We start from the raw sequence: 57671 nt of genomic DNA, 5'->3' as shown, positions 1-57671 counted from the left end.
CTCGACACGCAGCGCCACGTTGTGGATCAGCTCTTCATCAAGACGATCCTTGATGTTACGGCTGGTGACGTATTTGCCTTCACGACCGGAGAAGGGCGAATCGTTGACCTGGAAGGTCATCGAGATGGTCGGCTGGTCGATGGTCAGCGTGGGCAGTTTCTCGACCGCTGCGGGGTCACACAGAGTGTCGGAAATCGCCAGATTGTCGATACCGGTAATCGAGATGATGTCGCCGGCAGTGGCTTCTTCAGCCTGCACGCGTTCAAGACCAAGATAGGTCATGACCTGACCAATCTTGCCGCGACGCTCGTTGCCATCACGGTCAACCACGGTGATCTGCTGGCCGGTACGCACTGCGCCACGCTTGATGCGGCCCACTCCGATAACGCCTACATAGCTGTTGTAGTCGAGGGCCGAGATCTGCATCTGGAACGGCTCGTCGATCTGAACCTTGGGCGGCTCAACGATATCGACGATCGACTGGAACATGTAGCTCATGTCGTCGCCTAGCTTGTCAGGCTCAGGGCCAGCAATACCGTTCAGGGCAGACGCATAGATGATCGGGAAGTCGAGCTGCTCATCGCTGGCACCGAGGTTGTCGAACAGATCGAAAATCTGGTCGATGACCCAGTCGGGGCGAGCACCGGGGCGGTCAACCTTGTTGACGACTACAATCGGCTTGAGGCCCAGATCGAAGGCTTTCTGGGTAACGAAGCGGGTTTGCGGCATCGGGCCGTCAACCGCATCGACCAGCAGCAGCACTGAATCGACCATCGACATGACGCGCTCTACTTCACCACCGAAGTCAGCGTGCCCAGGGGTGTCGATGATGTTGATGTGGTATTCGTTCCAGCGAATCGCGGTGTTTTTCGCCAGAATGGTAATACCGCGTTCTCTTTCCTGATCGTTGGAGTCCATGATGCGCTCCTGACCTTCGTTACGACGGTCAAGGGTGCCGGACTGTTGCAGGAGTTTATCAACCAGGGTCGTTTTGCCGTGGTCAACGTGCGCAATAATAGCGATGTTGCGGATATGTGCGATCCGCGGATCAAGCGTTTGCTCTGTCATTCAATAAAGGTCCGTAGTCTGCTTATCGCCTGCCTGCACAAGCTGTGTGTTTTCCTGGCAGCAAGGCAATGTCGGCGCGACGGGGTACGTGCTTAAAGGTAGCGCCGGGGCTTGAGGCAGGTGATCGCGCATCCCACTGGCCTTGTTAACGGCACCGCTTGAAAGCGGGACGCGGAAAATGCGCGATAGGTATCAGGCCGGGCATTGTACCCGCAAGCAGCGCCAGCGCCTAGGCTCTGGGAAAAAAGTGCTTACTACAAAGACGATTGTCAGCCACCAGGGTTGCAGTCGTGTGAAGGGCGGCACATTGAACAATGACTTTTGCACCATTTATGTGCAGTGATTCACGCTGGTGCAAAAACAAGGGGCGTCAGCAGCCCGGCTAAAGATCAATTGCGTCTAAAAATGCGGCTTCTTCAGGCCGCTTCTGCTATTCGACCATTGATAATTGCCGAGAATCATCAGGTTATATTTCCATACTGAGGCTGCGCATCATTTTGGCACGCTCCATGCATCATCTTGGGTAGTTGAGGACTCTGTGCCATGCTGTGGCGGTCCCCTTAATTCCTGTGGCTGTGCTTTGGAGAGAAAAATGTCAGATAAGACGCTTGCCCTGATTGAAGAACATGACATCAAGTGGGTTGACCTTCGTTTCACCGATACCAAGGGCAAGGAGCAGCACGTTTCCATTCCTGCTCGTGACGTAGACGAAGAATTTTTCGAAAACGGTCAAATGTTCGATGGTTCCTCCATCGCTGGCTGGAAGGGCATTAACGAATCCGACATGATTCTGCTGCCTGAAGATGGTACTGCCTTCCTCGACCCCTTCACTGAAGACGCTACGCTGGTGCTGCGCTGCGATATCATCGAGCCGGCCACCATGCAGGGCTACGAACGTGATCCGCGCTCCATCGCCAAGCGCGCTGAAGCCTATTTGCAGCAGACAGGTCTGGGCGACACCGCCTTCTTCGGTCCGGAACCCGAGTTCTTCGTGTTCGATCAGGTTCACTTCAAGAACTCAATGAATGAAGTGTCGTTCAAGGTCTCTTCCGAAGAAGGTGCCTGGGAAACCGACGGCAACTTCGAAGGCGGCAACATGGGGCACCGTCCTCGTGTGAAAGGCGGTTACTTCCCCGTACCGCCGGTTGATTCGCTCCACGATCTGCGCGCGACCATGGCAAATACCCTGGAAGCGATCGGTCAGCGTGTTGAAGTGCACCACCACGAGGTAGCCAACGCGGGTCAGTGTGAAATCGGCGTGGCCTTCAACACCCTGGTACAGAAGGCTGACGAAGTGCAGTCGATGAAGTACGTGATCCATAACGTGGCGCACGCCTTCGGTAAAACTGCGACCTTTATGCCGAAGCCGATGGCAGGCGATAACGGTTCTGGCATGCACGTTCACCAGTCCTTCTGGAAAAACGGCGAAAACATGTTCGCTGGTGATGAATACGCCGGGCTGTCTGAAACAGCGCTTTATTACATCGGTGGTGTAATCAAGCACGCTCGCGCGCTGAACGCCTTCACCAATGCCTCGACCAACTCCTACAAGCGTCTGGTTCCTGGCTTTGAAGCACCGGTCATGCTCGCTTACAGCGCGCGTAACCGTTCGGCGTCACTGCGTATTCCGTATACTTCCAGCCCGAAAGCCAAGCGTGTCGAAACCCGCTTCCCTGACCCGACTGCCAACCCCTATCTGGCGTTCTCTGCGCTGCTGATGGCAGGCATTGATGGCATCAAGAACAAGATCCATCCTGGCGATGCGCTGGATAAAAACCTCTATGACCTGCCGCCTGAAGAAGCGAGCCAGGTGCCAACCGTGGCAGGCAGCCTCGAAGAAGCCCTTGAAGCGCTCAGCGCTGATCGTAGCTTCCTGACGGCGGGTGACGTGTTCACTGATTCCATGATTGATGCCTATATTGCATTGAAAGAGGAAGAAGTGGCAGCAGTCCGCATGGTGCCCAGCCCGGTCGAATACGAGCTGTACTACAGCCTGTAATTCGGACGATCGAGATCGCTGTCGGAGTGAGTGCAACGCATTCACCTGCACGCCGATAGCCATCCCGACAGCCCTTATAGAACCTCGCCGCCCATTGGGTGGGCGGGGTTTCTTCTTTTGGGAAGGGGCACTATAGTCGGGCGCACTTTTTTGGTGCATGAGCGGTGTGAGCGAATCTCTGGCAGATACAGCATTCGGCGTTCCTCGGGCCGGAAGTGCTGGAGTGGCGCGTTTTTTGCAGAGTGAAAGTCATGATTTCAGCGTTTTGGATATCCACATGGTAGAAGGCTTTTTTCCCCGCTTGCTTGAGCACCTCACCACCGCAGTAATCCTGCTGGATGATGAGCTGCGCGTGCGTTGGATGAATCCTGCTGCCGAAGCGCTGACAGGCTTGAGCTTCGCGCGTGTTTTAAACACGCAACTTGAGTGTCTGACCGGCCATGAGGGGCAGGTGAGTAGAGTGCTGCGCAAGGCGATTGATGACCAGCACCCCTTCACTCAGCGAGAAGCCACCTTGATGCTGTCATCGGGGGATGAAATTACCGTCGATTACACCGCCACGCCGCTATCGAGCCATGAGCTGTTGATCGAGCTTGATCCGATTGATCTGCTGCTGCGTATTGCCCGTGAAGAAGCACTGCTGGCGCGTCAGGAAATGATCAAGGTACTGACGCGCGGGCTGGCCCACGAAATCAAGAACCCGCTGGGGGGCATTCGCGGGGCGGCGCAGCTTCTGGAGCGTGACCTGCCCAACCCCGAGCTGACCGAATTCACGCACATTATTGTCGAAGAGGCCGATCGCCTGCGTGATCTGGTCGATCGTATGCTTGGGCCGAATACCCTGCCCCGTCACGAAGCGGTCAATATTCATGAAGTGCTGGGGCGCGTCGAGCGGCTGCTGCGTGCCGAAACAGGCAGCGTGCGCATCGTGCACGATTACGATCCGAGCCTGCCGGACGTGGGCGGAGACAGCGCGCAATTGATTCAGGCCGTGCTGAATGTTGCGCGCAATGCGGTGCAGGCCATGACCGAGAGCGATACGCCAGCGCCTTGCCTGACCTTTAAAACGCGGGCGGGGCGTCGTTTCAACCCAGGCGCCGAGCGGCATCGCCAGATGTGCGAGATCAGCATTATAGATAACGGCCCGGGCATCCCCGAGCACCTGCATGAGTCCCTGTTTTACCCGATGATTTCGGGGCGCGCTTCAGGCTCTGGGCTGGGGCTGTCAATCGCGCAGTCGATCCTGCATCAGCATCAGGGCCTGATTGAGTGCGATAGCCGCCCCGGACGTACCGAATTCAGACTGGTAGTGCCCTGGGCACTTTCCCAACGCCGCATGACCGATACCGCTGGCGATAACCCGTAACGCCATATTGGCTGCCAGCAGCCTCACTGGAGCGGACGTATGGCATTCAAGAAGTGAGGTCAGGAGGCATCATGAGCGATGTAGCACACGTATATATCGTGGACGACGATCGAGCGATCCGGTGGGTACTGGAACGTACCCTGGCGCAGCCTGATCTTGTCGTACACAGCTTTGAGCGCGCTGATGATGCGCTGGAGGCCATGGAGCGGCAGCCACCGGATGTGTTGGTGACCGATATTCGCATGCCGGGAATGGATGGCCTGGCATTGATGGAGCAAGTGCGCCAGCAGGTCAGCAGCGCGGCGGTCATTGTAATGACGGCCCATTCGGATCTGGATAGCGCCGTCGCCTCTTATCAGGGCGGTGCCTTTGAGTACCTGCCCAAGCCCTTCGATGTCGATGAAGCGCTGTCGCTGGTACGGCGTGCGATAGCTCACGTTCGTGAAAGCAACGTGCCCGCGCAGCAGCCGGAAGGCATCTCTGCCGAAATTATTGGCGAAGCGCCTGCGATGCAGGAGGTGTTTCGCGCCATCGGGCGTCTGTCGCACTCCAATATTACGGTGATGATCAACGGTGAGTCGGGCACCGGCAAGGAGCGCGTGGCGCGTGCGCTGCATCAGCATAGTCCGCGCGCACGCGGCCCTTTTATTGCGCTGAACATGGCGGCAATTCCAAAAGAGCTGATGGAATCCGAGCTGTTCGGGCATGAAAAAGGTGCCTTTACCGGAGCCAGTGCCCAGCGGCGCGGGCGCTTCGAGCAGGCAGATGGCGGCACGCTGTTTCTTGATGAAATCGGGGATATGCCGGCGGACACTCAAACACGGCTGCTGCGCGTGCTGTCGGACGGTGAGTTTTATCGCGTCGGGGGGCATACGCCGGTCAGAACCGATGTGCGCATTATTGCGGCCACCCATCAGAATCTCGAAAAGCTGGTGGAAGATGGCCGCTTTCGTGAAGATCTGTTTCATCGCCTGAACGTGATTCGCGTGCGCTTGCCGCGCCTGGCCGAGCGGCGCGAAGATATTCCTCGGCTGACTCGCCACTTTCTCGCTGCGGCGGCAGAGGAGCTTGCCACCGAACCTAAAGTGCTGACGCCCGAGGCGGAGAAGCATCTATCGTCCCTCTCCTGGCCGGGCAATGTGCGCCAGCTGGAGAACACCTGCCGATGGTTGACGGTCATGGCTTCCGGTCGTGAGGTGCTGATTGCCGATTTGCCTCCCGAGCTTCGCCAAACATCACCGAGCGAGCGAGTAGAAGTGCCGGCCGATGATTGGCGGGGTGCCTTCCGTAGCTGGGCCGATCGCGCACTCAGCGCCGGCCACACTCAGTTGCTGGGCGAGGCAACTCCGGATTTCGAGCGCATTTTGATCGAGACGGCGCTCAAGCATACCGGTGGCCGCAAGGGCGATGCAGCCGAACTGCTGGGGTGGGGAAGGAACACGCTGACGCGCAAATTGAAGGTGTTGCTGCCAGAATTTGCCGATGCTGAATAAATTTTAGTGTGATCGGGAACTCCTATTAACAGCAAGCGTCATAGTAAGCGGGAAGGCAATCTTCCCTGTTCCCTTGCATGATCCCTGATTCGCCCACCTTCTTCTGGTGGGCTTTTTTTATATGTTTTATTCCATATTCCATGCATGAGTTAGCGGGCCTGTCTCTGCGGGCAGGAAAACGCTGACGGTATCGGTCGTTGAAAATCAGTCCGTGGGGTGAAAAATGGCAGTAAATAGGTGCCATACGCCGCTTTCTGCGTCTTCGGGCCCACTCGGTGCTATACGCCGCGTGTTCAGTGCTTTAAGGTTTGAGTAACTATTTTACTGTAACCATGAAGTTTAACGAATGTCCTCTGCCGTAGCTGCTTCTTCATTCATTTACTGGAAGCGTAATCTTGCCATCAGCGTATTTGGCGCTTTCACCTCTATTATTGCGATGACACTTTTGATCCCGCTATTGCCTGCCTACATTGAGGAGCTGGGCATCAGCAATATGGCGGAGATCAGCCAATGGTCAGGTATCGCCTATGGCGCAACCTTTCTTTCTGCTGCGTTGGTGGCCCCATTGTGGGGGCGTTTGTCCGACCGGTTTGGCCGCAAGCTGATGCTGGTACGTGCAAGCCTGGGAATGACCATCGTGATGGCGATGATGGGGTTTGCACATAACGTGTGGGAGCTGGTGGCGCTGCGGCTACTGGTGGGCCTTGCGGGCGGTTATTCATCGGGTGCCAATACGCTGGTGGCAACCCAGACCCCTGAGCATCGAACGGGGTGGGCGCTGGGGCTGCTGAGCGCAGGCATACTGTTGGGCAATCTGGTTGGCCCCCTGGTGGGGGGCTTCTTGCCGCCGATGATTGGGATTCGCGGCACCTTCATGGTGGCGGCAGGGCTTATCTTCATTACCTTTCTGGTCACGCTTTTTGGTATGCAGGAAGATCGGGAGGGCATTGCCGAGCGACGCCGTGACCGGGCAGCCAACAAGGGTGGGTGGAAACGCATTGAGCATCGCTGGCTTTTGGCGGCCATGCTGATGAGCGGGTTGCTGATGATGATGGCCAACATGTCGATCGAGCCTATCGTGGCGCTGTATGTGGGGCATCTGGTAGCACCTGAAGCGGTGATGCCGATCTCCGGCATTGTCATGGCTGCCACGGCGTGCGGTGGCGTTTTTTCCGCCATTTGGCTGGGGCGCTTTGCCGACAAGTCGGGCGTTGGCCCCTGGTGGACCATTGTGTTTTGTCTTGCGACCGGCGCTTTCCTGATGCTCCCGCAGGCGTTTGTGACAGCGGCCTGGCAGTTAGTGATTCTGCGCTTTTTGATGGGGCTGGCTCTCGGCGGTCTGCTACCGTGCATTTCCTCAATGATCCGTCGCCATGTGCCGGCCTCCATGACCGGTAGCGTATTAGGCGTATCGGTCTCGGTACTTTATATCGGCCAGGTATTGGGGCCGCTGGCAGGTGGCTATGTGGGCGGCCATCTGAATATTCAGGCCGTATTTATCATCTCTTGCGGGTTAATGTCAGCGGGCGTGCTGTTCAACATGCTGGCGATGCGTCGCCACCACCCTGACTGAAAGCGTTTGCCATCAACGATTCACAGAGCGCCGAATAGGGCGCTTTTTGGGGTTATTTGCAGCCATTCGATAGTGAGCGCCAGTTATGTCAGATTCATCCGATTGCCCCGATTCGCGCTCATCCACTTCTTTGCGCCTGGGATTGATTCCAGCACCTGAGCTGCCTGAGAAGATCATTCTCCGCTGCGTCGATGAACTCGGCGAGCTGCTGCATTGGCATGTGGATGAAGGTGCGGATTGGCAGATTGATATCGTGGTTGATCCGCTGGTCGGCGGTGAAGGGAGTGCTTCCGAGGTCATGGAGCGAGCGGCGGCCATTCGGGAGCGCGAGCAGTGGGATTATGTGGTGTGTATCACCGACCTGCCGCTGTTTCGCGATGGCTATATCGCGGTCGCAGAAGCCAGCGACCAGCGCGGCGTCGCTGTTATTTCGCAACCGACTCTCGGCATTTCACCGCTGCGCAAACGCATGCGGGAGGCCATTCTCCATCTGGTCAGTGAAATGCACTGGGGAGGAAGTCACGAAGAGCGCGCACAGCAGCAGCAGCGCATGGACGAGCGTAAGCCCCAGCGGCAGCAGCATGGGCTGCGCAACAGGGATGCGCACTCGCTGCTGGGCCTGCGTTTTGCGGAGCTGCTGGTCTCCTTCAGGCGCGTTACCTGCCCTCAGGACAACGCGGACGTCGATGTACGTTTCCTGTTTACCTCGACGTGGCGTGGCTACATTCGTCTGCTGGGCGGAATGGTGCGCGCCAACCGACCGTGGTCGATGATGCCTGCCTTCCGCCATATTTTTGCAGTGGCATTCGGCACCGGCGCGTATGGACTGATTTTCACCACCCTGTGGATTCTCAGCAGTGAATACTCCATCGCGCGCTTTGTGGTGCTCATGCTGGCCGCGATTGGCTCGATGGTGGCCTGGCTGATTATTGACCATGGCCTGTGGGAGCCACAGCAATATACCCATGGCAAGGCTGTCACGCGGCTCTATAACGCAGCGACCGTGGTGACGCTGGGCATTGGGGTGTGTGTCTATTTCATTGTCCTCTACCTGCTGTTTCTGACCGCAGTGGTGGTGTTTGTACCTACCGGGTTCATGGCTGAAACCCTGCATCAGCCGGTGGGTTTGTCCAACTTCATGCTGCTGGCGTGGCTGGCGACATCGGTGGCTACCTTTGCCGGAGCACTGGGGGCAGGGCTTGAGAGCGAAGAGGTCGTGCGTAATGCGACCTACGGCTATCGCCAGCGGCAGCGTAATAACAAGGTGGAGAAGTTGCAGGAGCGGCAGGAAAAGAAAGAACAGCAAGAGCAACAGGAGTCACAAAAAAAGGAATAACGCTGATCCTTCGGTATCTGTAGGGCCGCGGGCGTCGGCTAAGGCAGGCGGGCGCTCAACACGCTACACTGAGCGCATTTAGATCACTCAATCGGGCAGCCGTGGCTGCCGCTGTGGAGCTGTTAATGAGTCAGATGCAATGGTCACGCCTGTTAGCGCCAACCCGCCTGTCAGAGCGTCGCAAGGACGCTGTCGATGAAGTCGGCCGCAGCCCTTTCCATAAAGACCATGATCGCATCATTTTTGCTGGCTCCTTCCGCCGTCTGGGGCGAAAAACCCAGGTGCATCCCCTCACTGAAAACGATCATATCCACACCCGCTTGAGTCACTCCCTTGAAGTAGGCTGCGTGGGGCGGTCGCTGGGCATGATGGTTGCCGAGCGGTTGAGCGCCCACATGCCCGAGCATGTCACTCCTGCCGATCTGGGCGTGATTGTTCAGGCCGCATGTCTGGCCCACGATATCGGTAACCCTCCGTTTGGACATGCCGGTGAATATGCTATCCGCGACTGGTTCCGTGCAGCGCGTGAGCGAACGCCCGAGCTATTCGAGGGGCTGAGCAGTGCGCAAATGGAAGATTTGCTCACCTACGAAGGCAATGCTCAGGGCTTTCGTGTCGTCACCCAAATCGAATACAACCAGTTCAGCGGCGGTATGCGCTTGACTGCCGCAACTCTGGGCGCGTTGCTCAAGTACCCATGGACCGTCGAACATGCGCTGGAAGGGGGCAAGTTCGGGGCCTATCAGTCGGAGCGCGACCTGCTCGCCCAGGTTGCTGACATGGTGGGGCTGAAGCGGCAGGCGCCCGACGTATCGGCCTGGTCACGGCATCCTCTGGCCTATCTGGTCGAGGCCGCTGACGATATCTGTTACGCGCTGCTCGATCTGGAAGATGGCGTCGAGATGGATATCCTCGGCTTTAATGAAGTTGCCGAGGTGCTGGGGCAAATTGCAGGACTTGCGCCGCACGATGACTTCTTTACCGAGCTGGCGCGTATGGAAGCGGCGGGGGTATCGCGGCGCAGGCGCATGGCGATGATGCGCGGTGTGGCGATGGACCGGGCCGTTATGGAAGTCGCAGACGCCTTTGTCAGCAATGAGCAGCGGCTGCTGGCGGGCACCCTGAGCGGCGATTTGCTGCGCTACTGCCAGGAGCATTTGCGTTCAGGGGTCATGCGCGCCAAGCAGATGGCGCGTGAGCGCATCTTCAAGAATGCCCGGAAGGCGAAGCTGGAAATAGGGGCCTACACCACGCTGGGCACACTGCTGGAAGCCTTTATTGGCGCCGCTTACGAGCTGTATTCCACCGGCATGACCAACTACAAGCATCAGCGCGTATTGATGCTGATTGGTGAAAATACTCCCCAGCCCTCCTGGGATCTCTATGCCAGCTACCGCCGTATGCTCGATTTTATCGGCGGTATGACCGATCACTATGCGGTGGATTTGGCGCAGGAGATGGGCGGGCGTTTACGCGGCGATTAGCGCTGGCTGGTCATTTGCCGCGCAGCTCTCAATGCAGCGGGCGCGTGCTCTTCTCGGCACATGGCAATAGCGGCTTCCCGAGTGACTCGCGCAAGAAAAAGCGCTTTCCGAAACAAGGATCGGAAAGCGCTTTTTGGTTTTTAACGGAAGCGGCTCACACAGTGCCAGCCCTATAACATGCTGGCACTGCTGCGCTCTTGCTCAGTCGTGAGCGTGGCGACGGGCTTCACGCTGTTCGTGTCGCTCGGCCTTCTCCTGAGCGCGGGTCTCGAAGTAGCGCTCGCCCTTGTCGGCATCATAGCTGCCATCCAACTTGGCGATAACGATGGCGGCAAGGGCATTGCCGACCACGTTCAAGGCGGTACGCGCCATATCCATGATGCGGTCAACGCCTGCAATAAAGGCCAATCCTTCAAGGGGGATGCCGACGCTGCCCAGCGTCGCCAGCAGTACCACGAAGGAGACCCCTGGCACGCCTGCGATGCCCTTCGAGGTGACCATCAGCGTTAATACCAGCGTGAGCTGCTGCATGATGCTCAGATCAATGCCGTAGAGCTGCGCCAGGAAGATCGCCGCGATGCTCTGATAGAGCGTGGAGCCATCCAGATTGAAGGAGTAGCCGGTAGGAATCACGAAGCTGGTAATGGCCTTGGGCGCCCCGAAGTCTTCCATCTTCTTCATGATACGTGGCAGTACGGTCTCCGAGCTGGAGGTGGAGTAGGCCAGCAGTAGCTCATCCTTGAGGATACGAATCAGGGTGAAGATATTGATACCGCACAGGTAGGCAATGCCGCCCAGTACCACCAGCGCAAAGAACAGGATGGCGGCATATACCAGCGCTACCAGCTTGATTAGCGGCACCAGAGAGGAGAAGCCGAAGCTGGCCACCGTGACCGCAATCAGCGCGAATACCCCGATTGGTGCGTAGCGCATAATCATGTTGGTAACGCGGAACATGGCCTCGGACGTGCCACGCATAATGGTCAAAAACGGATCGCGCAGCTCGCTGGGCAGCCCGGCAAGCCCCAGCCCGAACAGAACCGAGAAGAAGATGATCGCCAGCATGTCGCCATTGGCAAGCGCTGCCACCACATTGGTGGGGATCAGGCTCAACAGGGTGTCGGCAAAGCCATGGCCTTGCTCAACTTCCTTGGTCGTTGCTTCGTAGCTTGAAATATCGACCGTCGATAGCGACGACATGTCGATGCCAGCACCAGGATGGAAAACGTTGGCCAGCAGTAGCCCCAGCACAATGGCGATGGTCGTGACCACCTCGAAGTAGAGAATGGTGCGCAGACCTATTCTTCCCAGCTTCTTGGCGTCACCCATGCCAGCAATGCCGACGATAAGCGATGAAATAACGATCGGCACAACAATCATTTTGATCAAGCTAATGAATATATCGCCAGCGGGTTGCAGGATAGAACCTACCGCCCAGTCGCGAGTGCCAGGGTGATTATGTAGCAGCGCTCCGAGCACGATGCCCAGAATCAAGCCAATCAGGATTTGCCAGGCGAGGCCCGGTGCCTTTATGCGTTTTGTTGCCATGAACAGCGTCTCTATTGCGGGAGAGGAGTAAGCCACAATTTGTTGTTGTTGGAAGGCTTACATCCTACACGAGGGTGGCTGTTTGTACATTTATTCCAAAGCAGGGATGAAGAGGATGATAGAAAGCGGCACGCACTGATAGGCTCCGCGGCGGGGAATGGCTCTCTCTGTGACGATGAAAAGCGACCTGTATTGGAATAAATATCGTCCATTTATATTCAGGCGCTAGTGATCCAGAGGCCGTAAATTAGTCGAATTTGTGCTTGTGTGATACTCGCGATGCGCTCTATGCTGGCGTTAATTGGAATTTATTTTTTCCAAAAAACAACGAGAGTGAGAGCTGTCATGCCATCAAGTTCATCAGTGGTCAGCGCCCCTGCTGCCATGTCGAAGGAGCAGGAAGCTCCTGAACCCACCGGCAGTTTCGAGCAGGAAATGGCTCGCTATCTTGAGCGACACCCTGCCACTAGCCATGTTGACGTACTGCTTGCCGATCTGAATGGCATCTTCCGCGGCAAGCGTCTTCCTATGGATGCCGTCAGAAAGCTGGATCAGGGGTGTTATCTGCCTTCCTCCATTTTCGCCATGGACCTATTGGGCAATGTAGTGGAGGAGACGGGACTAGGGCTGGATGTCGGCGAGCCTGACCTGCTGTGCAAACCGCTGCCGGGCACGCTGGTGCCAGTGGCAACGGACCCTGAGCACAATGCACAGGTACTGCTGACCATGCAGGAAGAAGATGGCTCGCCCTATCATCATGAGCCGCGCAATGTGCTGGCACATGTCTGGCAGCAGCTTAAAGCACGCGGGCTGTATCCTGTGGTGGCGGTCGAGCTTGAGTTTTATCTGCTGGACCGCCAGCGCTCCGATGATGGCGCGCTGCAACCGCCATGTTCTCCTACTACCAATGAACGCAGCGAGCAGGCGCAGGTGTATTCGCTGGATAACCTTGATGAATTCTCATGCGTACTGGAAGAAATTGATCGTCTGGCCGCCGAACAGGGGCTGGCGGCAGAAGGGGCGGTCGCTGAAGCCTCGCCGGGTCAGTTCGAAATCAACCTGCACCACTCTGAAAATGTGCTGAAAGCCTGTGACGATGCGCTGTTGCTCAAGCGCCTGATTCGTCAGGTGGCCGAGCGTCATGGCTTGCAGGCTACCTTTATGGCAAAACCCTACAGCGAACATGCCGGTAACGGCATGCACATCCACATCAGTCTGGTGGATGACGAGGGCAATAATGTGCTGAGTGATGGCGATCTCGAAAATACTCGCATCATGGAGCGGGCGCTGGCCGGTATGTTGGCGCTGATGCCCGAGTCGATGGCGCTGTTCGCGCCCAATGTAAACTCCTACCGTCGCTTCCAGCCAGGCATGTATGTCGCAACCCAGGCCAGCTGGGGGCATAACAACCGCACGGTGGCGCTGCGTATTCCGTGCAGTGGTCAGCGTGACTATCGCATCGAACATCGCGTGGCCGGTGCCGACGCCAATCCTTATCTGGTGGTGGCAGCGCTGGTGGCATCGGTGCTGTACGGGCTGGATAACCCGCTGGAATTACCGGCACCCATTGAAGGTAACGGCCTCGATAGCCCCGGTATTCCCTTGCCTATTCGCGAAGGCGATGCGCTGGCACGGCTGGCACAAGGTACGGCGCTAAAACAGTACCTTGGCGACTCCTTCATTGAGAGTTATCGACTGTGCAAGGAAGACGAGTTGAATCGCTTCGAGCGCGAAATTACTACGCTGGAGCTGGAGTGGTTATTGAAGCAGGCGTGAGAAAGCGGTTGCTGGTTTTATCCAATTGATTGAAAGATAACGTGTTTTAACTTCCCTCCGGAGCCGAATACCGGCAGCCGGAGGTGCTGTTTGGTGCAGGCAGCCGCCGTGCCTGCAAGAGTGACGATGCCGCAGGAGTCCCTCCCTGCGCCAGTCCCGCCCGCCTACCGAGGGCGCTATTTCCTGCCCAGTCTATATTCCGTCAGCCTATAGGGCTTCATGGCGCGATTGCCCTGCGTCATAAAGATGGCACAAAAGCGACACATAACCTTCATGGATGGTTAATAGAGTGGAGCCAGTTTGCCTCTTGTCCTCTCTTCCAAAGGGATCCTAAAAGGAATCGGAATGCGCGCTCTTTATCCTCGGTCGATTGTTCGTCATGCCTGCGTCCCAGTGACCGCTGCCATGTGTCTCTTCGGTGCTGTCCATGCCGATGCGGTGACCACCATCGAGTTCTGGCACTCCATGAATGGCTCGCTGAATGACAAGGTCAACCAGATTGCCGCTGACTTCAACAAGAGCCAGTCCGAGTACCAGGTCAAGCCGGTGTATCGAGGCGAATACAGTGAGTCGATGACCAGTGCCATCGCCGCTTTTCGTGCCCACAAGGCTCCCACTATCGTGCAGATTTTCGAAGTGGGGACGGCCAGCATGATGGCGGCCAAGGGGGCCATCGAGCCAGTTTATGAGCTGATGGAAAAGTCGAGCGAGCCTTTTGATCCCAACGCCTTCCTTCCTGCCGTGACGGGCTACTACTCGACGCCTGATAACAAGATGCTCTCGCTGCCGTTCAACTCCTCAACGCCGGTGCTTTATATCAACCGCAGTGCCTTTGAGAAGGCGGGCATCAAGCAGGTGCCTGCGACCTGGGAAGAGATGGACGATGCCTTGCAGAAGGTCGTATCTTCCAACGCGGCCAGTTGCGGCATGACCTCGACCTGGCCCTCCTGGATCATGATCGAGAACTTCACCGCGCGCCATAACCTGCCGTTTGCCAGCAATGCCAATGGCTTCAAGGGCACCGATACCCAGCTGGAACTCAACGAGCCGGAGGTGGTGAATCAGGTCCAGCGCCTGGCGGATTGGTCCAAGGATAATCGCTTCCGTTATGGCGGCCGTGCCGACAAGGCGATGTCGCTGTTCTACAGCGGCCAGTGTGCTGTGGTGGCAGCTTCCTCTGCGTCGCTCGCCAACGTGCGTGACAATGCGAAAAACTTTGACTATGAAGTTGCCCAGCTTCCGTACTCTTCGACTGTGTTGAAAGACAAGCACATGGATAAACCGCTGAATAGCATCATTGGCGGCGCTTCCCTGTGGGTTATGTCTGGCCAGAGTGAAGAGAAGCAGAAAGCGGCGGCAGCCTTCTTCCATTATCTCTCGTCGCCCAAGGTGCAGGCTGACTGGCACCAGTTCTCCGGCTATTTGCCCATCACCACAGCAGCCTACACGCAAACCAGGGAGTCCGGTTTCTATGACAAGAATCCCGGAACAGATGTTGCGATCAAGCAGCTGACCAGCGGCACGCCGACGGATAACTCCCGCGGTCTACGTCTTGGCAATATGGCCCAAATCCGTGATGTCATTGAAGAAGAGCTTGAGAAGGTATTCAACGGGCAGGAAACCCCCAAACAGGGGCTGGATAACGCCGTGACCCGCGGTAATCAGTTGCTGAAACGCTTTCAGACCGCCACACGTTCATAACCGATGAAGCGCCTGCGCTGACATTATTGCTGGAACATCATGGCAACCTTTCAACATCAACGCCTTACCCCCTGGCTGCTGCTGGCGCCGCAGCTGGTGGTGGTCGGCCTGTTCTTCTTCTGGCCTGCCGGGCAGGCCATTTATCAATCCCTGTTTACCCAGGACCCCTTCGGGCTTGCCTCGACATTTTCGGGGCTTCAGAACTTCATTGATGTGCTGCATGACCCTGAATACCTTGCGGCGTTCACGGTCACCATTCTCTTCACGCTGTCTGTCGCGGTGGCTTCACTCTGCATTGCCCTGCTGCTTGCGGTATTGGCAGATCGCGTCATCAAAGGCTCGCGTTTCTATCGCACGCTCCTGACCTGGCCCTATGCGGTAGCGCCCGCGGTGGCTGCCGTGTTGTGGAGTTTCCTGTTCGATCCTTCCCTTGGGCGCATCAGCCACTTTCTTGAGCTTGTCGGGGTGCATTGGGATCACCACATCAATGGCGGGCAGGCGCTCGCGCTGGTGATTATTGCCAGTGTCTGGGTGCACGTCAGCTACAACTTCGTGTTCTTTCTGGCGGGGCTGCAAGCCATCCCCAAAAGCCTGCTCGAAGCAGCGGCCATTGATGCGGCAGGCCCGTGGCGGCGCTTCTGGACGATTACGTTTCCGCTGCTTTCTCCCATCATGTTCTTCCTGCTGATTACCAACACCACCTATGCGTTCTTTGAAACCTTCGGCGCGATTGATGCCACGACGGCCGGGGGGCCGGGCGGCGCTACGCGAACGTTGATCTACAAGATCTATGAGGATGGCTTCAAAGGTCTGGATGTGGGGCACAGCGCTGCACAGTCCGTCCTTCTGATGATTCTGGTGGCCGCCCTGACACTGGTTCAGTTCCGCTATATCGAACGCAAGGCGCACTACTGATGCGCTATCGTCGCCCCGGGCTGGATGTGTTCAGCCATCTACTGCTGATCCTTGCGGTCATCGCCTTCCTCTTTCCTGTCTGGATGGCGCTCACCGCCGCTACCCATTCCCGCACGGATCTCTACACCAGCATTGCGCCGCTATGGTTTGGTAGCGAAGGACTGCACAACTTCATCAGCGTGCTGACCGAGCCTATTCCCGGCGTCGGGGCCAGCGCTTCTACCATGCTGTTGAACTCGCTGGTGATGTCGCTGGGTATCGCGTTCGGCAAGATTGCGATTTCGATGCTGGCCGCCTATGCCGTGGTGTTCTTCCGCTTCCCGGGCCGTGCGCTGTGCTTCTGGCTGATCTTCATGACCCTGATGCTGCCGGTGGAAGTGCGGATTGTGCCGACCTATCAGGTGGTGGCCGATCTTCATATGCTCAATAGCTATCCGGGAATGATACTTCCCTTGATGGCGAGTGCCACCGCTACATTTCTGTTCCGCCAGTTCTTTCTTACCGTACCGCCGGAACTGCTGGAAGCCGCGCGGGTGGATGGGGCAGGCCCGTGGAAATTTCTGTGGGATATTCTGCTGCCACTGTCGAAGACCAATATCGCGGCGCTCTTCGTCATCATGTTCCTGTATGGCTGGAACCAGTATCTGTGGCCTTTGATGATTACTACGGACCAAAGCTGGACAACCGTGGTGGTGAGCCTCAAGCAGCTGGCCTCAGCCAGTGATGCGCTGGTGCCGTGGCAACTGGTGACGGCAATGGCCTTGCTGGCCCTGATTCCACCTGTCGTCGTCATCATCGTGATGCAGCGCTACTTTGTTAAAGGTTTGGTAGATAGCGAGAAATAGCCTCACTCTCGCACCCGAGGAACGATTTGCATGGCAACATTGACATTGAATGCGCTGAAGAAGCGTTACCCCAACGGCCACCTCACGCTGCACGGCATTGATCTGAAAGTGGCGCATGGCGAACTGATCGTGATTGTGGGGCCATCCGGCTGTGGCAAGTCCACGCTGCTGCGTAGCATCGCGGGGCTTGAAAGCATTACGGAAGGGGATCTATGGATTGACGACACTCGCGTCAACGATAAGGAGCCTGCCCAACGCGACATCGCCATGGTCTTCCAGAACTACGCGCTCTATCCGCATATGACGGTTTTCGACAATATGGCCTATGCGCTGAAAAATCGCGGTATCCCCAAGCAGGAATGCGAGCAGAAGGTGCGCGAGACGGCCAAACTATTGGGGCTTGAGGAACTGCTGGAACGCCGCCCACGCCAGCTTTCCGGCGGCCAGCGCCAACGTGTCGCCATGGGCCGAGCCATTGTGCGCAGCCCCAAGGTATTCCTGTTCGACGAACCGCTCTCCAATCTGGATGCTGCGCTGCGCGTTCAGATGCGTCTGGAAATCCGGCGTCTGCTCAAACGCCTGGGCACCACCGCGATCTATGTTACCCACGATCAGGTTGAGGCCATGACCCTCGCTGACCGTCTGGTGGTCATGAATGGCGGTCAGGTGGAGCAGGTCGGAGCGCCGCTGGAGCTTTATAGTCGCCCCGCAACCCGCTTTGTGGCGCGGTTTATCGGCTCTCCTTCCATGAATCTGATTACTCTGGAAGCCACAACAAGCCCTCTGGCTAAACACCCATTGGTACGTGATATGCCCGCCGAGCCTATGGAGAAAGCGGCCACCCTAGGTATACGCCCTGAGCATCTGCGCATTACCGACCCCCTGCAGGCGCTTTTCAGGTTGGAGGTCGAGATGGTCGAGCCGCTAGGCGCCGACACACTGGTGTATGGTCATGCCGCAGGGATCGCCGAGCAGATCGTCGTGCGCCTGGATGGTATTCACCCTTTAGAGGAAAGCGCGCAGCTATATCTGGGAGCTGAAAGAGAAAACCTGCATTTCTTTGATGTGGAAGGGCGAAGGGTTTGATGCGTTGAATGATGTGTTGAATGAGTTGGCTGCACATTCGACTCAGAATCTGCACCCACTCTTTCAGTCAATGGCGCAACCAGGGTCGGGGGAAGGAGCTGCAAGCTGATATTGCACTTATGCTCACCGTACTTCTGCACTCCTGGTGTTCTCTTTATTCAGGCAAGGTCAGGCTCCTTTCTTGGGGTATAACGGCACAACTTATGCAAATCCCCCGAGCGGGTGATCTCTGCCTTGTCGCCAATCAGCGCCGTCATCACTTCGCTAATTGACTGACCATCGTTTATGGAACGTTACCGGTTATATAAAAAATAACCAACGCACTTTGCGCGCATAAATCTGTATTGAAATTGAATGCGAGATTTAAGCAATGTTTCAAGTCGCCGTGAAAGGAAATTTCTTTTGTCTGGCAAATACTTAAGGAACGCTGACACGGCTGGGGATATGGCACTAAAGATCAATAGGCAGCCATACGGCAATGCTGTCTGATAATTGAGGTGGCATCAGGGAACCTCAGAGTCAATAACATACTGGCGGCAAACGCGCTGTGTGATACCCCCGCATGACCCACTCAGTCACTTAACACTGACTTCCTACAGGCGATGATTTTGCACAGGAGAATCTTTCATGTCCGTAACATCCATCCTTAGCGGTAACAAAGAGAACAATCAGAGCAAAAGCGGTAGTGAATGGTGGCGTTCGGCGGTCATTTATCAGATATACCCACGCTCCTTTGCTGACGCCAATGGCGATGGCATGGGGGATCTGAAAGGAATCACCGAACGTTTGCCCTACCTTGCAAGGCTGGGTGTGGATGCGATTTGGCTGTCGCCGTTTTATAAATCTCCGCAGGCTGATGCCGGCTACGATGTGGCCGATTACCGTCAGGTAGACCCTCTGTTTGGCACGCTGGATGACTTCGATGCCATGCTCGACAAGGCCCACGCTTCCGGTCTGCGTGTGCTTGTGGACCTGGTGCCCAACCACAGCTCCGATGAGCACGAATGGTTCAAGGCGGCGCTGGCATCTCCCGAGGGAAGCCCCGAGCGCGAGCGCTATATGTTCCGCGATGGTAAAGGCGAGAATGGCGAGCTGCCGCCCAATAACTGGCAAAGCGTGTTTGGTGGCGATGCCTGGACTCGTCCGGAAGGGCAGAAACAGTGGTATCTGCATATTTTTGATACCAAACAGCCCGATTTCAATTGGCAAAACCCGGAAGTGCGGGCGGAATTTGAGTCGGTATTGCGATTCTGGCTTGATCGCGGCGTAGATGGTTTCCGTGTCGATGTAGCGCATGGTCTCGTTAAGGAGGAGGGGCTGCCCGACTTCGATGAAGAGTACCAGCAGTCGATGGTGGAAGGCGGAAACCAGGGCCCCATGTGGGATCAGGATGGCGTGCACGATATCTATCGTGACTGGCGCAAGGTGCTCAATGAATACGATGGCGATCGGATGATGGTAGCCGAAGCCTGGGTCAAGCCGCAGGAACGCCTGGCGCTCTATATTCGTAGCGACGAAATGCAGCAGGCATTCAACTTTGACTATCTGTTGGCCCACTGGGATGCCGCCGAGGTTCGCCATCTGATTGACGAATCATTGGCGCAGACCGCATTGGCAAAGGCGCCGACCACCTGGGTCATGTCCAATCATGACAGCGTGCGGCACACATCACGTTTCGGTTTGAGCAATCCCGGCGACCGCCCCAACGGTATCGGCCGCGACAGTGAGCAGCCCGATGAAGCTCTTGGCTTGCAGCGTGCGCGCGCCTTCGCCTTCGTGACCTTCTTCCTGCCAGGAGCGGCGTACATTTATCAGGGCGAAGAGCTGGGGCTGCCTGAACACACCACCATGGAAGACAAGTACCGTCAGGACCCTACCTTCTGGCGCACCAAGGGTGAAGAGATCGGGCGCGATGGCTGCCGTGTGCCTCTGCCCTGGAAGGCGGATGCCCCTGCCTTTGGCTTTGGCCCCAGTGATCAAACCTGGCTGCCACAACCGCAGGCATTCGCGCGCTACGCGGTCGATGTCGAGGAAGCCGACAGCGATTCGACCCTGGCGCTTTATCGCAAGGTGCTGGAGGTACGCGCTGAGCATCATTTGGGCCAGGGCGAGCTGGAGTGGCTGGATGCTCCGGCAGAAGATACCTTGCTGGCCCGTAACGGTGACGTTTATATGATGGTCAATTTCGGCGAATCTGCGGTCAAACTGCCCTGGGATGATGCGAAGGTGCTGGCTGCCAGCCATGCGCAGTCATCGGATAGCGAGCTCGATGGCAATACCGGAATATGGTTCCAGCGCGGTTAATCACCCGCGTTAAGTAGAAGCTGCCGACGCCAGATGCGCCGGCAGTTTTTTGCGCCTTCCCTGTGAAGTGGTGTGCACCCCGTCGGGCCGGAAGATGGCCTGCGCGGGGCGATGGCACGTTAACCGCTGCCCCCCCTGTTTATCCATGGGTATGAAGGGGCTGACCTGAAACGTATCTGGAGCGCAGTGGCAGTGCTGTTGCTGACGATTTGCTGTTTCTTGTTTCTTGTTTCTCTGTTGCCTGGCTGAACGTTAGAGCGACGCAGCTCTTGCGACGCAGATATGCCTGCTTGCCCTTAACGTACACGGATAGCCGACTTCCATGATGTTGATGGGCGGGGTGCTGTATCTGGCAGGTAATGATCGCGACTCTGTCATTGAGTATTCTCGCTTCTCATTTTGGCCTTGCTTGTCTTTCCGCTATTACGTGAACCAGCCCGTTAATATTGTTTTAAGATATTAACCAGGCATATGAAATGCCTGATGAAAGTGCTCAGTCTCCTTTTTAAATCAAATAGTTATTCTTTAGTCTTGCTTCTAAGGTCTAGATGCCTCGTCTGCCTTTTCGATCTTTAATGTCCTGTACCTTTAATAATTAAGTTGCCGTGCTACAGACACTCAAAGGTAGCGTATGGTGAATACTCTGCAGGGAGTAATTAAGCATGGGGAAAGCATCATTGCTTACGTCTGAGCGGCGTAACCGTTCAGCGCGAGGAACGCAGGTTCGCCGTGAGCGAGTGCGTTCAGCCTGGTTGTTCCTTTCTCCGCTGCTGGTGGGGTTGCTGGTGGTGGCCGGCTGGCCGCTGCTGCGGACGCTGTGGTTCAGCTTTACGGATGCCAACCTGACTCAGCTCGATCAGGCGCAGTGGATTGGGGTGGAGAACTATCTCTATTATCAGGATGGCGCTTTCTATGGCGTTCTCGCTGATCCTGACTGGTGGAACTCTGTTTATAACACGCTCTTCTTCACCGTTATTACGGTGTCACTTGAAGTCGTAGTGGGAGTTATTGTTGCGTTAATTCTTAACGCAAACTTTAAGGGAAGAGTGTGGGTACGTGCCGCCATCCTGATTCCCTGGGCTATTCCCACGGTGGTGTCGGCGCAGATGTGGCTATGGATGTTTAATGATCAGTTCGGAATCATTAATTATCTGCTGATGGGAGTAGGCATTATCAGCGAGCCGCTGGCATGGACGGCCAGCTCTTCCTTGTCGATGTGGGCGGTGATTATTGTTGATGTCTGGAAAGCCACCCCCTTTGTCGCCTTGCTGGTGCTGGCGGCGATGCAGATGTTGCCTTCCGATTGTTATGAAGCCGCGAAAGTGGATGGTATTCACCCGATGCGCGTTTTCTTCCGCGTTACTTTGCCGCTGATTACTCCTGCGCTGCTGGTCGCCATTATCTTCCGTGTGCTGGATGCGCTGCGCGTCTTCGACCTGGTGTATGTGCTTACCTCAAATTCGAGCAGCACCATGACCATGTCGGTTTACGCTCGCCAGCAGCTGGTTGAATTCCAGGATGTAGGCTACGGAAGTGCCGCTTCCACCATCCTGTTCGTGGTGATCTCGCTGATAGCAGTGGTGTATCTCTATCTTGGTCGTCGTCAATTGGGGATTTCTTCATGAACCGTGAACGTACTCCAGACAAGGCTGCGGCCTTTAAGCGCGTGCTCTTGCGGGCGGGATTTTGGGTATTGGTCATAGCGCTCACTTTCTACGCTATTTTCCCTTTCTATTACGCGCTTATCTCATCGTTTAAGCCTTCCAGCGCGCTGTTCGAGGTCAGTGCATTACCGACAGCGCTGGATTTTTCCAACTATCGTACCCTGTTTGCGCAGCCAACCTTTAGCCGCAGCATCTTTAACTCGGCGCTGGTTGCCGTGCTGGTGGTTCTGTTGGCGCTGTTACTGGGGCTGGCAGCAGCCTATGCGCTTGGCAGGGTGCGCTTTCGCGGGCGCGGCATGGTGATGGTGGTGGTGCTGGGCGTCTCGATGTTTCCGCAGATTGCCGTGTTGTCAGGACTGTTTGAAGTCATTCGCTGGCTGGGCATCTACAACACGCCCTGGTCGCTGGTGCTTTCCTACAGCATCTTCACTTTGCCTTTTACGGTGTGGGTGATGACCACCTTCATACGTCAGCTTCCCAATGAGCTGGAAGAAGCGGCCATCATGGATGGAGCGACGCCCTGGGTAACGCTGACCCGTGTGTTCTTGCCATTGATGGTGCCGGCCATGGTGACGACCGGGCTGCTGGCCTTTATTGCCGCGTGGAACGAGTTTCTGTTTGCCCTGACGTTCGTGCTGACCAACGAGCAGCGCACCGTGCCGGTGGCAATCGCGATGATTTCAGGTAACAGCCAGTTTGAGCTGCCGTGGGGAGTATTGATGGCGGCTTCAGTGGTAGTGACGGTGCCTCTGGTGGTGCTGGTGATGATTTTCCAGCGCCGTATTGTTTCCGGCCTGACGGCGGGTGCTGTTAAAGGCTAGACACTGACAAGGGTGGGCGCTGATCAGGCCAGGCAGAAACTGCTGCACAAGGGACAGGTTTTTGCAGGGGGATGCCCACCAAACGATATCTGACGCCGCATGGTTGGTCGCAGTCACCTTGCAGAAATGCCAGGGCTGGCCCGAGACATATGCGTTAATGAATGGATGGCAGGGAGAGTGAACGATGGCGGATGTCAGGCTTCAGCAGGTAAAAAAAGAGTTTGGCGGCAATCTGATCATCAAGGGTGTTGATCTTGAGATCAAAAATGGTGAATTCGCGGTGCTGGTCGGCCCCTCCGGGTGCGGCAAGTCAACCCTGTTGCGGCTGATTGCCGGACTTGAGTCGATCAGTGATGGAGAGCTTCACATCGGCGGACAGCTGGTCAATGACCTGCCGCCGCGTGAGCGTGGCGTGGGCATGGTTTTCCAGTCCTATGCGCTTTATCCGCACATGACCGTTTTCGACAATATTGCCTTTGGCCTGAAGCTGGCGGGTCAGGATAAGGAAGCGGTACGTCAACGGGTGATGGAAACCGCCAAGATTCTTCAGCTTGATGAATTGATGGGGCGCAAGCCCAAGCAGCTTTCCGGCGGTCAGCGTCAGCGTGTGGCGATTGGTCGAGCCATCGCCCGTGAATCGGACATCCTGCTGATGGATGAGCCGCTTTCCAACCTGGATGCTGCGCTGCGTGTACGTATGCGCGTTGAAATTGCGCGGCTTCATAAGCTGCTTGGTTCCACCATGATCTATGTAACACACGACCAGACCGAAGCGATGACGCTGGCCGACAAGATTGTGGTGCTGAACGCAGGCCATATCGAGCAGGCTGGCTCGCCGCGCGAGCTGTTTGAACGGCCCGCCAACACCTTCGTGGCAGGTTTTATTGGCTCACCGAAGATGAACTTCTTCGATGTTGAAGTAAGCACCAGCGATGAGCAGGGTGTTCAGATTCAAGGCAAGGGCATCAGTGCGATCAGGCTGCCATTTGCATCAACGGGCGGAACTTCCAGGCTCACGCTTGGCATTCGGCCTGAGCATATGCAGCTAACGCCAAGCAACGATCAACATAGCTTTACGGTCAGCAATATTGAATATCTGGGCAATGAGATCTATGTCTATCTGCTTCCTCCCGATGGCACCAGCAATCTTGACATGAATTTCCCGGTTTGCCGTGCCCCCGCCGGTAACGAGCTGGCGATTGGCGACAAGGTGGCTGTCTCCTTCTCGGTTGAACACGCGCACCTTTTCGATGGCGACGGTCAGGCGTTACCTCGCCCCGGTGTGACTGCTATCGAGTGTTGAATACATGGATGCTGTAGGAGGAAAGTGGCATGAGGCTTTTAACTCACCGCTGGATTGTTGCCAGCAGTATCACCCTGGGCCTTCTGTTTGCGGCCTCTAATGCCGCCGCCGAAGGAGTAACCCTTAATATTACCTGTGGTGATGGTTCCAGCAATGATCCTTGTCTGGATGCCGTGCAGGAGTGGGAGAAACGTACCGGTAATCAGGTTAACTTCGTTTCTCTTCCCTCTTCCGCCAACGAAAAGCTCTCGCTTTATCAGCAGCTGTTGAGTGCCGGTTCGAGTGATCTGGATGTGATCCTGATTGATACCACCTGGGCCGGGATTCTGGATGCGCATTTGTCCGATCTCAATACGCTGCTGCCGGGAGATCTTGGCAGTGGTCAATTCGAGAATACGATCAATAACAATACGGTGGAGGGCAGAATCAAGGCACTGCCTGCCTATGTGGATTCCAGCCTGCTGTTTTATCGCAAGGATCTGCTCGACAAGTATCACCGTGAGGTGCCGAAAAACTGGGATGAAATGGAAGAGACCGCCGCCTATATTCAGCAGCAAGAGCGTCAGGCGGGTAACCGGATATGGGGCTATGTGTTTCAGGGCAAGTCCTATGAGGGGCTGACCTGCAACCTGCTGGAATGGACGGCATCGGAAGGTGGCGGTGTACTGATCAATGAGGATGGGCAACCGGAGGTGGATACCCCCGCCTTGCGACGCTCCCTTGAACGTGCTCGTGGCTGGATCGGCGGTATTTCTCCCCAGGGTGCGCTGAGTTATGAAGAAGAGCAGTCGCGCGGGGTGTTCCAGTCAGGAAATTCAGTGTTCATGCGTAACTGGAGCTATGCCTGGGCACTGGCCCAAAACCCCAGTAGCCCGGTCAGAGGAAAAATTGGCGTAGCGCCCATGCCGGCTGGAGAAACAGGCACGCATCGCTCTACTCTGGGAGGCTGGAGTGTCGCGGTTCCACGCTATTCGACGCATCAGAAGGAGGCCGCGGATTTGGTGGCCTTGATCTCCAGCAAGGAGGAGCAGAAAAAGCGCGCGCTTAAACTCTCGTTCATGCCTTCTTACACTGATCTGTACAAGGACCCGGATATCCTGAAAGCGCTGCCCTATTTCGCGTACGTGCAGACGGCCGTGGAAGAGGCCATCGTGCGCCCCGCCAGTGTGGTGAAAACGCTTTATCCGCGCTACACCAACTCCATCTTCAATCGCACCCACAGCGTATTGGGCGGCGAGACCTCGGTGGATGATGCCATTTCAAGGCTTGAACGTGACATGACAAGGCTGGTGAGACGCGCTGAGATTGCTGCACCGAAGGATAGCGATTGATACAAGCTGCTCTCTGAAGCAAACCCTTCTGATATGACTGGCTGAGCGGGAAATCCCGCTCAGCATTATCATCCACATTCTCCACCTTCACTCTCTACACACTCACTCTTCCCCACACTCACAAGCCCCGCCCTTCTGGCTAGTTACGCGCAGAAGGGGCGGGGCTTGAATCGTGTTAGAACCAGGTTTCCATCTGTACCCCGAATTGCCACTCGCTGCCGGTGAAGCCGTTGAGTCCAAAGGCGTCGCTGTCGCTATAACCGTTGAGCTTCTTGCTCCAGTCAAGATAAGTGACAAAGGCGCGCAGTTCGGGACGCAGGAAGAAGTCGCCGGTCATGGGCTTCAGGGTTGGGGCGAAGGTCAGCCTGGTAACGCTGCCGTTGGTGCTATTGCGGTTGGCCCAGCCTTTAGGAGATAGATCCATGTTCTGCCAGGCGGCTTCATACTGTAGCTCGAAGTTTTCATTGATCGCCTGTGCAAAGCGCGCATTCAGCGTTACCCAGTCATAGCGGTCGCCTTTGACGTAGCGATCTTCGCTATGCTCGGCCATCACCATAGGGGCGATACTCCAGGTGTCATTCAAGGCAGTAGTGCCGTAAAGCGCCAGGCGCACGCTCTGGGCATCGCTGAGCAGTTCCGAATCAGACCCCAGCGACTTGACCTCGGCCCCTAGCCCCTTGCCATACATCACAGCAGCCTCAAAGGTGCCTTCACGCAGGCCAAAGAAGCTGTCGCCGTGATAGGCGACCATGGTCTGTACGCCATTTTCGGTGCTTTTTCCGGAACGGCTGTTAACGGTCTGCTCTGTACACTCTTCCTGAGACAGCCCGGCATGACCACCGACGCGGCAATTGGCATCGTTGTCGTTGGCATGCATGCCGTTGATCATCCACTGCCAGGGGCCAAAATAGTTGTTGAGGGTCAGAATGTAGTTCTGCACATTATCGCTGCCGCCGGCGGTTGAGAAATCACCAAAGCTTCTGCCCATAAGCGAGACATTGCTGCGCCAGTCGGGGGTGATCTGAATATCGTAGATACCGCCACCGGTGCCCGCCAGGAAGACAAAGTCGGAATCGAGCCAGTGAATATCGAAGTTGTCGCGATCAAACCGCTTGCCGGCCCAGAAGGTAGCGTCCTTGAACATACTGCTGTTGCTGAAGGCGGGTAGCGCCGAGAGTTCAGCGTAGACCTGACGCACGTTCAGGTCGCTGTCCTCTGATGTCCAGTCGTTGAGGGTATCAACGCCATCGGCCAGCATGACCGTATAGTTGGCACGAGTGCCGTTGCTAAAGAGCTGCTCATAGCCAAGCACCGCCTCGACATAGGTGTCCTGCTCATTGCCCAGACGCCCAATAGAGCCACCCACCATACCCGCTGGCGACATGTAAGGGCCGCCTTTGCCGCCTTCCAGGTGGTTATTGAACAGCGCACCGGAGCGAGCGTAACCGCCGAAGGTGATCTTGCCCTCGGGAGCGCCTGAATCGGAGGGCGGTTCCGATTCACTGTGTGACGCCGCATGAGGGGACTCACTGCCAGGCGCTGACGGGGCAGAAACCGTAGCCAGCTCAAGCGAGTGGGAAGTTGATTGCTGTTGAACAAGCGCCTGCTGTGCCTGTGAGGCCCGCTGCTCGGCAGCATCGGCGCGTTGTTCTGCGGATTTGGCGCGCTGCTCTGCGGCGCTGACACGTTCTTCAAGGGCTGCCAAACGCTCTTCAATGGTAGGAGCTTTAGCCAACGCCACAGGGCTGACCATCATCAGCCCCAGCGTAGAAGAGAGAGAGAATATTGATGCCTTCGAGCGGCAGGAGGTGTAAGAGAGCATCGGGCGTGTTTTTCTCGGTTATTGGTTTGGTTGTATCTTGACCGATAACCATGTTGCTCCAAACTCTCTTTAGTCGAGTATTCCTTCGTCGATATGAATGACCATTCATTCCTGCGCTGATACGCCAGTCAGACGCTATAAAATAGCTACTGGTTGCTTTTGCTGCGTGCTGCGGGGCTTGCCAGTGCCACAATCACAATGGATGACAGCAGCAGTGCCACGAAGGCCAGGCGCAAGCCTACCGCATGAGAAAGAAAGCCCAGCATCGGCGGGCCGCCCATCATGCTGACATAGCCCATCATGGCGACTGACGAAATCGCTTGGGAAGGCTCCATATCGGGTGTTTTGCCGGCCAGTCCAATCAGGCAGGGGAACAGCGAGGCCATGCCGAGTCCTGCCAGTACGAAGCCGATCAACGAGGCAACCGGAGTGGCAAAGATCACTGCAATGCCCAGCCCGACAATGCCTAATATTCCACCTACCTGTAGAGCAATCCGTGGGCCAGCGGCATCAATCCATTTGTCACCCAGCAGGCGTCCCACCGCCATGGAGCCGGTAAATACCGCCAGACCTAACGCTGCAAAGCCGGTTGAGGAGCCTGCCTCGGTCAAGAACAGCGAAGACCAGTCGGCCATCGACCCTTCGACAAAGACGGTGGCTGCCGCGATACCGCCGATCAGCCACAGTCGTCCTTTGGGAACCACAAACAGCGGCCCTTTGGCCGTTTGCTGACGTGGCTGAGGTTTGATCAGCAACCGTTTGCTGACCAGAATACCGACAAACAGCAGGGCCGCGATCAGCGTCAGGTGGTAGGCAGGAATCAGGCCAATACTCGCCAGCGCGCCGCCGCTAAGCGAGCCGACCATGCCACCCAGGCTGAAGACGCCGTGAAACGATGACATAATCGAGCGCCGGTAGCGGCGTTCAAGACTGGAAGCCTGATCGTTCATCGAAATGTTCATCAGCCCCATGCCCGCCCCAAACACCAGCAGCGCACCGCCCAATGTATAAGGGTTGGGCGACCAGCCGATCAGCACCAGCGACAGCACGATCAGATAAGAGCCGATACGTGTGGTACGACGGCTGCCGAAGGTGCCAATGAGATAGCTGGAGAGCAGCGTCAGTCCCAGTGAACCTACCACGGGGCACAGCAGCAGCAGACCGATCTGCGCATCATTGATGGCGAGCGTGCGGCGGATATCAGGCAAGCGCACCGCCCAGTTCGACATCGCCAGCCCGGACAGCGCGAAAAAGAAGGCAATGGAGGCGCGGCGATAAGGGCTCGACGTACTTTGCTGCGGCTCTTGCGGCGTATCAGGTTGATCCGCCACGGCATCAAATGAAGAAGAGTGAGTATCGGACACGGTCGCAGGATTCCTTGAAGATAAGACGCTGAAGGATAATAAGCACTTATAGAGATAGAGCTTACACAGCCGACTCGCAGGGGCGTTGTTATGGTCAATTTATGCCTGTGCGTATGCCCTGTTCAAGCCATGTCATGAAGGAAGACGCTACGGCCATTTCATATGGCGCCTGCTGGCTATCAGTAGCGCATCGGCATTCGCCCTGCAGGGCGTTATTCTGCACCGATAGGATCGCAAGATGAACAAGAAACATACAAGGAAAATTGCCGTTGCGGTGATTTGGGTCATGGTATTTGGCGTGGGAGCCGTGTGGAATCAGTATGGCTCGCATTCGTCACCGCGCTCTTCACCACATTCTGGCAACAACCAGCAGCAATCGGCACCTTCATTTCAGCAAGATGGAAAGCTGGATTTCGCTGCGGTGAATGATTTTACGCTGGCGCTCAGTTGGCAGCCCGGCTTCTGTCAGGGGCATCAAGAACGCCCTGAGTGTCGTAGCGACAGCAGCCATGCGCTGGTGCTGCATGGACTATGGCCCGGTGTGCCACACGAACTGGCGCAGCAAGGCGTGCGTCGCTCTGAGTGGAACCGTGACGGCTGTTTCGCGGTTGATCGTCAGCACAGCGGCAGCTTCTGCTCGTTCTCAAAACCGGCGTTGGAAGGTGGCACTTCCTCGGCGCTGGCAGCGGTGATGCCCGGTGAGAAAAGCTGTCTCGATCGCCACGAATACGCGAAGCATGGTGCCTGTTTCAATATTTCGGCTGACCGGTATTTTGATCACGCCATCACGCTCTTCCATAAGGTGGAAGGCAGCCGCTTCGGGCAATGGCTCGCCAATCACCGTGGTCAGCAGGTCGCGCGTCAGGATATTCTTGCCACCTTTGGCTCCACGTTTAATACCAGCAGCAGGGCGCTGATGCTGATGTGCGACCGTAGCGGGCGTCTTACCGAGCTGCGGATTGGTATCAAAGGCAATCAGCTGGATAACTTTCCTGCCAGCAGCAGCTTTGGTCAGGCGGGGCGCGGGCGCTGTGACCGTAACGTGAATCTATAAAACAGGCAGGACACTTATGCAGATGCGATGGTTATTGGCTTGTTGCACTTTTTTCGTGTGGTTAGGCAGCGCACATGCCGATACCGCTCCCGTTGATCCGCTGAGTAAGCAGGCAGCCCGTATTGAGCAGACCTTAGGCGGTCGTGTGGGCGCTTACGTGATGGACACTGAAAGCGGGCGCACCTGGCACTATCAGGCCGATCAGCGCTTTCCCATGGCGAGCACCTCCAAGGTATTCATGTGTGCGGCGCTATTGAATAACAACGGCCATGACGGTCAGCAGCTGGAATCCAAAGCGCCGCCGCTATCCGAAAAGCAGCTGGTGGCTCATTCGCCGATAACGTCGCGCTATGTCGGGCAGCGTTTGACCATGGCGCAACTTTGCAGCGCTGCCTTGAGCGTGAGCGATAATACCGCGGCCAATCTGATATTGAACCAGCTAGGCGGCCCGCAGCAGGTGACCCGGTATGCTCGCACTCTGGGGGATCAGGTGACGCGCCTTGATCGTTTCGAACCACAATTGAATGAAGCCGCTCCAGGCGATGCACGGGATACCACTTCCCCGCGCGCCATGGCGCTGTCGCTGCAACGATTGCTGCTCGGTGATGCGCTACCCAAAGCGCAGCGTCAGCAACTGCTTCACTGGATGGAGAACGATCAGGTTGCCGATGAACTGCTGCGAGCGGTAGTGCCTCGGAAGTGGCAGGTAGCAGACAAGACGGGAAGCGGCCTTCACAATACGCGCAATATCGTGGCGCTCTTGCAGCCGCCGCATCACAAGCCGGTTATCGTTACCATCTACATGACCGGCGTTGGTCAGCAGATGGCGCAGCGCGATGAAGCGATCAGAGCACTGGGAAAAACAATCGTCGGGCTGATTACTGAAGAGTAGAGCGCATGAACCAAAACGGCACCCTGAGGTGCCGTTGGTGTCTGTGTGGCTAGCGAGGTGCCAATACCAGCTGCACGGCGCTTCTGGGAGCACCCTGAGTGAGTGCCGGAACCGCTTCGTGCTCTACATAGCGGAGCTTGCCATCAATGACAAGACTGCCGGTCAGCGCGTAATGGTGACTTTCATCAATGCCGTTGTGGTCGTACATCAGCTCGAAGTGCTCGGGCCAGGTGCCGGTGACGCGCTGCTGGGTCACGGCCACGCGGCTGCCGCCGTCGTCCTGATCAACCAGCGACAGATGAATCTGCCCCTGCTGCACCTGGGATGAATCGGAGAGTCCTACGGTGCCGTTCAGGGTTTGCCAGTCGGGGCCGCCGCTGAAAGGCATCCATGAACAGCCTCCCAGTAAGCCCAGCGTACCTGCCAGTAGTAGCGTGCGAAGTTGACGGGGGCGAATCATCGAGTGCATAGCAATTTCCATTAAGATGACGAGAGTAGGCGGAGCCGAGCGTGGTGTGTCAGGAGGCTGCTCAGCCCCCGGCCAGTTTTACTTTAAAGCCTTGTTCTTCAAGCAGTGCCTTGACGGTGTCGCGGTGATCGCCCTGAATTTCAATAATGTACCCCTTCAGGGAGCCGCCGCTACCGCAGCGTTTCTTGAGAGTAGCCGTGAGCGATTTCAGGCCATCTTCTGCAAGTGGCACCCCCTCGATGGTGGTCACGCCCTTGCCCTTGCGACCGGAGGTTTCACGGCGAATGCGTACAATTCCATCAAGTTCGTCCAGCCGCTGCTGATCACGCGCCTGTCGCTGTTGATCCGCTTCGTTTTCGCGCAGATCACCATGCTCGGTAGAGTACACGGAGCGTGATCCAAAGTGGCCCTGCAATTGATCCTTTAACGATGACATCGGAATTACCTGCTGAATGTATGCCCGTGAGCATAGCAGTGGCCGTAATGGAATAAAAACAGTGGCAAAACAGTCTTTACTTTATGCGCGGCGGTGCGCCATGTTTAAGTGGTTCTATCGTCGCTGATGCAGCGGCACATCCTTCTTCGCACTGATCCATGAGGCCATGCCATGTCTGAACGTCAACCGCAGTATCCCGCTGATGCGCTATTTGTAAATCGCTGGTCGCCGCGCTCGCTTACCGGTGAAGCCATTGATGACCAGACGCTGTTGACCCTGTTCGAAGCTGCCCGCTGGGCGCCTTCAGCCTTTAACGTTCAGCCATGGCGCTTCTCTTATTCCAAAAATGACAGCGAGAGCTTCAGCACCTATCTGGATTTTCTGGTCGAATTCAACCAGAGCTGGGCCAAAAATGCCTCGGCGCTGATTGTGGTGCTGGCTAAAAAAATCACCATGACCTCGCAGGCGGAAGTCGAATTTCCCAGCTACGCCTTTGACACAGGGGCTGCCTGGGCGAGTCTTGCATTTCAGGCAGAAAAGCTGGGCTGGGTCACTCACGGCATGACAGGCATCAACAAGGAGAAAATCGCCGCGACGCTTAAGGTGCCGGAAACCTACTCCGTTGAAGCGATGATTGCCGTGGGCAAGCAGGGCGATAAGGCCGCACTCCCCGAAGGGCTGCAAGCCAAGGAAGCCCCCAGTGACCGCCGCCCTGTCGAAGAGACAATTTTCGAAGGTATTGGCTTCAAGGAATAAGACAACCGCGCAAATAGTAGTAGTGGTTTCCTCCTCTCGGTATCGCAGGGTATCGGGAGGTATTTCTTGTTGGGCGGGAAATAGCGGCCTAATCGAGCGCCTTCACTGCATCTTGATAAATACGAGAGAGTCTTCAATGCACGCATATCCGATCAGGTTGCATGACAACGGCACATGGGCCACTGCGCGGGATATACCGGAGTTCAACACAGCTGGAAACGGTGACACAGAAACCATTGCCAATGCCGTCGATGGCTTGATAACTGCGTTATCGTTTTATCAGGATAGATCTCAAAAAATGCCGGTTGCCTCAGAGCCTCAAGCTGGCGAGGTGCTCATTCATATCCCGACACTGGAAGCTGCAAAGATCGCGTTGTGGAATGAAATGGTGGGGCAGGGGATCAACAAGGCCAGCCTGGCCCGGCGGCTGGGAGTATCGGCAACATCAGCAGGGCGTCTTGCTTCTATTCTCTATTCATCACGAATAGAAGTGGTCGAAAATGCCTTACTGGCGCTCGGCAAACGACTTTTAGTGGTCACCGAAGCAGCCTGAAACGCAAAATCGCAACGGTGGCACTTGGGTAAGCGTCTATTCTCAATACCCCAGGGTATCGGGAGCTGTTTCTTGTTGGGCGGAAAAACAACAATCGGCCATTGGCGGTGTCGTCAGGGCTGGCGGTAGCAGGAGAGGGCATGAAGGGGAAACGTATTATCGGAGCGGGGCTTCAAGGCACGCTAACAGGCGTGCTGCTATGGTCGCTGCTCGCAGGGGCGGCGCAGGCTGCTGCAACCGACTCCGTGACGATCATCACGGCGCATGGCCCGCATAAGGTGACGGCTGAAATTGCCGCGACGCCTGAACAGCGTGAGATAGGGTTGATGCAACGGACTGAGCTTGCCGATGATCATGGCATGTTGTTCAGCTACGCAGGTCACGAGCAGCCTGCCGAGAATGGCTACTGGATGTATCGCACGCTGATTTCTTTGGATATTGCTTTCATTGATCGTGACGGCAGGATTACCGATACCTTTAGGATGCCGCCATGTCAGGCTTCCAATGCGCAGGACTGTCCGATTTTCCGCCCCCAGGCGCCCTATGTAGCGGCACTGGAGATGGCCGGCGGTTATTTTTCCCAGCACCATATCAAGGCAGGAGATCGCGTTGTTCTTCCCGCTGATTGATGGGGTTTGCGCGGCATCGTGGTGAGCTGCGGCAGGGTTTGGTAGTATGCGCAGGTTTTTCTGAGGTCACTCGGGCGCCTTGCGTGTTTGTCGAGTGATCACTTGCCTTGTCGTCGCGCTGTTGCAGTGGAAACCCATGTCGCAAAACGAATCACTCAAACGCCATTTGAAGGTGCGCCATATTCGCTTCATGGCGCTCGGCTCAGCCATTGGTACCGGGCTTTTTTATGGCTCCTCGGAGGCTATCCAGCTAGCTGGCCCTGCGGTGTTGCTGGCCTATATGGTCGCGGGAGCGGCGGTGTTTGTGGTGATGCGCGCGCTCGGGGAAATGGCCGTGCATCATCCGGTGGCAGGGTCGTTCGGGCGTTATGCCAGCGATTACCTCGGCCCCTTTGCAGGCTTTGTGACGGGGTGGACCTACTGTTTTGAGATGGTGATCGTTGCCATCGCCGACGTGACTGCCTTCGGCTTTTATATGAGTAGCTGGTTCCCTGAAGTTGCGCGCTGGGTGTGGGTGCTCTCGGTCGTGTTCTTCATTGCGGCGCTAAACCTGCTCAGTGTACGGGTATTCGGTGAGCTGGAAATGTGGCTTTCGGCGCTCAAGGTAGCGGCCATTATCGCCATGATTGCAGCGGGCTGCGCCGTCATTGTATGGGGCGTGGGCACCTCCGATGGTGTGCCAACCGGCATTTCCAACCTGTGGGAGCACGGCGGCCTGTTACCGTTCGGCTGGGAAGGCGTACTGCTGGCATTGCCGCTGGCGATGTTCTCGTTTGGGGGCATCGAAGTAATCGGTATTACCGCGGGAGAAACCGACAATCCGCGCAAGGCGCTGCCCAAGGCGGTCAATTCGGTGCCGTTCAGGATCTTGATCTTCTACGTGGGCACCCTGTTTGTGCTGATGTCTGTGCAGCCGTGGCAGCAGATAGGTTCAGATGGCAGCCCCTTTGTAGGCATGTTTGAGCATTTGGGAATCGGCTGGGCGGCTATCGCTTTCAACGTGATCGTGATTAGTGCGTCTTTATCGGCGATCAATAGTGACGTGTTTGGCGCTGGCCGCATGATGTATGACCTCAGCCGTCAGCGTCAGGCCCCGCGCTCTTTCCAGTCGATCTCCTCAGCGGGAATACCATGGGTCACGGTGGCTGCCATGGCCCTTGCGCTGCTGGTGGGAGTGTTGCTGAATTACTTGATCCCCGATCGGGTCTTCGAAGTGATCGCATCCCTGGCTACCTTTGCGACCCTATGGGTCTGGATGGCCATTCTGTTTGCTCACATGGCGATGCGGCGTCGCCTAAGTGCCGAGGAGCGCGGGGAGCTGGAATTTCCTCTGTTTCTTTACCCGGCCAGTTCGATCTTTGCGCTGCTGTTTATGGTGCTTGCGATTGTCTTGATCGGTTACGCTGCCGATACCCGTGTAGCACTTTATGCTGGCATCGGTTGGCTTGTGCTGCTGGGCATTACATGGCGGCTGATACCTGCTTCCAAAAGCAGCAAGTGAACATGCGCGGCTACTAAAACAGCCAGGCAGTCGCTGGCGCTGACATCTTGGGCGAGGCGCAGTGGTTCTTGCTACCATAGTGGGGTAACCCCTGCGCTGTACGCCAGAAGCGCGCCTTCCTGTTGGTGGGCGGCATGGCTTTCAGCCAGATAGTGACATCATTAGCGGTGGTGGTAATGGATCGGCCCCGCCTCACGATAATTGACAGATATAGTATAACGTTATCTTTTATGACCTCTGACTCCCAACATTCGCAGCAGCGCAGCACCACGCCTAGTGGCAGACCCATTTCGGTGCTCACTCTCTCGGTGGTTGCGCGCTCCCTGGCAGCCATTGTGCTGTGCCTGCCGCTGTGGCTCGCCGTTTACTGGGCGGTGCAGCTACCATGAGTGAAGCCTTGGTAACGCTTGATAATCTTACCGTGAAGCGCGGTGGGCGAGCGGTGCTCAGCGGTATTCATGGCTGCTTCGAGCGGGGCAGCATGACGGCAATTATGGGCGCTAACGGGGCGGGGAAATCGACGCTGCTCAAAAGCGTGATGGGCTTGTTGCCCAGCGCTCAGGGCCGGGTAATACGCACGCCCCATGATCTGGATATCGCCTATTTACCGCAGCAAGCGGCCATTGATCACTCTTTCCCTGTCAGTGTGGGCGAAGTGGTAGCGATGGGTGCCTGGCAGCGAGTGGGGGGATTCGGTGCGCTGAAGCAGCGTGAATGGCGACGGCAGGTAGCCGAGGCACTGGCTCGGGTGGGCTTCGACGATATCAGCAAGCGCTCGATTGGGGCGTTATCCACCGGGCAGTTTCAGCGGGTGCTGTTCGCTCGTCTGCTGCTTCAGAATGCCGAGATGGTGCTGCTCGATGAGCCTTTTGCCGGTGTGGATGCGGCAACCACGCGCGATCTGCTGGCGCTGGTGTGCGAGTGGCACCAACAAGGCCGTACCATTGTCGCCGTCCTGCATGATATCAATCAGGTGGTGCGTCATTTTCCCGCGACCCTGCTGTTGGCAGGGCGCCAGATCGCCTGGGGCAACAGCGAAGAGGTGCTCAGCACCGAGCATCTTCAACAAGCGCTTGGAATGAGCGGTAGTGCTGAACAGAGTGAAGGAAGTCGCTTGTGATTGATTGGCTCGACCAAACGCTATGGATGCCCTTCACCGATTTCGGTTTTATGCGGCGTGCGCTTATCGCGGGATTCGCGCTCAGCATCAGTGCAGGGCCGGTGGGCGTATTGCTGCTGCTGCGGCGCATGAGCCTGATGGGAGATGCGCTGAGCCATGCGGTGTTGCCGGGGGCGGCCATCGGCTATTTGGTCGCGGGACTGTCGCTGTGGGCAATGGGCATTGGCGGCCTGGTGGCGGGCTTGCTGGTGGCGATGATGGCTGGCTTTACCAGTCGCCGTAGTCGCTTGCGTGAAGATGCCTCCTTCGCCGGTTTCTATCTTATTTCGCTGGCCGGCGGGGTGATGATTGTCTCCCTGCGCGGTTCCAGTATTGATTTGCTGCATGTGCTGTTCGGCACCATTCTCGCTATTGATGCGAATACGCTCTATTTGATTGCTGGAATCAGCTCCGTCACGCTGCTGGTGTTGGCCGTTATCTACCGGCCGCTGGTGATGGAGTGCTTTGATCCGGAGTTTCTACGCACTGTGAAGGGGCGTGGTGGTTGGGCGCATCACGCTTTTCTGCTGCTGGTGGTGCTTAATCTGATCGCCGGGTTTCAGTCGCTTGGTACGTTGATGGCTGTGGGGATGATGATGCTACCTGCTCTGGTGGCGCGGCTATGGACCTCGGCGCTGGGCAGCATGATGCTGCTCTCTGTGCTTGTCGGCTGCGCCGCTTCTCTTATTGGTCTGGTGGTGTCGTTCAATGCAGGCGTTGCCTCCGGTCCTGCCATTGTGCTGTCGGCGGGCGCTTTCTATCTGATTTCATTGGTGATTTCCCCCGGCGGGCTATTGGGGCGGCAGCATCGGTAACGCGCTTATTGTGAACGAGGGCTTGCTTCTTTTTTGATAATGTTATTTCATAACATTTTTAAATCAAGCTTTCGAGAAGTGATGGTCAACGTGATGAGAAAAGCCGTTCTTTCCATGGTGCTGATGTGTGGCGCATTGGCCGCGAGCATTGGTTCCGCCAGCGCCGCGCAGCTGAATGCTGTAGCATCATTTTCCGTATTGGCCGATGTCGTCAAGCAGGTGGGGGGCGACCGCGTAAAGGTAAGCTCTCTGGTGCCGGCCAACGGTGATCCACACGAGTTCGAGCCGACCCCACGGGATGCCGGACGCTTGAATAACGCTGATCTGGTATTTCTGAGTGGCTTGGGGCTGGAAGGCTGGCTGGATCGACTGGTGTCGGCATCGGGTTACAAATCCCACGCCATTACCGTATCGGAAGGCATCAAGCCTCTCGATGCTGCGGAAGAGGATGACGATCATCAGCACCGTCACGGCGGTAGCGATCCCCATGTGTGGAATGACGTGGCGAACGTGAAGCTGTGGGTCGATAACATCGAGCAAGCGCTGGAGAAAAAAGACCCCGCCGGTGCTGAAGTCTACAAGGCCAATGCGACACGCTATCGTCATCAGCTTGACCAGCTCGACAGTGATATTCGCAGTGAGATCCAGAGTGTTCCCCAGGCACAGCGCAAGGTGCTGACTTCCCACGATGCTTTGGGCTATTACGGGCACGCCTACGGTGTAAGCTTCCTCTCCCCGCAGGGGCTTTCCACTTCATCTGAAGCCTCGGCGCGTGACGTGGCAGCCTTAATCAGCCAGATAAAGCGCGAGCATATTAGCGCCTACTTCTTTGAAAACGCGAACGATCCGCGCCTAGTGAAGCAGATTGCGGCTGCCACAGGTGCCAAACCCAGCGGTGAGCTTTACGTGGAATCACTCTCGACTGAACAGGGGCCAGCCGCCGACTATCTCTCGATGATGCGCTACAACACTGAGCAGATGGTGGCTGCAATGAAGGGAAGTCACGACCATTAAGGCAAGGTAGTGATAATACCGGGCAACGGTAAACCGATAGCTAAAAACAGGGGCGTTCCATGTGGAACGCCCCTGTTCGTTGGTGCGCAATAGCGACAATGCTGAGCGGCGGCTTAGTTGGCCTTCGCTTCGAGTGCTGCTACTGCGGGAAGCGTTTTGCCTTCCACGTATTCAAGGAAAGCACCGCCGCCGGTAGAGATATAGGAGACCTGATCGGCAATGCCGTACTTGTCGATGGCAGCAAGGGTATCGCCGCCGCCTGCGATAGAGAAGCCTGCGCTGGCCGCGATCGCTTCCGACAGCGCTTTGGTGCCGTTGGCAAACTGGTCTATTTCGAAGACGCCGACAGGGCCGTTCCACAGGATCGTACCGGCATCCTTGAGGCTCGCGGCGAAGGTTGCGGCTGTTTTAGGGCCTACGTCGAGGATCATGTCATCCTCTGCGACCTGATCGACAGGCTTGACCGTTGCTTCGGCGCTCTCGGAAAACTCTTTGGCGACAACAACATCTTCAGGAATAGGAACGTCAACCTTGCTCATCAGCGCCTTGGCAGAATCGACCAGATCAGCTTCGTAGAGCGATTTGCCGACGGAATAGCCGGCTGCGGCGATGAAGGTGTTGGCGATGCCGCCTCCCACAATCAGCTTGTCGCATTTCTCCGACAGCGCATTGAGCACTTCCAGCTTGGTCGATACCTTGGAACCACCCACGATGGCGAGCATCGGGCGCTTGGGTTCGGCCAGGGCCTTGTGAAGTGCCGCCAGCTCGGAGGCCAGTAGCGGGCCAGCAACAGCCACCGGTGCAAAGCGTGCTACGCCGTGTGTGGACGCCTGCGCACGGTGTGCTGTACCAAAGGCGTCCATCACGAAGATGTCGCAAAGCTCTGCGTAGGCTTTGGAAAGCGCTTCGTCGTCTTTCTTTTCGCCCTTGTTGAAGCGCACGTTTTCCAGCAGCACGACTTCACCATCGCTGACTTCCGGCGCGCTATCGAGGTAATCCTGTACCAGGCGCACGGGCTGGCCCAGCAGTTCGCCAAGACGCTCGGCCACGGGAGCAAGACTGTACTGCTCCTCGAATTCGCCTTCGGTCGGGCGACCCAGATGGCTTAGCAGCAACACTTTGGCGCCCGCCTGACTCGCGTGCTTGATAGTGTCGAGACTTGCTCGGATACGAGCATCCGACGCGACCTTGCCATCCTTGATCGGCACATTAAGGTCTTCGCGAACAAGAACGCGTTTTCCGGCGAGATCAATATCGCTCAATTGACGCACTGTCATACTCATGCTCCTAAGGTGCTTTCGTTTCTATCCAAGGCTCTCTGTATAGAGGCCCAGAAATACGTCCGCCCCGATGGTGCGTGACCAGCGGGGCGGAAATCAATCAGTCACGCGAATAGCGCAATTAACCGACCAGCTCTTCGGAAATCTTGACCAGATTTTCGACGGTGAAGCCGAAGTGCTTGAACAGCTCTTCAGCCTTGCCGGATTCACCGTAGCTGTTCATGCCGAGTACCTTGCCGTCGAGGCCAACGTACTTGTACCAGCCGCTGACAGAAGCCGCTTCTACGGCAACGCGCGCGCGAATTTCTTTCGGCAGTACCGATTCCTTGTAGGCAGAGTCCTGGTCGTCGAACACGTTGGTAGACGGCATGGAAACGACGCGAACCTTGCGGCCCTTGCCTTCAAGTTCCTTGGCAGCATCGACCGCCAGACCCACTTCTGAGCCGGTTGCGATCAGAATCAGCTCCGGAGTACCTTCGCTGTCGCGCAGCACGTAACCACCCCGACGGATATTGGCGAGCTGCTCATCGGTACGCGGCTGTACCGCGAGACCCTGACGAGAGAGCGCCAGTGCGGTGGGCGCATCCTTGCGGTGCAGGGCATCGACCCACGCTGCGGCAGTTTCAACGCCGTCAGCCGGACGCCAAGTGTAGAGGTTCGGGATGGCGCGCATGGCTTCGAGCTGCTCGATCGGCTGGTGCGTCGGGCCATCTTCGCCAAGACCGATGGAGTCGTGAGTGAATACATGCACCATCTGAGTGTGCATCAGCGCGGACATGCGCACGGCGTTGAACATGTACTCAACGAATACCAAGAAGGTCGCGTCGTAAGGAATGAAGCCGCCATGTACGGCAATACCGTTGGCAATGGCGCCCATTCCGAATTCACGCACACCGTAGTGCAGGTAGCCGCCAGCGAAGTCATCTTTGGTGATCGCTTTGGCGCCGTTCCAGAAGGTGAGGTTGGACGGTGCAAGGTCAGCAGAACCGCCGAGGAATTCGGGCAGAACCGGGCCGAGTTCGTTCAGAACGTTTTGCGACGCCTTGCGTGATGCAACCTTCTCGCCTTTTTCCTGGAATTCCTTGATCAGCGCGGTGCCGTCAAAGTCCTTCGGCAGCTCTTTGCTGGCACGACGCTTGAACTCTTCCGCCAGCTCAGGATGCGCTTTGGCATAGGCGGCGAATTTTTCGTCGTACTCTTTCTCAAGCTTGGCGCCTTTCTCTTTGGCATCCCATGCGTCGTAGTATTCCTGTGGAATTTCGAACGCTGCAGATTCCCATACCAGCTCTTTGCGCGAAAGCGCTACTTCGTCTTCGCCCAGTGCTGCGCCGTGGCTCTCTTCCTTGCCAGACTTGTTGGGTGAGCCAAAGCCGATCACGGTTTTGCAGATGATCAGCGTCGGTTTGTCGGTCACTTTCTTCGATTCAACGATGGCAGCATCAATGGCGTCTGCATCATGGCCATCAATGGGGCCAATAACGTGCCAGTTGTAGGCTTTGAAGCGCTCGGCAGTGTCATCGGTGAACCAGCCGGCAACTTCGCCGTCGATCGAGATACCGTTGTCATCATAGAAAACGGTCAGGTTGCCGAGGCCGAGGGTGCCCGCCAGCGAACATACTTCGTGGCTAACGCCTTCCATCAGGCAGCCGTCGCCAGCGAAGGTATAGATGTGGTGATTGACGATCTCGTGGCCGTCACGGTTGAACTGCGCTGCCAGGGTACGCTCGGCGATCGCCATGCCCACGGCGTTGCCCAGACCTTGTCCAAGCGGGCCAGTGGTGGTTTCGATACCGTCGGTGTAGCCATATTCAGGATGGCCTGGGGTTTTCGAGCCGGTCTGACGGAACTGCTTGAGGTCTTCGATAGACAGGTTATAGCCAGCCAGATGCAGCAGCGAATAGTGCAGCATGGAGCCGTGACCGTTGGACAGAATGAAGCGGTCGCGATCAGCCCAGTGAGGATTGCTGGGGTTATGCTTGAGGTGGTTGTTCCACAGCACTTCAGCGATGTCGGCCATTCCCATCGGCATACCGGGGTGACCTGAATTGGCCTTCTGAACGGCATCCATGGAGAGCGCGCGAATTGCGTTGGCTAGCTGACGATGTGATGGCATGACTTACAAACTCCTGATATTCACAGTGAGTGACGAATGAGGCTCTGCACCAATGATCGGTTTGGTTAGTAAACTTACGCAATTTTGCCGCAGGTTACCATGGGCCTTTGGTGTCAGGGCTGATCAAAGAGGTGCTCACAGGCGTTGAAACCCGCGGCACTGCCGAGTCGATCAAGTTTTACTAGAATAGAGGTGAATGTCGTGACTGTGTAGCTTCCAAGGCGATTTTCACGCGATCGTCACTTTTACCTACCGACCTGGCCCGCTCTTGATGGCTGAGCGTCTCCCTTATTGATGCGTCTCCCTGTTGCTCTTTTCAACTCTTTTTACGCGTCGGGTGTGAGAAGAGGGAAGGGCGCATGAGCAGTAAAAGAGAAATGACAGAGAAAAAGCAGGGTAAAACGCGCGCTATTCGCTCCAGAAAATGTAATATTTCCAGAAAGCTGACAACCTCGATGAATAACCTCATTCCGTTCGCATGCTAGGCACATTTTGGCGCTGGGTGTAGACTCTGGCGCCACTATCAATGATGTTAGAGTGCGTATGGATGGCGACCCACAACCATCTCTATTGAGCACAGCTTGCCAGTGGATTTTCTGGATCACTCTTGTTCCTCTTGCCATCGTTAGGCTGCCTGCTCTAAAGCGCTCAGTGCTTAAGCACGTCTTGTGTGCACCCCGCATCATCTAGCTAACAACCACATAAGGGCGAAGAATTTAATGAGTGAGTATTCTCTGTTTACGTCTGAGTCTGTGTCTGAGGGGCACCCGGACAAAATTGCCGATCAGATTTCCGATGCTGTACTGGATGCGTTGATTGCACGCGACAAACAAGCGCGCGTAGCGTGTGAGACCCTCGTTAAAACGGGCGTTGCTATCGTGGCGGGCGAGATTACCACCAACGCCTGGGTCGATCTTGAAGAGCTGGTGCGCAAGGTTATTACCGATATCGGCTATACCTCATCGCAGGTAGGCTTTGATGGCGATACCTGTGGCGTGCTTAACATGATCGGCAAGCAGAGTGTGGACATCGCCCAGGGCGTTGACCGCGCCAAGCCTGAAGACCAGGGCGCGGGTGACCAGGGGCTGATGTTTGGTTACGCCACCAATGAAACCGACACCTATATGCCGGCGCCGGTCTACTACGCTCACCGTTTGGTGCAGCGCCAGTCAGAGCTGCGCAAGAATGGCACGCTGAACTGGCTGCGTCCTGATGCCAAGAGTCAGGTGACCTTCAGTTATGGCGAAGATGGCAAGCCAAATGCCGTCGATGCTGTCGTGCTCTCTACTCAGCATGATGACAGTGTCTCGCTGGATGAGCTTAAAAAAGCGGTAGAAGAGCTGATTATTCGTGACGTGCTGCCGGCTGAGTGGATTACCGAGAATACGCGCTTCCATATCAACCCGACAGGCAAGTTCGTGATCGGTGGCCCGGTGGGCGATGCCGGTCTGACAGGCCGCAAAATCATCGTGGATACTTACGGCGGCATGGCGCGTCACGGCGGTGGAGCGTTCTCTGGCAAGGACCCCTCCAAGGTTGACCGCAGTGCTGCCTATGCAGGCCGTTATGTAGCCAAGAACCTGGTAGCCGCAGGGCTTGCCGATCGCTGTGAAATTCAGGTCTCCTACGCCATCGGTGTGGCCGAGCCGACATCGGTGTCCGTCAATACCTTTGGCACCGGCAAGGTTTCTGATGCGCGCATTATCGAGCTGGTGCGCGAACATTTTGACCTGCGCCCCTATGCGATCACCAAGATGCTTGATCTGCTGCACCCGATGTATCAATTGACTGCCGCCTATGGCCACTTTGGTCGCGAGCCTTTCGAGCACACCTATGAGTGGGTTGATACTCAGGGCGAGCGTCAGTCCGAAACTTTCACCGCCTTCCCTTGGGAGAAAGTGGACAAAGCCGAGGCGTTGCGTAAAAGCGCTGGTATCTGATCCGGCGACTTCAGCCGCATAATAATGGCCCCGCTCTGGTGAGTGGGGCCATTGTGTTTGGGTCTGTCTGAGCGGCCTGCCTATGTCCAACCCGGATATTGGGGAATCAAAACCAGAAAGCTTTAGCGTGACAACCATTCGCGCTACAACGCTATGCGGCAGCGTTCGATGGAATGATGGAGCTTAATTCGCAGCATGCGGTAAGTGCTTGATTCACGGTTATCCGGAGGCTTATCCACAGTCTGGCAGGAGAGCCTTCTTCCCAATATTTCAGGCTTCCCAGGGAAATAGGCCGCATGATATCGGCTCTTTTCCTGCATCTATCGGGAAGGTTATTTCAGTCCAACAAGCGACAGTAGAATTAAAGCAGTGGTAAGCTGGCGGCAGTGCACGCTGCGGCTAAAATATCAACTAGCACTACACGGTGCTCGCTGCGACTGTCGCCAGTTGGCCTTCTATGGCTACTTCTTGCCATTCCCTTTGTGGTGGTTCTCTGCCGGTAAATTGCCGTGCAGTGGCAGGTAGTCGTTGCCGCACGGGCAAAATATGGTTAAACCGAATCAAGGAACGCAGGAATCGAGCGTGGAACATCAATGAATTTATTACGCCGAAAAAGAATAGAAACAATGGTAGGCCCCAATGCCAGAAAGGGCGCTCAGCTTAAGAAAGTGCTAACAACCACGGATCTGGTGTTGCTTGGGCTGGGAGCCATGGTCGGCACAGGCATTTTTGTTGTTACTGGATTAGGTGCGGAACGTGCAGGGCCTGCACTGGCGCTCTCGTTTCTGTTGGCTGCTGCGGCCTGTGCGCTTGCAGCGCTCTGCTATTCTGAATTCGCATCAATGATTCCGGTGGCTGGCTCCGGTTACACCTATAGTTATGCCACGCTGGGTGAAATTGCGGCCTGGGTCGTGGGCTGGAGCTTGATTGCTGAATACGGGCTGGCCTCGGCGGCTGTGTCAGTCGGGTGGTCGGGCTATTTTCAGTCGCTGCTAGGCGGGTTGGGAATACATCTGCCTGCCATGCTGACCAGCGCTCCGGGTATCAACGCCAACGGTGAGCAAACCCTGTTTAACCTGCCGGCCTGCTTGGTGATGCTGTTCATTACCACGATCCTTTCACTCGGTATCCGTGAGTCCAAGCGCTTCAACAACCTGCTGGTGTTGATCAAGGTAGCCGTGGTGCTGATGGTGGTCATCGTGGGCGTTTGGTATGTGAAGCCTGAAAACCTCACGCCTTTCATGCCCTTCGGTGTGTCAGGCATTGTAAGCGGTGCAGCGCTGGCGTTTTTTGCCTTTATTGGCTTCGATGCCGTCTCGTCTTCCGCCGAGGAAGTCAGCGATCCGCAGCGCAGCTTGCCGGTCGGGTTGCTCGGCTCGCTGGCTATCTGTGCGGTACTGTATGCGTCGGTAGCGCTGGTCTCCACCGGTATTGTGCCGTTTGCCCAGTTCGTGGGCGTAGACGACCCCATTGCGCTGGTCATTTCGCGTACCGGTGTCACCTGGCTGTTCTATCTGGTGAATATCGCAGCCATTCTCGGCATGCTTACCGTTATTCTGGTGATGACATATGGCCTGACTCGTCTGGTATTCGCGATGTCACGCGATGGCCTGCTGCCGCCCGTGCTCTCCAAGGTAAATGACCGTCAGATTCCGGTGACGTCTACCTGGGGACTGGGTATTCTGGCCGCGCTGATCGCTGGGATTGTGCCGCTCGGCACCCTGGCAGAGCTGATTAACATGGGCACGCTGATGGCCTTTATTCTGATGTCAGTCGCGGTGCCGGTACTGCGCCTGCGTCGCCCGGACATCAAACGCTCGTTTTCAATGCCGATGCCGTTTGTGCTGGGACCGCTATCGGTTCTCATCTGCCTGATTCTGGCCTTTAGCCTGGCCTGGCTGACGTGGGTTGCGTTCATCATATGGATGCTGGTGGGGCTGCTGTTCTACTTCACGTACTCGCAGCGCCATGCTCGCACCGAGAATCTTGAGTAGCTTCTTCCTGGCTTGAAGCCCGTACTCCCTACCCCGGCCATGCGCCGGGGTTTTTATTGGCCGGTAGCGGTGAAAAGCGATCACGCTATCTCTTCCCACGCACCATCTTGCTCGCTTTCCAATGACTCCTTTGTTCAAACCGATCGGCTTGCCATTAATCAATTCTATCTGTGGATAACCCTGTGGATTAGGTGTTTCAAAAGCTGGAATAAAAGGTGGGTAACAATAGGGCGTTTTGGAACATGCCAAGAACCATGGCGCATGACAGCGGGAGTTGCAGTGAAGTGGCAGGAAATACGCTGTGGATAGTTACATTATTTAGCATTACCTTCCGTCGCGATACTACATATTGTGATGGGCGGCAGATTTCATTACCATATCTGGTATCTGGGCGATCAAGACACAAGCGCTGTCGACGTTGTTTGTCAAGCTCGGATTCGGTCTTTTTTAGTGTTTCTTTACCGACGTCGGCGCTTGTCCCATAACCTCGCTACGACCTCTGACGCCACGCCGCAGTGTGCCTAGCCAGTACTCGATTTACAGGATCTCATTACGCCATGACATCAACTACCGTTGAGCAAAATACGAACACCTTCACTTTTTCTACGGTAGTGGTGAAGGATGGCGGCAAGCGGCAAATGCCTTACGAGCGCGCACGACTTGAGCGCTATCTGGATGGCGTACACAGCGAATTTCCTGATCTCGATATTACTGACTACAAGCGCAAGGTGTTCAGTTTCATCGAGCGTAAGGAGCAGATTGCTGCTGATGATATGGTCAGCCATCTCATCCGTGAGGCCGAATCGCGCACGGATGTGGCAACCCCTGAGTGGGAAAAGTTTGCAGCGCGCCTCTATCTGAATCGTCTGTACAAGAAGGCGAGTAAAAACCGCTTTTACAACGACGACGACAAGTACGGCTCTTACGTTGGTCTACAGGAGAGTCTGGGCGAACGCGGTATCTATTCGGGCGACATTCTGCGCAATTATTCGAAGGATGAGCTGGTCGAAGCGGGCAAAATGATTGAGCCTGAGCGTGACAAGCTGTTCGCGTATAACGGCCTTTACCTGCTGGCCACCCGCTATCTGGCCACTGACCACACCCGTAATGTGTATGAGCTGCCGCAGGAGCGCTGGCTGACCATCGCCCTCTATCTGATGCAGGACGAGAAACCGCGCGACAAGCGTATGCTGCTGGTCAAGGAAGCCTATTGGGCACTCTCCAACCTCTACATGACCGTTGCAACGCCGACATTGGCCAATGCCGGTAAAATCGGCGGTCAGCTCTCAAGCTGCTTCATCGACACCGTGGACGACAGCCTTCAGGGTATCTACGACAGCAACACTGACGTTGCGCGTGTGTCCAAGCACGGCGGTGGCGTAGGCGCTTACCTGGGCTACGTGCGCAGCTCTGGCTCCTCCATTCGTGGCGTGCCCAACTCCAGCGGCGGTGTGGTGCCGTGGGTCAAGCAGCTGAATAACACGGCGGTCAGCGTCGATCAGCTGGGACAGCGTAAAGGCGCCATCGCGGTCTATCTCGACGTATGGCATCGCGATATCGAAGCGTTCCTCGATTTGCGCCTGAACAATGGCGATCAGCGCCTGCGTGCCCACGACGTATTTATCTCCGTCTGCCTGCCCGACCTTTTCATGGAAAAAGTGGAAAGCCGCGGTGATTGGTATCTGTTCGATCCGCACGAAGTGAAAGAGAAAAAAGGCTGGTATCTTCAGGACTTCTTCGACGAAAAGCGTGGCTCAGGTAGCTTCCGCGAGAAGTACGAAGAAGTGGTGGCCGACGAACGCATCAGCCGCAAGATCGTCAAGGCGATTGATATCTTCAAGCGCATCATGATCAGCCAGCTGGAAACCGGTAACCCCTTCATGTTCTACCGCGATGAAGTCAATCGCATGAACCCGAACAAGCATGAAGGCATGGTCTACTCCAGTAACCTGTGCACCGAGATCCTGCAGAACATGAGCCCGACGCGCATGATCCAGGAAGTGATCAGTGGCGATCAGATCGTGACCTCCAAGCAAGCGGGCGATTTCGTGGTGTGCAACCTCTCTTCCATCAACCTGGGGCGCGCAGTTACCGCAGAGCCGGAAGACCTGATGGATGAAGATGTGCTTGAGCGCTTGATTAATATCGAAGTGCGCATGCTCGATAACGTGATTGATCTCAACTCACTGCCCGTGCCGCAGGCCACGATTACCAACCGCAAATATCGCGCTATTGGCCTCGGTACCTTTGGCTGGCACCACCTGCTGGCGCTCAAGGGCATTACCTGGAACTCGCCGGAAGCGGAAGCGTATTGCGACGGGCTGTATGAGCGCATCAACTACCTTGCCATCAAGGCGAGCATGGAGCTGGCGAAAGAGAAGGGCACCTATAGGGTCTTCAAGGGCAGCGACTGGCATACCGGTGAATACTTCGAGCGTCGTCATTACGACAGCAGTGAGTGGCAAACACTGGCGGCCAATGTGGCTGAATTTGGCGTGCGCAATGCGTACCTGCTGGCAGTAGCGCCGAATATGAGTACCGCCCAGATTGCCGGCTCTACTGCGTCGATTGACCCGATTTACAGCGTCTTCTATTACGAAGAGAAGAAAGACTATCGCCGTCCGGTCGTCGCCCCCGATCTCTCGGTGGATACCTACTCGTTCTACGAAGAGGGCGCTTACAAGATTGACCAGTTTGCCAGCGTGCGCCAGAACGGCCGCCGTCAGCGTCACGTTGACCAGTCGATCAGCTTCAACTTCTATGTGCCCAGCAGTATTCGCGCCAGCACACTGCTCGATCTGCATATGACCGCGTGGAAGGAAGGGCTGAAAACCACCTACTACGTGCGTTCCAACGACATGGATATCGAAGAATGCGAATGGTGCTCCAGCTAACGGAGTGGAGCAAAGGCGCGGCCAACTAGTAATTACTAGACGAGCCGCGCTGTTTACGCTTATGGCTGCGCTTTGCCTGACCCGGCAGCGCAGTTTTTCTGCCTGATGCTCGAACCGGTTTTTACCCATCAGGTAGTGCGTCCTTCGCTCTGTCATGAGCCATGTGTCATCAGGACGCCGCCATAATGGGGCATTGCTCGTATTCATTTTTGACACCATCTCTTCAGTGCCGGCATCGCCTTGGCACTGTTGCTGTTTCCAACGGATCACTTTTTCATGACCACTGAAAACGCTAGCTCGCAGCTCGATCGCATCAAAATTCTCGAACCGCTTAACCCCAACCGCGCCACTGGCATCATCAATGGCAAGGCGAGCGGTGTGCTCAACTGGAACGATATTCCATACCCTTCGTTCTACCGAGCCTATAAAGAGCTATCGACCAACTACTGGATTCCCGACGAAGTTGATATGAAAGGGGATGCCAAGCAGTACGGCGAGCTGTCGGCGCGTGAGAAGAACGCTTACGATTCGATCATCGGATTGCTGGCTACCCTGGATTCTCCGCAAACGCGTTTCATCTATAACGTGGCCGAGTACATCACCGACCCCGCGGCGCACGCGAATGCGGCTATCATCGGTCAGCAGGAGGTGATTCATAACGAAAGTTACTCCTATGTGCTCGCCTCCATTACCGATTTGCAGAACCAGAACCGCGTGTTCGAGCTGGCGCGTACCCATCCCACGATTATCAAGCGTAACGAGCCGATCATGCAGTCATACAACGACTTCATGCTCGATAAAACGCCGATCAATCTGGTCAAGTCGCTGATTCAGTCCTCTATTCTTGAGGGCATCAACTTCTATTCAGGCTTCGCGTACTTCTACAACCTGGTGCGCCAAAACCGCATGACCGGCACCGGTAAAATCATCAGCTTTATCAACCGCGATGAGTTGGCGCACTCCAAGTTCATCAGTGAGCTGATCCGCGCAATTATCGGTGAGAACCAGTTCTTGCAGGGTGAAGAGATCACCGAATACACCCACAAGGCGTTCCAGCACGCGATTGAGCTGGAAACCAACTGGTCAGCGGAGGTGCTTGACGGCATCGAAGGCATCGACGTTGACGAGATGATTACCTATGTGAAGTACCGTGCCAATAAAATGGCAGGCATGCTCGGCATCGAGAAGATATACAGCCAGAGCAATGAGAACGTGATGCCCTGGATCAAAGCCTACGCTGACAACTTTACCGAAACCAAAACCGACTTCTTTGAAATGCGTAACTCAAGCTACAAGAAGACCAATCTGGATAACGGTTTTGACGACCTCTGAGGAGCGAGGCGTGTTCATACGCTGTCTCTGATTTTTCATGCCTATTGATGTATCGCCAGGCGATGCCAGCGTGAGTCGATTGGCGGAAGTAACGAAGGCACGTAGCTCCCTTGGGTAAAAGGGATTGGTAAAAAGGGATCGGCAAGAGGGATCAGTGATGAGAATCCTGCTGGCGTATGACTCGCTAAGCGGCAATACCCGCGAGGTAGCGGCGCTGATCCAGCATGAGGCGGAAGGGGCAGGGCACTCTGTCACGGCGGTGTTCGTCACTATCGAGTCGTTGAAGGATGTCGTTCCCGAGCCTTTTGAGGAAGCCGAGTTTGATCTGTATCTGCTGGGCTCCTGGTCGCACAACTATGGGCGCACCCCGCCTGAAATGAAGGAATTTATCGCCGAGCTGTATCAGCAGGTGGGCAAGCCCCGCCATACCGCTGTGTTCGGCACCGGTGAAACACAGTGGGGAGCTGAGCACTACTGCGGGGCGGTAAGGCGCATGGCTGCCTTCTTCGAATCACCGTACCCACTGCTTAAAATAGAACAGATGCCGCACGGTCAGCGTGATCGTGATGCCATAATCGAATGGACGCACCGCGTCCTGGCCGCAAGGAGCGCCGCGAGTAATGAACACTGTCGAGATCACATCCGCTGAGGCGTTCGCCCAGGCGTTGAAGGATCACCCTACGCTGCTGGTCGACTTCTTCAAGGATGATTGCCCCGGCTGCAAAATGCTCGAAGTATCGCTGGACAAGGTAGCTAATAGCGCTGCCACCGAAGGCGTTACGCTAGGGAAGGTGAAGCTGGAAACCGTCGGTGAGGAATTCTTTTTCTCCCATCGGTTACGCCAAACGCCAACCCTGCTGCTGTTCAGGAACGGAGAAGAGGTCGGACGACTGCCGGGATTTGTGCCTCCTGCCAAAATAGAGGCGTTGCTCAACGCCTGAGTGGTCATGCTTCTACAGCGCTCAAATGCCGGTGCCCTTAAGAATGAATGGCACCGGCATTTTTGTGGGCAGCAAGGTGAGGTGGGCGACGCTCAAGGGCGCACCTGATACGAGACTGAAGTATGATGGGTTTAGATGATAATTTTTATCATTAGAGTTGCATTGTCTTTTGGAAGGCCCTAGTATGGCTCCTGTGATGTTCGCCAAGCATCACATTTGTCATCAACTGGCGTTGACCTTTTGAAGACATCTCCTCATCAAGCTAGTCACGGTCTTTTATGCCGCCCCACCTGGGGCGGTTTTTTTGTTTCCGAAGATAACAGCGTCATGCGCAGATTGTCGCTGGCTGCTGCTTCCGGCCTATACTCCTCCTTCACTACTCTGGGTGGAGAGCCTCTCGATTATGGCGCCTTCCTCTTACCCGACCACGCCCGATGGCCGCTATTTTGTCGCCAAGGACAAGCTATGGCGGAAAACCGATCCGCGTCTTGATGAGGCAACGCGACAGCAGTGGGTGAATGAGCTGATGCGGGCGCGGCGTGCAGTCAAGGAAGCAAAGCATGCTGAGAGTGCAACTGCTTTAGCTCAGGCGCGGCATGCGGTGAATGAGGCAAAAATAGCGCTGGGGGAGCGCGGGCCGGTGTGGTGGGAAGATGGTGCCGAGGATGAAACAGGCAAGCATCCTCGTAACAGCACCTATGCGAAGTGGTGGGCCGAGTTGAATTCCCGTTAGCGCGCTGGCTTGTCCGCCGCAATATGATAGGGCTGGGCAATTTAATGAGAATATTTATCATTAGTGTTGTTTTTTCATTTATACGCCTGTAATATGGCTCCTGTGATGTTGCCAAGCATCACATTTGTCCTCGAATGACATGGGTCAATCGAAGACATCTCCTCATCAAGCTAGTCACGGTCTTTACCCTCTCCGCTCTTTGGAGAGGGATTTTTTGCGTGCTTATATCTGGAATGTGCTACTGCTGAATGGTAGGATTGTCGACAGAATTCTTCGCTTGATGAGGCGCAAGAAGTTAAGCGCTCGCCGCAGAGCGAGCCATTGGCATTAAGATCGTCGCTTTCTCCAGAGTGGCGGTCTTTTTTTATGCCCCTCCCTTATCTCTACCTGCTCGCAGTACTTCCTTCCGGCCCGTTGTGTAACAATATTGTGTAAAAATTCAGCCACACATCCTCTTCGTGCTCGGGTATGCTTGCATCGTGATTCATGATTGTTGTCGACAGGGATGTAACAAACGATGAAAAACATCTTTCGCATGGTGCTGCTGGGCGTTTCACTGGCAGCGTTGGCCGGATGTCAGAGTGTCTCCTCGGTATTTCACTCAGATGACGAGTCAACGACGAGCACTGTGTCATCTGAAACTCCGGCGCCTACCGGGCCTGTACAGCGTATTCCTTTCCCGGCTGATGAATATCAGCAGCTTGCGCGCTCTGGTTCCTCCAGCATTGTCGGGCAGGTATTCTCTACCCGTGATGGCAAGCGTTACGCTATGACCGGCCCGGAAATTCTCGCAGTGCCTGTTACCAGCTACTCTCGTCAGGCTTATGAAGCCCTACAGCAGAATCGCAAGATCTCTGCGGCTGATCCGCGCGCGCAGAAATATACGGTGCGCACGCTGGGAGGCGATTCCGGCAAGTTCGAGTTTAATAGGCTGGCAGCGGGGAGCTACTACCTGATTACCACGGCCAACAAGGACGTTAGCGAGGGAGATTCCTACTCTCGTGGCAAGCAGGTGATCCAGCAAGAGGTGAGCGTTGGCAAAGGGCAGACCAGCAAGGTAACGCTGGCGCCTTGATGCCGTTTCGCTGTTGCTGGAAGTGCCCACTTCCGGCTCTTGCTAGAGGGGGCGATTGTCCGTCAGTCAATGCCGACCATCTTCCATTGGCTTTTATATGAGGTGTGTCGGCAGAATGTGAGTGCAGTGCCGTTCCAGCGTCTCTATGTCTTTGAACCAAACGAGTTTTGTCATGCCTTCGTCCTTCAACGTCAGCTTCGAATTCTTTCCTCCGCGTACCGATGCCGGGCGCGAAAAGCTTCATGGGGTGCGTGACGCCCTGGCAGCCAAGCAGCCCGAGTTCTTCTCCGTGACATTCGGTGCGGGAGGATCGACGCGTGACCGGACCTTGGAAACCGTCCTCGCACTGCGTGAAGCAGGCATTGATACGGTACCGCATCTTTCCTGCATATCGAGCGATCAGGATGAGATTTGTGGGCTGCTGGATCACTATAAGGCGCAGGGCATCAAGCGTATCGTTGCGCTGCGCGGTGACATGCCATCAGGACAGATGGGCGCGGGGGAGCTGCGTTACGCCAATCAGCTGGTCGAGCTGATTCGTGAGCGGCACGGTGACTACTTTGATCTCGTGGTGGGGGCTTACCCTGAAATGCACCCGCAGGCGAAAACCTTTGAGTCTGATCTGCACTTCTTCGCGAACAAGATGAAGGCGGGGGCTAACCGGGCTGTTACTCAGTACTTTTTCGATGCAGAAGCCTATTTCCACTTTGTAGAACGTGCACAAGCCCATGGCGTCGATCAACCGATCATCCCGGGGATCATGCCGATCACCAAAGTGGAGAGCCTGTTGCGCTTCTCCTCGGTATGCGGCGCGGGCATTCCTCGCTGGATCGAAAAACAGCTGGAAGCCTACGCTGATGATGAGCAGAGCGTGCGCGCCTTCGGGCATGACGTGGTGGCGCGACTGTGTGAGCGTTTGGTGGAGGGCGGTGCGCCTGCGTTGCACTTCTATACGTTGAATCAGTCTGAACCTACCCTGAAAATTCTTGAAACGCTTGGCCGCTAATGGCACTGGGTAGGGTCAGTGGCGGGTGATCGTGCCTGGGTCAAGAATACGAACCGTCTGAAGTTCATCGGCGGGTTCAGCAGGCGCTGGCTTGTTCACTCGCGTTTCCAGCTCTTCTACGCCTTGCTGTTGCTCCAGCGGTAGCTGCTCAAAGAAGTCGCAATCCACGCATTCTCTATAGCGAATACCGTTTTGCTCCCACGCTTTTAGCGTGTCCATCGCAGCACAGCGCGGGCACACGGCACCGGCAATAAAGCGTTTTTTGGCGGTCATGATGATTTCCTGCATGTAAAAGCGAAGGCCCGCACTGTGCGGGCCTTGTGCCGTGGCTACCTTAGGCCGCGTTGTTGATGCCTGAGTGGCGAAGCAGCGCATCAATGCTGGGTTCGCGGCCTCGGAAAGCCTCGAACAGCTCCTTGGCATCACGCGAACCGCCGCGCTCAAGTATTTCACTTCTAAAGCGCTGACCGGTCGTCTGGTCAAAAACGCCCGCCTCTTCGAAGGCCGAGTAGGCATCAGCGGAGAGTACTTCCGCCCACTTGTAGCTGTAATAGCCCGCAGCGTAGCCTCCCGCGAAGATATGCGCAAAACCGTGCTGGAAGCGGTTGTATGAGGTTTGCGGTGTTACCGCAACATCAGCGCGCACGTCATCGAGCATTTTCTGAATAGCGGCGCTGTCAGGATGCTGTAGTTCATGGTGCAGGCGGAAGTCAAACAGCGAGAACTCAAGCTGGCGCATCATCTGCATGGCGGATTCGAAGTTGCGCGCGGCCAGCAGCTTCTGATAGAGCTCGTCCGGCAGCGTTTCTCCGGTATCCACATGAGAAGTAATCAAGTCGAGTCCTTCACGCTCCCAGCAGAAGTTCTCCATGAACTGGCTGGGCAGTTCGACAGCATCCCATGCCACCCCACTGATGCCGGAAATTTCCGCGATCTCCTGGCGCGTCAGCATATGGTGCAGGCCATGGCCGAACTCGTGGAAGAGCGTCGTCACTTCCGAATGGGTGAGTAGCGCGGGCTTATCGCCTACCGGGCGCGTAAAGTTGCAGGTCAGGTAGGCAACCGGATGTTGTAGGGTGCCATCCTTACGCCGTAGCCGGGTACGACAAACATCCATCCAGGCACCGCCGCGCTTGCCTTCGCGGGCATACAGGTCGAGATAGAAGCCAGCAATCAAGCTGCCGTTATCGCGTATTTCGAAGTAACGCACGTCGTCATTCCAGACAGGTATATCAGTGCGCTCCGCAAACTCAATGCCGTAGAGACGATGAACGACTTTGAACAAGCCCTCGATGGCCTTGGGGGCAGGAAAGTAGGGGCGCAGCTGCTCCTGGGAGATCGCATAGCGATCCTCGCGCAGTTTTTCAGCGGCGTAGGTGGAGTCCCAGCCTTCCAGCTTATTGATACCGAGCGTCTCTTTGCCGTACTGCGCCAGCTCAGCATATTCACGTTCCGCCTGCGGTTTGGCACGCTTGGCAAGATCATTCAGGAAGTGAAGCACTTGCTGCGGCGAATCCGCCATTTTGGTCGCTAGCGATAGGTCGGCATAAGTCTTGAAACCGAGCAGTTGTGCCAGCTCCTGACGGAGCGTGACGATTTCCGCCATAACCTCAGAGTTATCGAATTCGCCCGCGTTGGGGCCTTGGTCTGACGCACGGGTAACGAACGCTTCCTGTACCTGCTGGCGCAGCTCGCGGTCGTCGGCGTAGGTTAATACGGGCAGCAGGCTGGGGAAGTCGAGTGTGACGCGATAGCCATCTGCGCCTTTGGCCTCGGCATTGGCGCGCAGCACGTCACGGGCGCTTTCTGGCAGCCCCGCCAATTGGTTCTCGCCAATATCGAGGTGCCATGCTTGAGTGGCATCAAGGACGTTATTGGCGAAGGTGTTGGAAAGCTCGGAAAGGCGCGTCTGAATGGCGCCGTAGCGTTTTTTGTCGGCGTCAGGCAGATCAACGCCCGCCAGGCGGAAGTCGCGGAGCGTGTTGTCGATCGACTTGCGCTGTGCCTCGTCAAGGGTGGCAAATTCGTCGCTTTCACGAAGTGCCTTGTACGCTTCAAAAAGACCTTCGTGCTGCCCCATCCAGGTGCTGAACTCGGATAGTTTGGGAAGACAGGCCTGATACGCTTCACGTAATTCAGGTGAATTGGCCACTGAATTCAGGTGGGAAACAGGTGACCATGCCTGGGCAAGCTCTTCTCCGGCATCTTCCAGCGGCTTGACCAGCGCATCCCAGCTCACCTGACCGCTCGCAACAATGTCATCTACCGCTTTTTTATGGGCATCAATCAACTGCGAAATAGCGGGTTCAATATGTTCGGGCTTGATCGCGTCAAAAGGCGGTAGTTCATGGCGTTCGAGTAGAGGGTTGCTGGACATTGCTGTTCCTCATGTATACGTGACTGTTTAAGGTCACATGGGGCTGAATGGGGTCGCTTTCAATTACATTGCCCTGCGAATACAGCGTTTCGCGTGAGCCTCTGATAAATTGTGCGCCCATATAGAAGCATACAAATATCCAAGGATACGTCATGAGTGAAGTGGTTGATCGCTGGAGTTCCCGGCGGGCCTTTATCTTAGCGGTAACAGGCGCCGCAGTCGGCCTCGGCAATATCTGGCGTTTCCCTTATGTGGCCGGTGAAAACGGGGGAGCGCTGTTCTTCCTTTTGTATGTCTTCTTTGTGCTCGCCATGGGGCTTCCTGTGATGATCGCCGAGATCATGATTGGGCGAGCGGGGCGACGTCCTCCCATTCAGGCTCTGGCCGCGTTGGCTAGAGAGCAAGGGCGTTCTGCCAAGTGGTCGTGGGTAGCAGGCTTTGGGCTGCTTACGGTTTTTCTGGTGCTATCGTTCTATTCAGTCGTGTCGGGATGGTCGATTGAATATCTATTGAGTGCAGTGCGTGGCAGGTTTGCCGGTGCATCCCCTGATGTGATAAGTCAGGCGCTTGATGTTTTCTTGGCAAACCCTTGGCTGGTCGTGCTGAATCACTCGCTGTTCATGATCTTAACGATGGTGATAGTAGCGATGGGCGTCTCGTCGGGGCTGGAGCGGCTGAACAACTGGCTGATGCCTCTACTGTATCTGTTGCTGGTTGTTCTGGTGGTCTATGCAGCGACAACGCCAGGATTTGCTCATGCATTGACGTGGCTGTTTTCGCCTAAATTTACGGATCTGACGCCATTGGTTGTGGTGAATGCGCTGGGGCATGCGTTCTTCACGCTGGCGATCGGCGCTTGCGCGCTGATGGCTTACGGTGCCTATATGCCGGAGGATCAAAGCCTTGTGAAGGCGGTGGTGATTGTGGCGGCGCTGGATGTGCTGGTCGCAGTGCTGTCAGGCATTGCAATCTTCTCGGTGGTTTTCTCGCACCACCTTGATCCCACCAGTGGGCCAGGTCTGATGTTTGTGGCGCTGCCGATTGCCTTTTCATCCATGCCTTTCGGTGTGCCGCTTTTGGCAGCCTTCTTCCTTCTGTTGCTGTTAGCGACCTGGACTTCTTCCATCAATCTCGCTGAACCGATGGTGGCCTCCCTTAGTGCTGGCAAGCTTTCGCGTCCTGTCGCGGCACTTATTGTGGGTATTTGTGTGTGGGCCGCAGGACTGCTGCCGGCGCTCTCCTTTTCGACGCTGGCGAATGTCAGGCCCATCGCAGGGATGACCTTCTTTGATCTGGTGACCAGCGTGCCACCTGATATCTTTCTGCCGCTTGGTGGGTTGATGATCGCCTGGTTTGCTACCAATGTACTGGCGCGTCATAAAGCAGTGAGTGCGCTGGGGGCAGGAGAGTCGGGATACCGAGTGTGGGTAGGTGTGACTCGCTATGTTGCCATCCCGTTGGTCGTGCTTGTTTTGCTCTCCGCATTGATACCCAAGCTGAGCTGAATGAATTGAATGTCATAAATTTGAAATAAGCTATTGCGTAAGGGCGGGGAAACCTCTATAGTACGCCTCCATCGCTGGGGCAGGGCCTCAACGAGGAAGTCAGCAAGGTTTTCAAGTTGTTGATTTCCGGAAGAAAATCGCTGAGTTGTTGAATTAACGGAAACGTTAACGAAAACAAAAAAGCAGTTGACTTCCACTCAGGATTGCGTAGAATACGCATCCACTTGAACGGAGCAGTTCACCGCTTCTTTCAACGCTCTTTAAAAAATCGATCAGACAATTTGTGTGGGCGCTCGTTTCGATTCGGACGGCAACGTCACTCACCACTGCTCTTACGAGCAACGCCTTTTATTCTGTATCAGGCGGGTGAGATTAAGATAATCGAGATTAGAGTGTTCTAGCAC

At 56.0% G+C, this 57671-nt stretch carries 46 protein-coding genes (1 of these 46 running past the window's edge); 36 read left to right on the top strand and 10 right to left on the bottom strand.

Annotated elements, in window-relative coordinates:
* Positions 1-1068: the 5' portion of a translational GTPase TypA gene (gene typA, locus L881_RS0112375; RefSeq protein WP_025733997.1), read on the bottom strand. Its footprint begins 774 nt before the window's first position; 1068 of the gene's 1842 nt are visible here — the first part of the coding sequence; the start codon lies at positions 1066-1068; its stop codon lies off the left edge, out of view.
* A gap of 592 nt (positions 1069-1660) precedes the next feature.
* Between typA and glnA the strand changes: the two genes are divergently transcribed.
* The 6 genes from glnA to L881_RS0112345 all read left to right on the top strand — a co-directional run bounded on the left by glnA (position 1661) and on the right by L881_RS0112345 (position 10319).
* Positions 1661-3067, top strand: a complete 1407-nt coding sequence (gene glnA, locus L881_RS0112370; RefSeq protein ID WP_025733996.1) for a glutamate--ammonia ligase — start codon at positions 1661-1663, stop codon at positions 3065-3067.
* 277 nt (positions 3068-3344) lie between these two features.
* Complete coding sequence (gene glnL, locus L881_RS0112365) at positions 3345-4433, top strand: nitrogen regulation protein NR(II) (protein ID WP_034579828.1); 1089 nt, start codon at positions 3345-3347, stop codon at positions 4431-4433.
* Positions 4434-4504: 71 nt separating this feature from the next.
* The gene (gene glnG, locus L881_RS0112360) at positions 4505-5926 is read left to right on the top strand and encodes a nitrogen regulation protein NR(I) (protein WP_025733994.1); all 1422 of its coding nucleotides are present in this window, start codon (positions 4505-4507) and stop codon (positions 5924-5926) included.
* Positions 5927-6272: 346 nt separating this feature from the next.
* A complete protein-coding gene (locus L881_RS0112355; protein ID WP_025733993.1) occupies positions 6273-7499 on the top strand; it encodes an MFS transporter in 1227 nt (408 codons plus the stop codon).
* 85 nt (positions 7500-7584) lie between these two features.
* The gene (locus L881_RS0112350) at positions 7585-8835 is read left to right on the top strand and encodes an ABC transporter permease (protein WP_025733992.1); all 1251 of its coding nucleotides are present in this window, start codon (positions 7585-7587) and stop codon (positions 8833-8835) included.
* A gap of 125 nt (positions 8836-8960) precedes the next feature.
* Positions 8961-10319 carry a deoxyguanosinetriphosphate triphosphohydrolase gene (locus L881_RS0112345; RefSeq protein WP_025733991.1) on the top strand — a complete coding sequence of 453 codons (1359 nt, stop codon included), beginning with the start codon at positions 8961-8963 and terminating at the stop codon, positions 10317-10319.
* 201 nt (positions 10320-10520) lie between these two features.
* Here L881_RS0112345 and gltP read toward each other — a convergent pair whose 3' ends face one another.
* A complete protein-coding gene (gene gltP, locus L881_RS0112340) occupies positions 10521-11867 on the bottom strand; it encodes a glutamate/aspartate:proton symporter GltP (protein ID WP_025733990.1) in 1347 nt (448 codons plus the stop codon).
* A gap of 345 nt (positions 11868-12212) precedes the next feature.
* Between gltP and L881_RS0112335 the strand changes: the two genes are divergently transcribed.
* The 10 genes from L881_RS0112335 (at position 12213) to L881_RS0112290 (ending at position 25613) form a co-directional block, all read left to right on the top strand.
* Positions 12213-13643, top strand: a complete 1431-nt coding sequence (locus tag L881_RS0112335) for a glutamine synthetase family protein (protein WP_025733989.1) — start codon at positions 12213-12215, stop codon at positions 13641-13643.
* Between the two features lie 345 nt (positions 13644-13988).
* The gene (gene ugpB / locus L881_RS0112330) at positions 13989-15344 is read left to right on the top strand and encodes a sn-glycerol-3-phosphate ABC transporter substrate-binding protein UgpB (protein WP_025733988.1); all 1356 of its coding nucleotides are present in this window, start codon (positions 13989-13991) and stop codon (positions 15342-15344) included.
* A gap of 39 nt (positions 15345-15383) precedes the next feature.
* Complete coding sequence (gene ugpA, locus L881_RS0112325) at positions 15384-16259, top strand: sn-glycerol-3-phosphate ABC transporter permease UgpA (protein ID WP_034579784.1); 876 nt, start codon at positions 15384-15386, stop codon at positions 16257-16259.
* A complete protein-coding gene (gene ugpE, locus L881_RS0112320) occupies positions 16259-17104 on the top strand; it encodes a sn-glycerol-3-phosphate ABC transporter permease UgpE (RefSeq protein ID WP_025733986.1) in 846 nt (281 codons plus the stop codon). The genes ugpA and ugpE overlap by 1 nt, the downstream gene beginning before the upstream one ends.
* 30 nt (positions 17105-17134) lie before the next feature.
* Positions 17135-18190, top strand: a complete 1056-nt coding sequence (ugpC, locus tag L881_RS0112315) for a sn-glycerol-3-phosphate ABC transporter ATP-binding protein UgpC (protein WP_025733985.1) — start codon at positions 17135-17137, stop codon at positions 18188-18190.
* A 627-nt stretch (positions 18191-18817) separates the two neighbouring features.
* Positions 18818-20494 carry a glycoside hydrolase family 13 protein gene (locus L881_RS0112310; protein WP_025733984.1) on the top strand — a complete coding sequence of 559 codons (1677 nt, stop codon included), beginning with the start codon at positions 18818-18820 and terminating at the stop codon, positions 20492-20494.
* 662 nt (positions 20495-21156) lie between these two features.
* Positions 21157-22119, top strand: a complete 963-nt coding sequence (locus L881_RS0112305; protein WP_025733983.1) for a carbohydrate ABC transporter permease — start codon at positions 21157-21159, stop codon at positions 22117-22119.
* Positions 22116-22979, top strand: coding sequence for a carbohydrate ABC transporter permease (locus tag L881_RS0112300; protein WP_025733982.1), 864 nt, complete (start codon positions 22116-22118; stop codon positions 22977-22979). The genes L881_RS0112305 and L881_RS0112300 overlap by 4 nt, the downstream gene beginning before the upstream one ends.
* 184 nt (positions 22980-23163) lie before the next feature.
* Positions 23164-24282: an ABC transporter ATP-binding protein gene (locus L881_RS0112295; RefSeq protein WP_025733981.1), complete on the top strand. Its 1119-nt coding sequence runs from the start codon at positions 23164-23166 to the stop codon at positions 24280-24282.
* A gap of 29 nt (positions 24283-24311) precedes the next feature.
* Complete coding sequence (locus L881_RS0112290; RefSeq protein ID WP_025733980.1) at positions 24312-25613, top strand: ABC transporter substrate-binding protein; 1302 nt, start codon at positions 24312-24314, stop codon at positions 25611-25613.
* A 175-nt stretch (positions 25614-25788) separates the two neighbouring features.
* Here the strand turns inward: L881_RS0112290 and L881_RS0112285 are convergent, their stop codons facing one another.
* Positions 25789-27435, bottom strand: a complete 1647-nt coding sequence (locus tag L881_RS0112285; protein ID WP_051464895.1) for a carbohydrate porin — start codon at positions 27433-27435, stop codon at positions 25789-25791.
* Between the two features lie 146 nt (positions 27436-27581).
* Positions 27582-28799 carry an MFS transporter gene (locus L881_RS0112280; RefSeq protein WP_025733978.1) on the bottom strand — a complete coding sequence of 406 codons (1218 nt, stop codon included), beginning with the start codon at positions 28797-28799 and terminating at the stop codon, positions 27582-27584.
* Positions 28800-29037: 238 nt separating this feature from the next.
* Here L881_RS0112280 and L881_RS13295 point away from each other — a divergent pair, with 238 nt between their 5' ends.
* Both L881_RS13295 and bla read left to right on the top strand, forming a co-directional pair.
* Positions 29038-29853: a ribonuclease T2 family protein gene (locus L881_RS13295; RefSeq protein WP_025733977.1), complete on the top strand. Its 816-nt coding sequence runs from the start codon at positions 29038-29040 to the stop codon at positions 29851-29853.
* A 55-nt stretch (positions 29854-29908) separates the two neighbouring features.
* A complete protein-coding gene (bla, locus tag L881_RS0112270) occupies positions 29909-30745 on the top strand; it encodes a class A beta-lactamase (RefSeq protein ID WP_169730610.1) in 837 nt (278 codons plus the stop codon).
* 49 nt (positions 30746-30794) lie between these two features.
* Here bla and L881_RS0112265 read toward each other — a convergent pair whose 3' ends face one another.
* On the bottom strand, positions 30795-31214 hold the full coding sequence (locus tag L881_RS0112265; protein WP_025733975.1) for a YbaY family lipoprotein: 420 nt from the start codon (positions 31212-31214) through the stop codon (positions 30795-30797).
* A gap of 61 nt (positions 31215-31275) precedes the next feature.
* Entirely contained in the window at positions 31276-31650 is a 375-nt protein-coding gene (locus tag L881_RS0112260) for a translation initiation factor (RefSeq protein ID WP_025733974.1), read from the bottom strand.
* A 171-nt stretch (positions 31651-31821) separates the two neighbouring features.
* On the opposite strand from L881_RS0112260, the gene L881_RS0112255 reads away from it, so the two are divergent.
* From L881_RS0112255 to L881_RS0112220, 8 genes are all read left to right on the top strand, one after another.
* Positions 31822-32406 carry a nitroreductase family protein gene (locus L881_RS0112255; RefSeq protein WP_025733973.1) on the top strand — a complete coding sequence of 195 codons (585 nt, stop codon included), beginning with the start codon at positions 31822-31824 and terminating at the stop codon, positions 32404-32406.
* Between the two features lie 136 nt (positions 32407-32542).
* Positions 32543-32959, top strand: a complete 417-nt coding sequence (locus L881_RS0112250) for a type II toxin-antitoxin system HicB family antitoxin (protein WP_025733972.1) — start codon at positions 32543-32545, stop codon at positions 32957-32959.
* 140 nt (positions 32960-33099) lie between these two features.
* Entirely contained in the window at positions 33100-33588 is a 489-nt protein-coding gene (locus tag L881_RS0112245; RefSeq protein ID WP_025733971.1) for a DUF192 domain-containing protein, read from the top strand.
* Positions 33589-33724: 136 nt separating this feature from the next.
* The gene (locus L881_RS0112240) at positions 33725-35089 is read left to right on the top strand and encodes an amino acid permease (protein ID WP_025733970.1); all 1365 of its coding nucleotides are present in this window, start codon (positions 33725-33727) and stop codon (positions 35087-35089) included.
* A gap of 230 nt (positions 35090-35319) precedes the next feature.
* Positions 35320-35478 (top strand): hypothetical protein, encoded by a 159-nt coding sequence (locus L881_RS13820; RefSeq protein WP_156926563.1) that lies wholly within the window; start codon positions 35320-35322, stop codon positions 35476-35478.
* The gene (locus tag L881_RS0112230) at positions 35475-36209 is read left to right on the top strand and encodes a metal ABC transporter ATP-binding protein (protein WP_025733969.1); all 735 of its coding nucleotides are present in this window, start codon (positions 35475-35477) and stop codon (positions 36207-36209) included. Before L881_RS13820 ends, L881_RS0112230 begins: the two co-directional genes overlap by 4 nt.
* A complete protein-coding gene (locus L881_RS0112225; RefSeq protein WP_025733968.1) occupies positions 36206-37063 on the top strand; it encodes a metal ABC transporter permease in 858 nt (285 codons plus the stop codon). Before L881_RS0112230 ends, L881_RS0112225 begins: the two co-directional genes overlap by 4 nt.
* A 93-nt stretch (positions 37064-37156) precedes the next feature.
* On the top strand, positions 37157-38077 hold the full coding sequence (locus tag L881_RS0112220) for a metal ABC transporter substrate-binding protein (protein ID WP_084055499.1): 921 nt from the start codon (positions 37157-37159) through the stop codon (positions 38075-38077).
* A 113-nt stretch (positions 38078-38190) separates the two neighbouring features.
* On the opposite strand, the gene L881_RS0112215 is transcribed toward L881_RS0112220, so the two are convergent.
* A complete protein-coding gene (locus L881_RS0112215; RefSeq protein WP_025733966.1) occupies positions 38191-39354 on the bottom strand; it encodes a phosphoglycerate kinase in 1164 nt (387 codons plus the stop codon).
* Positions 39355-39478: 124 nt separating this feature from the next.
* Positions 39479-41470 (bottom strand): transketolase, encoded by a 1992-nt coding sequence (tkt, locus tag L881_RS0112210; RefSeq protein ID WP_025733965.1) that lies wholly within the window; start codon positions 41468-41470, stop codon positions 39479-39481.
* A 719-nt stretch (positions 41471-42189) separates the two neighbouring features.
* On the opposite strand from tkt, the gene metK reads away from it, so the two are divergent.
* The 9 genes from metK to metF all read left to right on the top strand — a co-directional run bounded on the left by metK (position 42190) and on the right by metF (position 53385).
* Positions 42190-43410 (top strand): methionine adenosyltransferase, encoded by a 1221-nt coding sequence (gene metK, locus L881_RS0112205; RefSeq protein WP_025733964.1) that lies wholly within the window; start codon positions 42190-42192, stop codon positions 43408-43410.
* 626 nt (positions 43411-44036) lie between these two features.
* The gene (locus tag L881_RS0112200) at positions 44037-45404 is read left to right on the top strand and encodes an amino acid permease (RefSeq protein WP_245587977.1); all 1368 of its coding nucleotides are present in this window, start codon (positions 44037-44039) and stop codon (positions 45402-45404) included.
* A gap of 557 nt (positions 45405-45961) precedes the next feature.
* A complete protein-coding gene (locus L881_RS0112195) occupies positions 45962-48298 on the top strand; it encodes a ribonucleoside-diphosphate reductase subunit alpha (RefSeq protein ID WP_025733962.1) in 2337 nt (778 codons plus the stop codon).
* Positions 48299-48574: 276 nt separating this feature from the next.
* Positions 48575-49630: a ribonucleotide-diphosphate reductase subunit beta gene (locus L881_RS0112190; RefSeq protein WP_025733961.1), complete on the top strand. Its 1056-nt coding sequence runs from the start codon at positions 48575-48577 to the stop codon at positions 49628-49630.
* 157 nt (positions 49631-49787) lie between these two features.
* Entirely contained in the window at positions 49788-50279 is a 492-nt protein-coding gene (locus L881_RS0112185; protein WP_025733960.1) for a flavodoxin, read from the top strand.
* Positions 50251-50571 carry a thioredoxin family protein gene (locus L881_RS0112180; protein WP_025733959.1) on the top strand — a complete coding sequence of 107 codons (321 nt, stop codon included), beginning with the start codon at positions 50251-50253 and terminating at the stop codon, positions 50569-50571. The genes L881_RS0112185 and L881_RS0112180 overlap by 29 nt, the downstream gene beginning before the upstream one ends.
* Positions 50572-50974: 403 nt before the next feature.
* A complete protein-coding gene (locus L881_RS0112175; protein ID WP_025733958.1) occupies positions 50975-51304 on the top strand; it encodes a hypothetical protein in 330 nt (109 codons plus the stop codon).
* Between the two features lie 517 nt (positions 51305-51821).
* Entirely contained in the window at positions 51822-52379 is a 558-nt protein-coding gene (locus tag L881_RS0112170) for a hypothetical protein (RefSeq protein ID WP_025733957.1), read from the top strand.
* A 172-nt stretch (positions 52380-52551) separates the two neighbouring features.
* Positions 52552-53385 (top strand): methylenetetrahydrofolate reductase [NAD(P)H], encoded by an 834-nt coding sequence (gene metF / locus L881_RS0112165; RefSeq protein WP_025733956.1) that lies wholly within the window; start codon positions 52552-52554, stop codon positions 53383-53385.
* A 15-nt stretch (positions 53386-53400) separates the two neighbouring features.
* On the opposite strand, the gene L881_RS0112160 is transcribed toward metF, so the two are convergent.
* A complete protein-coding gene (locus tag L881_RS0112160) occupies positions 53401-53658 on the bottom strand; it encodes a YheV family putative zinc ribbon protein (RefSeq protein ID WP_025733955.1) in 258 nt (85 codons plus the stop codon).
* Positions 53659-53719: 61 nt separating this feature from the next.
* The gene (gene prlC / locus L881_RS0112155; RefSeq protein ID WP_025733954.1) at positions 53720-55762 is read right to left on the bottom strand and encodes an oligopeptidase A; all 2043 of its coding nucleotides are present in this window, start codon (positions 55760-55762) and stop codon (positions 53720-53722) included.
* A 152-nt stretch (positions 55763-55914) separates the two neighbouring features.
* Between prlC and L881_RS0112150 the strand changes: the two genes are divergently transcribed.
* Complete coding sequence (locus L881_RS0112150; protein WP_025733953.1) at positions 55915-57267, top strand: sodium-dependent transporter; 1353 nt, start codon at positions 55915-55917, stop codon at positions 57265-57267.
* The last annotated feature ends 404 nt before the right edge of the window (positions 57268-57671 follow it).

This window comes from Carnimonas nigrificans ATCC BAA-78, from assembly GCF_000526695.1.
GTDB classification, from domain to species: Bacteria; Pseudomonadota; Gammaproteobacteria; order Pseudomonadales; family Halomonadaceae; genus Carnimonas; species Carnimonas nigrificans.
The sequence above is the reverse complement of the archived record's forward strand: the minus strand, read 5'-3'. Positions and strand labels throughout refer to the sequence as shown.

Excerpts from the sequence above, each read along its gene's own strand:
- glnA (WP_025733996.1), top strand. The coding sequence starts at position 1,661 with ATGTCAGATAAGACGCTTGCCCTGATTGAAGAACATGACATCAAGTGG.
- glnL (WP_034579828.1), top strand. The coding sequence starts at position 3,345 with ATGGTAGAAGGCTTTTTTCCCCGCTTGCTTGAGCACCTCACCACCGCA.
- glnG (WP_025733994.1), top strand. The coding sequence starts at position 4,505 with ATGAGCGATGTAGCACACGTATATATCGTGGACGACGATCGAGCGATC.
- L881_RS0112355 (WP_025733993.1), top strand. The coding sequence starts at position 6,273 with ATGTCCTCTGCCGTAGCTGCTTCTTCATTCATTTACTGGAAGCGTAAT.
- L881_RS0112350 (WP_025733992.1), top strand. The coding sequence starts at position 7,585 with ATGTCAGATTCATCCGATTGCCCCGATTCGCGCTCATCCACTTCTTTG.
- L881_RS0112345 (WP_025733991.1), top strand. The coding sequence starts at position 8,961 with ATGAGTCAGATGCAATGGTCACGCCTGTTAGCGCCAACCCGCCTGTCA.
- gltP (WP_025733990.1), bottom strand. The coding sequence starts at position 11,867 with ATGGCAACAAAACGCATAAAGGCACCGGGCCTCGCCTGGCAAATCCTG.
- L881_RS0112335 (WP_025733989.1), top strand. The coding sequence starts at position 12,213 with ATGCCATCAAGTTCATCAGTGGTCAGCGCCCCTGCTGCCATGTCGAAG.
- ugpB (WP_025733988.1), top strand. The coding sequence starts at position 13,989 with ATGCGCGCTCTTTATCCTCGGTCGATTGTTCGTCATGCCTGCGTCCCA.
- ugpA (WP_034579784.1), top strand. The coding sequence starts at position 15,384 with ATGGCAACCTTTCAACATCAACGCCTTACCCCCTGGCTGCTGCTGGCG.
- ugpE (WP_025733986.1), top strand. The coding sequence starts at position 16,259 with ATGCGCTATCGTCGCCCCGGGCTGGATGTGTTCAGCCATCTACTGCTG.
- ugpC (WP_025733985.1), top strand. The coding sequence starts at position 17,135 with ATGGCAACATTGACATTGAATGCGCTGAAGAAGCGTTACCCCAACGGC.
- L881_RS0112310 (WP_025733984.1), top strand. The coding sequence starts at position 18,818 with ATGTCCGTAACATCCATCCTTAGCGGTAACAAAGAGAACAATCAGAGC.
- L881_RS0112305 (WP_025733983.1), top strand. The coding sequence starts at position 21,157 with ATGGGGAAAGCATCATTGCTTACGTCTGAGCGGCGTAACCGTTCAGCG.
- L881_RS0112300 (WP_025733982.1), top strand. The coding sequence starts at position 22,116 with ATGAACCGTGAACGTACTCCAGACAAGGCTGCGGCCTTTAAGCGCGTG.
- L881_RS0112295 (WP_025733981.1), top strand. The coding sequence starts at position 23,164 with ATGGCGGATGTCAGGCTTCAGCAGGTAAAAAAAGAGTTTGGCGGCAAT.
- L881_RS0112290 (WP_025733980.1), top strand. The coding sequence starts at position 24,312 with ATGAGGCTTTTAACTCACCGCTGGATTGTTGCCAGCAGTATCACCCTG.
- L881_RS0112285 (WP_051464895.1), bottom strand. The coding sequence starts at position 27,435 with ATGCTCTCTTACACCTCCTGCCGCTCGAAGGCATCAATATTCTCTCTC.
- L881_RS13295 (WP_025733977.1), top strand. The coding sequence starts at position 29,038 with ATGAACAAGAAACATACAAGGAAAATTGCCGTTGCGGTGATTTGGGTC.
- L881_RS0112265 (WP_025733975.1), bottom strand. The coding sequence starts at position 31,214 with ATGCACTCGATGATTCGCCCCCGTCAACTTCGCACGCTACTACTGGCA.
- L881_RS0112260 (WP_025733974.1), bottom strand. The coding sequence starts at position 31,650 with ATGTCATCGTTAAAGGATCAATTGCAGGGCCACTTTGGATCACGCTCC.
- L881_RS0112255 (WP_025733973.1), top strand. The coding sequence starts at position 31,822 with ATGTCTGAACGTCAACCGCAGTATCCCGCTGATGCGCTATTTGTAAAT.
- L881_RS0112250 (WP_025733972.1), top strand. The coding sequence starts at position 32,543 with ATGCACGCATATCCGATCAGGTTGCATGACAACGGCACATGGGCCACT.
- L881_RS0112245 (WP_025733971.1), top strand. The coding sequence starts at position 33,100 with ATGAAGGGGAAACGTATTATCGGAGCGGGGCTTCAAGGCACGCTAACA.
- L881_RS0112240 (WP_025733970.1), top strand. The coding sequence starts at position 33,725 with ATGTCGCAAAACGAATCACTCAAACGCCATTTGAAGGTGCGCCATATT.
- L881_RS13820 (WP_156926563.1), top strand. The coding sequence starts at position 35,320 with ATGACCTCTGACTCCCAACATTCGCAGCAGCGCAGCACCACGCCTAGT.
- L881_RS0112230 (WP_025733969.1), top strand. The coding sequence starts at position 35,475 with ATGAGTGAAGCCTTGGTAACGCTTGATAATCTTACCGTGAAGCGCGGT.
- L881_RS0112220 (WP_084055499.1), top strand. The coding sequence starts at position 37,157 with ATGAGAAAAGCCGTTCTTTCCATGGTGCTGATGTGTGGCGCATTGGCC.
- L881_RS0112215 (WP_025733966.1), bottom strand. The coding sequence starts at position 39,354 with ATGACAGTGCGTCAATTGAGCGATATTGATCTCGCCGGAAAACGCGTT.
- tkt (WP_025733965.1), bottom strand. The coding sequence starts at position 41,470 with ATGCCATCACATCGTCAGCTAGCCAACGCAATTCGCGCGCTCTCCATG.
- metK (WP_025733964.1), top strand. The coding sequence starts at position 42,190 with ATGAGTGAGTATTCTCTGTTTACGTCTGAGTCTGTGTCTGAGGGGCAC.
- L881_RS0112200 (WP_245587977.1), top strand. The coding sequence starts at position 44,037 with ATGGTAGGCCCCAATGCCAGAAAGGGCGCTCAGCTTAAGAAAGTGCTA.
- L881_RS0112195 (WP_025733962.1), top strand. The coding sequence starts at position 45,962 with ATGACATCAACTACCGTTGAGCAAAATACGAACACCTTCACTTTTTCT.
- L881_RS0112190 (WP_025733961.1), top strand. The coding sequence starts at position 48,575 with ATGACCACTGAAAACGCTAGCTCGCAGCTCGATCGCATCAAAATTCTC.
- L881_RS0112185 (WP_025733960.1), top strand. The coding sequence starts at position 49,788 with ATGAGAATCCTGCTGGCGTATGACTCGCTAAGCGGCAATACCCGCGAG.
- L881_RS0112180 (WP_025733959.1), top strand. The coding sequence starts at position 50,251 with ATGAACACTGTCGAGATCACATCCGCTGAGGCGTTCGCCCAGGCGTTG.
- L881_RS0112175 (WP_025733958.1), top strand. The coding sequence starts at position 50,975 with ATGGCGCCTTCCTCTTACCCGACCACGCCCGATGGCCGCTATTTTGTC.
- L881_RS0112170 (WP_025733957.1), top strand. The coding sequence starts at position 51,822 with ATGAAAAACATCTTTCGCATGGTGCTGCTGGGCGTTTCACTGGCAGCG.
- metF (WP_025733956.1), top strand. The coding sequence starts at position 52,552 with ATGCCTTCGTCCTTCAACGTCAGCTTCGAATTCTTTCCTCCGCGTACC.
- L881_RS0112160 (WP_025733955.1), bottom strand. The coding sequence starts at position 53,658 with ATGACCGCCAAAAAACGCTTTATTGCCGGTGCCGTGTGCCCGCGCTGT.
- prlC (WP_025733954.1), bottom strand. The coding sequence starts at position 55,762 with ATGTCCAGCAACCCTCTACTCGAACGCCATGAACTACCGCCTTTTGAC.
- L881_RS0112150 (WP_025733953.1), top strand. The coding sequence starts at position 55,915 with ATGAGTGAAGTGGTTGATCGCTGGAGTTCCCGGCGGGCCTTTATCTTA.